Here is a 57,671-nt window from a genome sequence, read left to right as displayed (position 1 = left end):
ATCTAATTCTTGTTTTGCTAACTTATCTTGAAAATGCTGCGTTCTTATTTCCAGTTCAGTTGTTAAGATATGATTCATGTGCTGTCACCCTTTCTCTATTTTACTATCTATGTCGATATTCTACCTCAATAGCTATGTTACGTAAATTATTTATTTACCTATAGTACTATTCTAGCACCATAGCCACCTTACAAACAAAATCCTGCAAGTGATTCATTAGTATCTGTATCCCATACTGTTGCATTTACATTCGCTACATGGAACAAGGAAACTGCTGCCACATCCCATTGCATGAATTTTCCAGGATAATAAGCGCATACCACGGCAGGAAATCATCGATTATTAACGAAGCAATGTATATTATTTAATATCAATTTTCTATATTATTTGGAGGAAATAATGCTCGAAACTTTAACTCAACTTCTCACGGCAATAGGAAACCCTATTCAAAATGGCGGATTTAAAACACATTTGATCGTTTTTCTCATTAGTTTAGCATTAGGCATTGTCATACTTCGGGTGGTATTTTCTAAGCTACTTAAAATAATTGCAAGAAAAACAAAAATCTCTCATTCCCTGCTGCAGCAAACATTTAAGGGAATACCAACGTTGCTGGGTATTCTCATTGGCCTTTACGCTGTCATGGAAATCCTGACGATTCCGCCGCATCCGCTGCTATTTCTCCAAAGATTATTTCACGCCATTGTTATTCTTTCTCTGACCCTTATGGTCGCCCATCTGGGCTCGGGATATCTTAAGCATAAATTGGGGAAAACATCTGAGAATTTAGCATCTACTTCGATTTTAGCCACGGCAATCGACCTGACTGTTTACGCCATTGGCATATTAATTTTACTTGAATCTTTCGGAGTTTCAATCTCTCCGTTAATCACCGCATTGGGTGTCGGCGGCTTGGCTACGGCTTTGGCTTTGCAGGACACTTTGGCAAATTTATTTTCCGGCATCAACATTCTTGTGTCTAAACAAATTAAAATGGGCGATTTCGTTAAACTGTCGACTGGTGAAGAAGGTCATGTAGTGGACATGAATTGGCGCAATACCACAATCAGAACTCCCACTGAGAATATGGCTGTTGTTCCCAACAAACAAATTGCTTCATCGATTATCACTAATTATGCCCAGCCCTATGCTGAGTGCTCTATTTCCATTCCCATAGGCGTCAGTTATGGAAGTGATTTGAATCTTGTGGAAAAAGTTACTGTCGAGATTGCTAAAAGAGTTCTTCAGGAAATTGACGGAGGAGTCAAAACTTTTGAGCCCTTAGTCCGCTACGGCAGTTTTGCAGGGTCGAGTATTAACTTCAATGTTATCTTACGGGTAAAGACTGTAACGGATCAGCAGCTCATTTGCCATGAATTTATCAAGAGAATTTATGAACGTTACCAGCAGGAAGGGATCATAATACCGATCCAGAAATAAACGGTCTATTGCTTTTCTACTGGAAATTAAAACGCAGCACCCCATCATCTACCTGGCACTAGATGATGGGGTGCTGCTCCTCTACGTCAACAGAATCATAACCAAATTACCGGATCCTATTGTCCTATTAAACTACGATTTCTAGACTTTTTACTATATGTTATTTTGCTGCTAGAATGTTTTAGATGAATTCGCTCCCAATTCCCGTTATTTTTTTTAATGTTTCAGCTAAAATATCAAAATACTGTGAGGGCAAAATGCGTCGTTGAAAGATCAAAACCGTAGCTATTGTTTTTGTGGGCTGCTCAATTGGTACTGCATGCAGCAATCCCGATTCAACGTGTTTTTTAACTGCGGAAAGGGGCAGCAGAGAAATGCCGACTCCCTCTGTAATACCATTTAATAAACTTTCAGGTGTACCATATTCTAGTATTTTAGGTGGTGTAATTGCTGCATCGGTCAAAAAAGTTTCTAAAACTTTTCGAAAAGCACATGGAGATTCGTGTAATAGTACGGTATGGTTTGCTAATTCAGAGATACCTTTTATTTTTTCTTTCTCATGAGAAACCAGTACCAGCTCCTCTTTAGCAACTCTTAATTCCATTAAATCAGAATGATGTATTGGACCGGTCACAAGAGCAAAGTCCAGTATATTATTTTCTACTGCGGCAATTAAATCATCACTATGCTTTACCATTACAGAAACATTAATAGAAGGATAAGCCTCTAAAATATATTTGACAATCGACGAATGATAAGCTAAGGAAATAGTCTGCGCAATCCCCAAAGTGAGCTTACCTTCTGGCAATTGAGGATTCTTTATTGACTGCTTAGCCTCTGCAACCAGAGTAATAATTTTCTCACTATATTCAAATAAAATTTTCCCTGCAACTGTCGGGGTAACTCCCCTAGGATGCCGATACAGTAGTTTAATACTCATTTCATTTTCTAGCTGTTGTATTCTGGAAGTAATGTTGGATTGTACATAACCAAGCTCATTTGCCGCTTTCGTTATAGAACCTTGGGACACTACCTCACGGAAAATCGTTAAATCAGATAATTCCATGATCTATATCCTCCCTAATTTTCTTATCTACATAGTACCATTTTTTCATTTAAAATCATCATCATTTTTTTTGATGCCGCCATCTTGTTTATTCATTTTTCAATTTACAACATCAAAGTTATAATTAGCGCAAGAAGCAAATGATTATTAGGAGATGATTTGGATGGAAAACAAGGAATTAACGGATATACTACGAAAGAGTAGTAATGCAGCATGGACTCTAGGACTTTTTGCAATTATCTATGTGATTATCTCTTTATGGGTCATCAATTTAATCCATACATTATTGTTTAGGTAGTATTGGTAAGAGTATTTTCTTACTATTCATTTTCGTATCGTTAAAGCAAACAAAGAAAATCTAAAATCGAAATACTATATAGGAGGAATTAAAATGAAGGCAATGGTAATTCGTAATTATGGCGGACCGGAAGTTTTCGAAGAAGCTGATGTCAAGCGCCCAGAGGTAAAAGCGGGATATGTTCTGGTGAAAGTAATCGCCAGCAGTATCAACCCGATAGAGACAAAAATCCGTTCAGGATTGGTACCAGCGATCACCCCAGCTTTTCCTGCTATATTAAATTCTGACTTTTCTGGCGAAATAGTATCCCTAGGTGAAAATGTTCTCCAATGGAATGTTGGCGATGAAGTCTTTGGCTGTGCTGGGGGTGTTGGCCAGCTTCAAGGTGCATTAGCTGACTACATGTTAGTAGATGCTAACTTAATTGCAAAAAAACCCTCAAATATCGACCATGCTACAGCTGCCTTATTCCCCCTTGTAAGTATAACGGCTTGGGAAGCACTCAGGGAAAAAGTGCAGATTCATCCAGGGGATAAAGTATTAATACAGGGTGCTGCAGGAGGTGTAGGCCATATTGCACTGCAATTAGCCAAACAACTAGGAGCTGTCGTCTATGGAACCGTACGAAATCAAAACAGGCAGCGATTATAAGAGATTTAGGCGCTGACGCTGCTATCTTTACCGAAACAGAGTCCGTAGAGGAATATGTAAATCAATATACCGCTGGTAAAGGCTTTGATGTTATCCTCGATCCAGTAGGTGGCACTAATCTGATCAATAGTTTTAAGGCAGTCAAATACAATGGTTCTGTCTGTACCACAAATGCACGAGTGACTCTCGACCTTGGTCTTATTCATGCCAAAGCAATAAGTCTTCATGCTGTTTTCATGCTAATACCAATGGTTTATAACATTGAAAGAGATCGTCATAGTACAATCTTAAGCACTATAAGTCAGATGATTGAAAAGAATCAGTTGCGTATTAATCGTGATGAAAGGCAATTCTCCTTTGAACAAATCGGTGAGGCTCATCAATATATCGAATCCGGAAAAGCGCTAGGCAAGGTTTCGCTTGTTTACTCATTTTCCCAAAATAATATTTAATATAATTCATAATTGAATATTATTCTGATTCCCCCTATTGACCATCATGTCAAATTTAAGAGAAACTCCCCATAACCTACTTCCTAGCAGATTATAGGGAGTTTTGAAGAAACACTTAAACTCTAAATTGAGCGATAATAGAGCGAAGTTCTTCAGACATTTTGGCTAACGCTTCACTAGATGCCGCAATCTCTTCCATTGATGCTGATTGTTCTTGAGCCGATGCAGAAACAGTCTGAGTGTATTCTGCTGTCTTACCGCTTATTTTATCGATTTCTTTAATAGAGGTAACAATTTGCTCACTGCCACCTGCTACCTGCTGAATTGCAGCAGAAATATCCCGGATTTGATCGGAAACCTGTTCAATTAAATTCAATATTTCCCCGAAAGCCTTACCTGCTGTATGAACTACTTCTGAACCTCGCTTGACTTCATTCGTCCCTTCGGCCATTACGTTAACTGCTTTTTCAGTATCACCTTGAATTTCGCCAATTAGCACTGCAATGTGTTTTGCTGCATCTTGAGATTGTTCTGCAAGTTTACGAACTTCTTCCGCTACCACTGCAAATCCTCTGCCTTGTTCACCAGCACGTGCCGCCTCAATTGCAGCATTCAATGCCAAAAGATTTGTTTGACCAGCAATTCCAGAAATAGTATCGACAATTTGACCGATTTCTTTGGAACGATTGCCAAGTTTTTCAACTACCTGCGCTGAGTTGGTCACAGTCATCTCAATATTTTCCATCTGTTTTGTCGTATCTTCGATTGCCTTGCCACCATTTTGAGCAGCAAGTGCAGTTTTTTCAGCAGTAGCTGCGACATTTCCAGAGTGAGCAGCTACCTGCTGAATACTAGCAGACATCTTTTCAACAGCATCGGCTGCAGCATCTACTGCTTGCAGCTGAAATGTACTGCCTGAAGATACTTCCGTTATTGTTTCAGCTATTTGATTGGCAGCTACAGAGGATTGCTCTGCGCTTGCCGTGAGTTCTTCCGAAGATGCTGCCACCAGCTCTGCTGAAGTAGCAATTTGTTGAACCAAGCTGCGTATTTTTTTTGCCATAGTGTCAAAATGAATCCCCATAGCATCTAATTCGTCTTTGCCTTCTGCACTCTGCTCTGCTGTCATACCTAGAACAGCCACTTGTGAAGTTAAGTCACCAGCTGCAATTTTCTCAATTGCTTTATTCAATCTTACAATCGGCTTCGTTACATTCCTTGAAACTAGAATACCAAAACCGCAAGCCACAAGAAGAATCAAACCAATTGTAATGAGTGAGGCTCGTATAAAGGGAGCTAATTTTACAAGAATTTCTTGTTCCGGTACATTAATCCCTAAGCTCCAATGAGTCCCTGGAATGGGAGCATAAGCGATGTACTTCGTAATGCTGCCGTCTACGTAATTACCAGTACCACTCTCTCCATTTATCATTTTATTCATTACACTTTTAAGTTGATCATTTGCATTAGGATCTTTTAGTATGTTCGTTTTCATGATTTGCTCTTTATCGGGATGAATGATGGTTAAGCCATCACCCTGAATGACATAGGCAAAACCGCTTTGTGCAATCTTAATTTCATTCACGCGCGAAATGAGGGCATCAATAGGCACTGTGCCCCCAAGAGCACCGATAATCTGATTATTTTTTTTGATTGGCGCAACCACAGATACTACCAATTTACCGTCAGCCTTAGAAATAATAGGATCGGTCGTTGTCGCTTTGCCAGTTGACATGACCTGTTTAAAATATTCACGATCAGCGATATTTGTCCGATCTCCTGATGTGTGAATGGATTGCCCCCTCGCATCAACAAGCCAAAACCGTGAATAAATCGGATTTCTTTTGGTCTCTTCTTTTAGATAAGCAAGAGCACCCTGTGTGTCTCCATTAACAACACTTTGATTTGTTGCCAGTATCGAAACCTCAATTTCACGAGTATCTTTCCACGCCCCAATATCTTCAGCATAGGCATTTGCGCGATGAACAAGATCTTCCTCAGCATCTGAAACTAGTATACTTTTTGCATTATAGAAATTACATACCCCTAAAATGCTTAATGTTATTAATAGTCCAATTACTAAAACAGCGGTAACCTTTACCTGAATACTTTTCTTCATCCATGTAAACAAATTCATAAAAAATTCCTCCATCCATTTTCACTTCTCGCCAAAATTACCAACTTACTATATTGAGCCTTACCTTATCCAGCTAAAAAAATAGCACCTGCCCAAGGCAAGTGCTAATTAACTCATCACGATTCACTTAATTTATGATTCACTAGCAACCTGGCAATCATAGACAACTCGTCTTTAGACCCATAGCTTTGCGTCCCAACTTTTCAATTGGTTTGCCAAAATATTCTTTTTAATACTTGTTTATTCTACACCCAATAACCTGTTTGGTCAATGCGCATAGAAATGCAACTTTGAATCACAAGGCAGCATAAGAAAGAATCATCTACCTAATGCAGATGATTCTCTTTGCCCATAACCCTCTTTTTAAATAGCTTGTGGGCAGCTTTTATTGGAGAATGGAATCAGAAATATGTCTATTTTGATTCATTCAGTTCTTGATAACTGATTAATTGAATTTGCCTTTCTCGTATGATTTTGCATAATTCATCGCTTTTTAGAGCTTCCATTTCTTTTTGCCATTGATAGCCCCAAGGAAAAACCTGACTCAAGGCTTTTGTACTTTTACCCGGATGTACCATAATTTCTGAAACCCCCTTGGGAAGGTTTACAATCAAATACTGCATTACAGCCTGTGACATTGCTCCTCCGGCAAGCATGCCATAAAAGTGCTGAGGATAATAAAACCCCTGCTTTTGATACTGATATTCAGCAAGACGAGAGCATCCGCTAAGAAATGTTCGCGCGCACAATCGTTTCATGCCAGGTTTTTCTGGTCCCCAAAAGCAGAAAGGTTCTGCTGGTATTCTAACCTTGCTAATTTTAAATTCTTTCGCAATCCGGCAGATGATTTCAGGTATACCTGGCAGTGTGTGGAGATGCTGATGGCTATCTATATGGGTAATCTTAATGCCGCTTCCCGCAACCTTTTGCATTTGGCACCATATCTCATACTCTATGTGCTCTTTTGAGATACGCCCCAGAATATATCTTTGAATGAATTCTCTATAAGAAGAAAAAAACATCCCATTTGAAGTAAGCAGGGTATGAATATTCCCTCTTGCAACCGGGCTGCCTCCAACTAGGGTAAGATGGACGCCAATACCAAGCTTTGGATATTTCTTGGCCAATCCAACAGCATGCTGAAAAGCACTACCGCCTGGCATAATTGTTGTACTGCTAACGCAACCAGCTGCATGGCTCTCTTCGATCCCTTCATTGATTAATTCATGTAATCCAAAATCATCTGCATTAACAATTAATTGTCGCATAAAAATCCTCCATATCTATTTTCATGATAGCTGAATAATGATTTTGTAAAATAAGTATAACAAGCCATTCTGAAATTAATGTGAAAAAGAAATAAAAACGAAGGGCTCCTTCATCTAGAATGAAAGAGCCTTGTTTATAACCCAATTTTATGTGACTGTACACTTGCCAGAGCAGCGCGAATGCTGATACTCTTATATCCAATACGAATCTGCTCATGAATTGATTTTTGCTTCTTATATAGACCGCCGTAAACTGCTAGATTGTCCGAATCGTTCCCCCATCAATGATATGCTCGCTGCCTGTAATATACGAAGCCCGATCAGATACTAAGAAGGCAACCAGTTCGGCTACTTCTTCAGGACGTCCTGGCCGGCCAAGGGGGATACCTCCCAGGGAATTCATTAATTCCTGACACGCACTTAGATAGTCAGTACCTGAACTTTTAGCCATTCGGTGGATGAGTCTCTCAGCGGCTTTAGTTTCGGTAAATCCCGGTGCAACTGTATTAACGCGCACTCCATCAGCTGCCACTTGAGATGCCAGTCCTTTACTGTAGTTTGTTAAGGCTGCTTTCGCTGCCGAGTACGGCATAGTCATACTTCCAGGAAGGCGGCGCTGGATTGACGTGATATGAATGATTACACCAGAGCCTTGTTCCTGCATATAAGGCAACAGTCCACGGTCCAGACGCACAGCAGCGAACAAATTTGCATTGAATGTCTCCTGCCAGTCATTATCATTCAAAGAAAGAGCTCCTCCTGCCGGAGTTGAAGATCCGCCGACATTATTGATAAGAATATCCACACCGCCAAAAGACTCTTGCACATCTTTGAGAATTTTCGTCACCCCCTCTGGAGTGCTGATATCAGCTTGAATAAATAAGTCCGGATCTTGGATATCATTAGGAATGGAACGAGCAGTGGTTATCATCGTTCCTCCTGCGCTTTTAAGACGCTTAACAATCGCTTCGCCAATACCTTTTGTCCCGCCTGTGACTAGAATTTTCTTTCCTCTAAATTCGTTTACATTAAATGAATAATCCATTATTATGTCCCTTCCTTCCTGCTTGCTGCCTTCTAATTTTTACTTGGCAGCCATATTATCCATAGACATCTTCCTATTTTTTATCACTTTTTTACTATACACAAGGTAATTAGACAACTATATGTCATATTAGAATCACTCTTCATAAAATTTATATCGTTCTATCTGCAATAACGAAATCCCCTGTATTGAACTTCAAAAAAAGTTCAATACAGGGGATTTCTCCTTCTTTATTATTTTGCTTTTTCTAGAGAATCGGCAAGAATTTCTGCTATGTCCAATATACGGATCTGTTCTTTTGCATTATGAGCCTTAGTTCCATCTAGAATCATCGTCAAGCAATAAGGGCAAGCCGTAGCAATGGTCTCAGCTTCTGTTTGTAAAGCTTCTTTTGCCCGCACTTCATTAATACGCTGCGAACCATGGCCAGTTTCTTCTTCCATCCAGTTACGGCCGCCGCCGGCGCCACAGCAAAAGGCATTTTCTCGGTTCTGCTCCATTTCGGTCAGATCGATCCCAGGTACTGCCTTAAGGATAGCTCGGGGTGCCTCAAATACATCATTGTGACGTCCAAGATAGCAAGCATCATGATAAACGACTTTACCGTTAAATGAACCATTAACCTTGATATCTCCACACCGGATAAGTTCTGCAAGCAGCTCGGTGTGATGAATCACTTCAAATTTACCTCCAAAATCGGGATAATCATTCTTAAAGGAATTAAAGCAGTGAGGACAGAGAGTAATAATTTTTTTAACTCCCAAATTTTTAAATAATTCCACATTCCCTTCAGCCAAAGACTGGAATTCATACTCATTGCCCATTCGGCGAATGGTCTCACCGCAGCACGGTTCATCGCTGCCGAGGACACCGAAATTTACTCCTGCGGCTTTCAATACCTTAACCAATGCAGCGCTTACCTGCTTAGCACGATTATCATAAGCACCAACGCACCCTACATATAATAGATAATCCGCCTCTTTTGACCAGAGGGGGACATCCAGACCTTTCATCCAGTCGCCACGACTGCTGCGTGGAAGCTTCCATGGATTTCCGCTTTTATAGCAGTTAAAGGCATTGAGCACATCTTTTGGTATTTTCGCTTCGCTCATCACCTTATAACGACGTAAATCAATAATTTTCTGCACATGCTCATTAGAAACAGGACAAGCCTGCTCACAAGCACGGCAGGTCGTACAGGACCAGATAAACTCTTCGGAAAATATACCATCAACAATCATTTTGTCGAGAGTTGCCTGCTCAGCTTCAGTAAACTCGGTTTTATGCTCACCGTCAGCTTTCAACTTCTCCAAAAGCGGTATCTTCTCTTCCATATGGTCCCGCAGCTCAACATGTAGGGCACGGGGATCCAGCGCTTTTCCTGTACGAAAAGCGGGGCATTGTTCCGTGCACCTTCCGCACCTTACACAGGTATAGGTATCGAAAAGCTGCTTCCACGTAAATTCTTCTAATTTGTTGACACCAAAAGTTTCCGCGGTCTCATCTTCGAAATCAACAGTTGTCAATGAGCCTTTAGGACGCAGTGTATGCCAGATCGCATTAACTGGTGCAAATGCCAAATGCAGATGTTTGGAACCAGGGATTAACAGCCCCATTAAGCCCATCGCCAGAAAATGCATCCACCAAGCTCCGTTTGCCAGTCGTTGAAGGGTATCGGGTTCATTTCCCACCAGCAATCCCGATACCAAATTGCCAAAAAAAGCTGCACTTCGAATACCAGCATTTTCTCCAAGAGCAAAATTAGCACCATTATACAAAAGGTCCCCGGTTACGATAAGACTGATCAATCCAAGAATGACAAATGCTTCCGTAGAGTTTTCTATGCGTTCTGGCTTCCATACTGTTCGTCGGAGAACTGCTACGATAACACCAATATAAACCAGCAGTAGAAACAATTCCTTCAACCCGATAAAAATGAGATTATCACCAATGAACGGTACCGGAATGCCAAATAACCCCTCCACTGCCAAATTAAATGCACCAAAACCAAGCACGATAAACCCCCACATGATCATAACGTGAGACAAACCAGAAATCGGATCCTGCAGCACCTTGTCCTGACCTACGACATTTGTCAGGAAATATTTCAGGCGATCCCCAATTCGGTCGTACCTGTTATCGGGTTTCCCATGCAGCGTATTTCTATACCTGCGATAGATCATGTACGCCATGAAACCAAAGGTACTACACATCCAGGCTAAAAAGATGAGTATTTTTACCATAATAATCTGCCTCCTTTTCTTTTTTTATATGTACAATATCAATACCTTTATATTTATTCCGAATAAACAAAGTAAATGACTTATAATTATATTAAAAGTCCGAATATTTCGACTTTTTATGTAATCAAAGATACTCTATCGTTCATCATAACCAGTACATAAAAGAAAATGGCAGTTCATTCACGTTCAACACTACATCAAATACGAAAAGAAAGTCTATTAATCCACTAATAAGCCAGATTAATAGGTATCTTCTCTTCGATAATGCTAAATCCTTCTAGATTTTTACATAATTTGAAAGTTTCTTTTCTCCTTTGATGTAAAGTATGCATATTATGTAATATAGTCTATAGCAATTAAAGGAAGGAAGAATTACTATGCAGCCAGATTGGCTATATTTCAAAACCATAGCAAAGGAAAGTGGCAAAATGGAACAATCTACAAGGCAGATGATCTTTGGTGCTATCAATGTACCACTGGCTATCTTTTGGTCTAATCCAGATATTCAATATCGAAAAATCAGCTTATCTGCTGCTACCAATCCTGCATCCTGGTCACAAAGTTTGGATGTACAGCAAAGACTGTGGCTAGTGAACAAAGTAAATACGATGGCAATCTATGGAGAAAAAGTCACAATACTAGATGGACGAAAGAACTGGCTGCAAGTAGCCGCAATGGCACAACGCACCAAGGATAACAAATGGGGTCAAGCCGGGTGGGTACCAGAGGATCAGATCAGCTATAATACTACTTATCTCACAGAGCAATCCTGCTTACCACAGGCTGTAGTAATGGTACCAAAGACAGCGTTATTTTGGGATACAACGTGTTGGACCCAGCCCATTAATGAACTCAGCTTCCAAGTCCGATTACCTATCCTTTTGGAAGGGGAATCGATTTTTAAAGTTCGCCTGCCAGACGGCGGAACAGGCCATGTCTCCCGCTTAGAAACCAAAAAAGTCTCTGAACTTTTCTTTTCCAGAGAATGCATTGTGGCACAAGCCAGGCAATTCTTAGGGCTGCGCTATTTGTGGGGCGGCACGTCATGCTATGGCTTTGATTGTTCTGGCTATACCTTTCGTCTCTATCAGTCTCAAGGCATATCTCTATATCGCAATTCTAGGCAGCAATCACAAGAAGGCATCCCAATTGAGGAAAATAGTCTCTTGCCTGGTGATCTAGTTTTTTTTGCTAGCCAAGGAGGAAAGGGCAATATTCACCACGTAGGCATGTGTGTGGGAAATGGCATCATGATACATGCTCCTCAAAGTAGATCAGAAATACAAGAGAGTCGCTTTGATATTGGTCACTACCAGGAAGAATACTGGGGTGGCAGACGTTATGTCTATTGTTGAAATGATCTCACAATTAACAATACATCAGACGCGGGGAAAGATTGTTTTATTTTTTACTTTTATCGAGCTTTTTTTACATTTTTTGATATTACACTACTTGCCTAAGAGGTATTTGCTGCTTTGATATCGAACTATAATAACAATATTTGGGGAGGTGGCGAGATGCAACGTACTAATGAGGAAATACTTGAGGCGTTCAAAATAGTTCTTCCGTACTTAAACAAAATTGTCCGAGAAGATATGGCGGTTGGATTGACAAGTGAAACGGAGTATTTATCCTACTATCGTGCAAAAGAATTTGAGCTTGATTTACCTACAGGCAAACCAATTAAAGGTATTAGTACCATCGAAGATTGCATTAATACAGGTAAAGATACGCAGATATTCCTCCCGAAGTATATGGCCGCACGATAAAAACTATTTTTACTCCTATTTATGGCGTAAACAAAGAGATTATTGGAACGCTAAGCTCTGGTATCGACTTAAATGATAGTCTTAAGTTAGTAGACACTGTTGAAAAGTTAGCTAATTCAACTGGACAAGCTTCGACAAGTGTTGAGCAAGTTGCTCGAAGTGCAAGTGAATTGGTAAGTGCCGGGCAAAAAGCAATTCAACTGGCAGCAGATCTGACTAAACGAAACGAAGAAACCGTCCAAGTTATTAGTTTCATACGAACGATAGCACAACAAACCAATCTTCTTGGATTAAATGCAGCCATTGAAGCAGCCAGGGCTGGAGAACAAGGCAGAGGATTCGCAGTTGTAGCTGAGGAAGTCAGAAAACTTGCTGATCAGTCTCAAGATGCAACAAAGAAAATACAGGCAACATTACAAGAAATGAGTAAAGCTGTTTCCGACATTTATAAATCAATTGAAATTACTAGCTCTGTTAGCCAACAGCAGGCAGCAGCCACACAAGAGATCGCTGCGAATTTAGAAGAGATTAATAAAGGTGCTCGCAGCTTGGAAGATTATGTAGAGCGTTATAAGTAACTTTAAAAGGAGCTAATGGGACGGTTTTATGGTCCCACTAGCTCCTTTTTTCCCTACTTTCCAGCGCTTACTGTTCTATAGATGTTATATATTATCTTGCCACGGCAGAAGTCAGTTAGAATCTTTTCACGCGCACTATTATTGAATAGGGATATTGCCTTGTTTAGGCAATGTTCTGTCTGATTTCACCAAGGTAATGGTAAGTACACCATGATCAAATTTGGCATTAATTTTATCTTCTTGAATGTTGTCTATATAAAAATTCCGCTGAAACTGACCAAATCGCCTTTCCCTGCGGACATAATCTTTTTCACTTTTCACTTCTTGCATTTCATTTCGGTTTGCACTAATTGTTAAATAATTATTTTCATAATACAGACTTATATCCTCTTTATTGATACCAGGCAAATCTGCTTCTAGCACATATTGATCTTCATTTTCTCGCAGATCTACTCGAAATGAGCTAGGGAAATTATTTACACTTTCAAAAAGTGCTTGAAAATCATCTCCTAAAAAATTTCTTGCAAACTTACTCAGCGCATTTCTTTGATGTCCATAATTTTGCCTATAAGGTCTTAAACCAAACATAATGATTTTGTTCCTCCTTTCTATTTATATCATTACTAGTATGCTTAAGCTCCTTTTATTTTATTCGATGTTCTAGTTGCTGCCTAGTCAAATGTCATCACACTCTTTTAGCTATTGTTCTTACATCATTTTTGTAATTCTAGTAGTAATAAATGATATCTATCAGTGATTCAAATAATAATAATTCCATCCGTTATCACTCTTTATCAGTTTAGGCTTGAAATTATCTGTTTCTACTAGAAACAGATTTTTTTGCGTATCAGGTACTACAATTAGACTATTTGAGGACTGCGCCATAAAACCGACTAGCCCTTGGATCGGCATGGTATATTTACTTGACCAGTCCATCTCTCCAGGCTGGTGTAATGGCAGCACACTTGATTTTTCAATCTTTACTGGGATATTGCCGCTATAAAACACTTCAGATGTGCTATAAAACTCATACATGCCAATCTCTCTTTTTCCCATGCCAGCAATGCTTTCTGCAATCTCTTTTCCTGATCGGCTTTGAGCCATAGCGGGAAACACAAATAGGCAAAGTATGATATATGCTCCTAATTGACACCAACAAAGCAATTTGAAAAAATCAGCTGCCGTACGCCGATTTGATCTATAGAAAAATAGCAGCAGAAGTAGCAGCAGACTACCAACTGTTATGATAAGTCCTAATCCCGCCAGATAACGATAAGCCACGATCATATATACTAACAGCAGCAATACGAAAGGAACCACTGCCCAATAGACAATTGCCGCCTTCTTGCCTTCTGCAAGCATTTTCTCAAGGTGGATCGCAGTTATAATTGACACCGGAAAGACAATAGGGAATGTGTAGGTCAAATATTTGGTAGCCATTAGTGAATAAAAGCCAAAGTAGGCCGCTGTCCACAAAAAAAGAAACAGCAGCAGCGGAGAGGATTGAGACCTAAAGTCCCTACATCCCTGTATCAATGCTTTTATGGCTAAAGCAGACCAAGGCAGCATACTGAGTATAAATACCGCAATATAGTAATAGCTCACATTATCCTTTGGATGTTCTGAAACGGTTGCTCGAAGATAATTGTGTACGCCGAAAAAGCTATTGATAAATTCTGTGCCATGCATGGCATACATCGCAGCATACCAGGGCAGCGCCACAGCTGCAAAAAGAAAAATCCCCGACGGTATGAACCATTCTTTTCCTTGAGACCACTTACGCTGCACAGCTATAAAAACCAATATAACTAGACCAGGCAGCAGAACACCGATCGGCCCTTTTGTCAATACAGCTAGAGCCATGCTAACATATCCAAACTGATACCATCTCTTCTTGCTGCCATCTAGATTCACATACCCCAGATAAAAAAATCCTAGGGCTGCACAATTGAATACAAAAAACACCATATCTGTAACAATCAGCTTTGCCAATACAATATATTCAAACGAGGTCCCCATAACTAAAACTGCTAAAATAGCTACCCTTGGTTTAACGATTTTAAGCGTAAACCAATACATTAGCACTAGACCAACAGAAGCAAAAAATGCAGGTGGAATTCGTGCCGCCCATTCGGAAAACCCAAACAGTTGAAAAGCTATGGCTGTAGTCCAATAGAAAAACACCGGCTTATCAAACCAGATATTCCCATATATCCTTGGTGAGATCCAATCTGCTGACAGCACCATTTCTTTTGCTGTAAGGGCATAGTTGGATTCAACGGGATCGGTAATAGGCATCATATGACTGAAAAACATATAAAAGAAAAAGGAAAGTAGGAATATTCCCAAGTACTTTTGCTTAGAATGTATCAAATCAGTTATGACATCAGATGTTTTTACATTCATAATAGTCCTCCCATAAAAATAACGCATCAATCTCGAGTAAAAAAGACCTTATCTTCTTGAACTGTCAATACACGCAGCTTACTTAACGTTGTAGGAGACAACCTCTCATACTTCTTTTTTTGTACAATAAAGTAAGCCTTATCCGTTTTGCCCAGAATCGTTGCCTCTAATTTATCAGAATCTAGTTCAGTACCTGCCATACCGCTATAATACATGAAACCGGGCTGATAAAATCTTGCAATATAAACGGGAGCTTGCCCGTCATACTGCTGCTTAAATTCTTTAACAAACTGTTTTACAGAAAGCGACGGTGTAACAAGGGGAAGGGTTTGTATCATTAAAAAACCTGTAAATATAATCATTCCCAGGACATAAGAGACCATCACAGCACGAAATTTATGGCAAAAGCTCTGAACGAGAACATAAACGGTCAGCAGCGATAAAATTCCCGCTAGTACCTTCACTGAAAACATCATTTCTGCTGTAACCACCCTTCCTGCATAAAACAAACCTGCAATCAAGAATGAGGCAACAACTGCAAAAATAATAGCAGAGCTTTTTAGCGCCTTATAACGTTCTTCTGTCCATGCTTTATCCAAATAGTAGCCAACCAGCATCGCTAAGGGTGGATACATTGGCAGAATATACGAGATTAACTTCGTCTGGGACAGTGAAAAGAATCCAAATACTATTGCTGCCCAGATGCATAAAAAAATACAGGTGCTACGATATTCTCCTTTTTCTTTTCCCCCTGCAAGCAAGGCCTGGCCTAAAAAAGCTGTCCAAGGGAAGAACCCCAGAACTAACACAGGAATATAGTAATACCATAACGTCCCTGACGCGTGCTCAGGCTGCAAAAAACGTGTAACATTATGAAATCCTAAAAATGTGTCTATAAAAGCCATGCCATGGATAAAGTACATTGCCACATACCAAGGCAAAGCAATGACTGCAAAAAGCGCAGCACCACTTATAAGTTTCATACTCTTTACCGTTTTAAGAGAACCTGTCGTAATTAGATGCAGTCCAATAATCACGGCACAAAAGAAAATAGCAACCGGCCCCTTCGTCACTACTGCAAGAGCAGCGAATCCGTATAGAAGATAGTATTTTCGGTGAAGAAATGACAGCAGTGCTGCCATAAGAAAAAAAGTCAATGTCATATCCGTAACTGCTGCATTACCTAAATAAAAGTACTCCAGACTTGTGGCCAATACCAAGGCACCAAGAAATCCGGCGCGCTCGTTGAAAAGTTTCCGGCCGGATAAATAGGCTAGAAGACTTCCGCCTACTGCAAAAAAGGCGGAAGGAAAACGCGCAGCAAACTCACCTGTTCCAAAGATTTTAAATGCCACTGCAACCAGCCAATAATACATCGGCGGTTTGTCATACCAAAATTCTCCATAGATTCGAGGAGATATGAAATCATGAAACTGCAGCATTTCGCGAGCGGTTTCAGCATATACCGGTTCATCTGGGTCCAATAGAGGATGAAATCCCAAATAAGAAAACATGAGTACGCCAGCCACCCCGAAAATGATTGTTATACAGAGCCAAACATTTTTATTTATCATTGTTTTTAGTGATTCCTTTCTAGTCAAATCTTGCGTCAGAATGAGTATAGCAAGTCATTCTGAAATTCATATGAAAAGAAAGAAAATGTAATCCTTCGTGCTAAATGAAAGTAAAATCATCTCTAATTTGTATAAATAATTACAAAAGGCTTATCCATCTTAACTAGAAATGGATAAGCCTATTTCTACTTCACATCAATTATGTTGTCACTATCCTAAGAGCATTGTATTCTCTCCAATTATCGCGCATAAAGTTCTAATGCTTGTCGTATTCTTTCTGCAATGATCTTACGCATAGATTTCGGTTCAATTACCTCTACCGAACTGCCAAATGATAAGATATAACTGTATAGCCATTCCCCCTCAGGTAACTCTGCCACTAAAGTAACACTCCCGTCGACATTAGGAGTCAGAAACGAGTCATCAAAATAATCATATAATCGGTTTATAACTTGCGCCTTAAAGCAAAGCTTCAACACAATTAGAGGCTGCCGAGCAGAGCTGCCCTCTTTTACTTTTGCTCTTGGCAGTACTTTTTTCTCAAAATTTTCCGTTAATACCTCCAGCTTTTTCAGTCTGGATATTCGAAAGGTTCTGTGCTCCTGATGCTGTCGGCAGAAGGCTAATAGATACCATGCATTATTTTTGAATATAAGCTTCTCCGGTTCTGCCTGTCGAAAGCTTTGATGACCTTCTCCGTTCACATAGCCGAATTGAATGACATTCCTATTTAACATAGCCCGCTTTATGTCATTAAATTTGTTTTGCTCATTCGGCAAACTTGCCCATGGCGAAAAATCGACTTCAACCCAATCATGATTTGAAATCTTCTTGAATATTGCTCCCATTTTTTCAAGAGCAGCATCTAAGTCTGGATATTGAGTTGCCTGTAGCGTTTTGATCGCCATCAGCAGGTTTTCACTTTCCCCCTCCGAAAAAATGGTTCTATTCAATGTATAATCCTCTAGAAGATGTATGCCTCCGCCATTCCCTTTGCTCATATATACAGGTACACCTGAGGAGGAGAGTATATCGATATCCCGATAAATTGTCCTTGTGGAAACACCAAAACGGCTAGCGAGTTCTCTCGCCGTAACCGATCCTTTGTTAAGCAATATAGTTGTTATTTCGAAAACTCGACTGCTTTTCATTTTTATCACCCAACTTAGTATACAGCAAATAAGACAAAATCTGTCCTATTTGCTGTACTTTGATTTTCTGCCTCTTCTACCTTTTGGAACAACCAACCTGTTCCGTGTCCACATTAATAATAAATTACATTTTTGTTAAGTCAATTGTATTTTATATACAAATACATTACAGTAAAAATATCATTGGAAAATTTTGTACAATAATGGCGTTTTTAATACTATTCCATAGGCGAACTAAAGCCAAAGTAAGAATGCAAACCATTAGGTCTAAAGGTAAAAACATTTTGATATCAAACTGGTGTTTCGCAGGAAAGCTCAAATGTCAGTCAGCTACGTGGTTGGTTTTGTTTATAACTATATTAAAGCTAAGAATGGAGTGATGTATTTATGTCAAATGAAGGATTGTATATTTTTACTAGCATAAATCGGCCTCCCCGAAAACTAATTGATGCTTTTGTCGGAATGCCATCAGCTGCTATCGCCGACAATATGAACCGCATGTCATGCATGAACGCTACAATTCGACCAATTAACAATCTACCGCTGCTTGGACCAGCTTTTACCGTTAAGTCACATCCTGATGATAATCTACTGCTTCAGAAAGCACTTGACCTCGCACAACCTGGAGATGTTTTGGTAGTGGATGCTCAAGGTGACTTGACTAATCCTGTTATGGGAAAGCTGCTGGCTTTGTGGTCCAAACAAAGAGGCATTGGCGGATTTATTATTGATGGCGCTGTACGTGATATCGGAGCATTGAGAAGAATGGATGTACCCATCTATGCGGCAGGTACCGCCCTGACTATGTCTTATAAAGACCGACCTGGGAAAATCAATGTGCCTGTGACTTGTGGCGGAGTTGTTGTGAATCCTGGTGATATCTTGGTTGGTGACGAAGATGGGATTGTCGTCATTAATCCCCGTGATGCTGATGATTTGCTGATACAATCCAAAAATAAGATTCGCGTGGAACAGAAGATCATGAACGACATCGAAAAAGGGACTTTGGACCGTATGTGGATCGAGGAAGCTCTTAAAGCAAGACGAGCTGTTATCATAAATGATAATCGAAATTCTCCTCGTGTCAATGTCGATGCACCTGTAACCATTATTATCAAAGGCTCTGCTGAACCCATACATGCCACTGCAATTAATATGAGTATGGATGGAATATTACTGCAAGTAGAGCAGCCATTAGAGATTCTTTCGCAAATACGACTGTGTTTGTCTAAAGAACTAGGAAATATTAATATTGTCGCAAACGTCACCTGGCAGCAGTATAACAACTTTGGCTGTGAGTTTGTGGACATAGCTGAGGAGGTAAGGGCAATATTGGATCATGTAATATATCGTCATTCGCAGTTCGGGAGACTAGAATGCTTGGATATTGGGTATTAGGGACTGGACATTTGTTAAGTTTGTAGTCAGTTGAATACTTCACCATTGTAATCTGAGATAAAGTAACTTTAATTTATAGCAATTGATCAATTTTTGGGAGGTTCTAAACGATGAAAAACTTGTCTTTTAAATTTAAACTGCTAGCAATAATATTACCAGTGATTATTATTGGTTTACTCTCTTTGACCGGGGTTGCTTATTGGCAGTTCCACAAGGTAATTGAATCGGAATTAACTGAGTCTATGGTACTTAGAACCGGCGAAGCGGCCGACCATATGAACACTTGGTTGACCGGGCGGCTTGGTGAAGTACGTGAAACAGCTGCAAGTCCGATGGTCGCGCGGATCTTAATGACCAATCCACAACTTGATCTTAAACGGGAGGATGAATCCATAAAACTGATTGATGAGCTTCTGCTATCCCGTTGGAAATTTATTAATGAAGCATATCCTAACCAATATGCAGCTCTGCATATCGTCAACTCTTTAGAACCTCAGGAATACAGCAATCCTGAAGCTTTAAGTAAACTGACAGCCCGTTATTATGATGTGAAAGCGGGAGTATTAAAAACTAATCCATGGGCAAAAGGCGGCGCATTAGAAGCAGGAGAACGATTTTCCCGTACTGGTGGTATTCCTTATGATGCTATTTATAAGCCGGCGTATTCCCAGGCATATGATAAAAATATGGTGCTTATGATTGCCTATCGAAAAGATAATCAAGGAAACGTAACAGCTGGCGCTGGCGCGAGTTTGACCATTGAAACGATCCAGCAAATAACCCAGCAGTTGAAGTATGGAGAAAAAGGTTATGGATTTCTTTTGGCACAAGACGGTACCTTCGTTGTTCATCCCAACTCAGAATGGGCTATGAAAGAAAAAATATCAAATATTGATAATGAAAATATCCGTAAACTTGGCGAACTGATTGCCGGAGGCAAACCCGGCATATTCCGCTATACTGATGGAACAGATAAAAAAATTGTTTTTTATAACCCCATTCCAATAGCAGGCTGGACAGTAGCTAATGTTGTTTTCGAAGATGAGCTTTTCGCGTCAGCAAATAAAATACTTACAATGATGCTGTTGATCGCAGTGGCTGTCATCGTTTTCATGTCTATCGTCATTTACTTGGCTATTGGCCGCCTTTTCAGCCAACTCAGCAAGTTTGCTGACCAAGTGGCTGCCGGAGATTTAACTGGCTCCCTCCAAATTGACTCTCAAGACGAAATTGGCAGGCTGGCTTATGCCTTCAGTAAGACCGTCTCAACCTTGCGGGGAGTGGTAAATAATATCACCGATGAATCGGAAAAGATAAAGCGTCTTTCCCGTGACGTTGCCGACGCTTGTCAGGATACAGGCAAAATGACAGAGGAAGTAGCGACGACAATGCAGGCGCTGGCTCAAGGTGCCGATCAACAGGCAGCCCATGTATCAGACGCTGCCAATAAGACTAAGCAAGTAGGTGAGTCCGGAAAAACAGTTACTGACAAATGTCATGAAATGCTTCAAGTCGCTAAAAGATCACAGGATGTAAGCTCCATCGGTCTTCAATCCGTAAAACAAACAGTGGAAAGTATGAGCGTATTCGTAAAGCATAACAACAGCAACTTACAAGAAAGTCAACTGCTATTAGCACAGTCCTCCGAAATTGGCAACATTATTGAAGTCATTACTGGCATTGCCGGCCAGACGAATCTGTTGGCTCTTAACGCTGCTATTGAGGCAGCCAGAGCAGGTGAAGCTGGTCGCGGATTTGCCGTTGTCGCAGATGAAGTTAGAAAACTGGCTGAACAGTCAGGTGGCGCGGCCCAGCAAATAGCTCAGCTTATCAACGGTATTCAGGAACAGATTGCCTCCATAACCGAGAGTATGAATAAGGGTTCGCAGGAAATTACCGATAGTATGGAAATTGCCATTCAGGCTGGTGCTCATTTTGACGATATCGAAAAGACTGTCGGCGAGATTATTATGGTTGTCGATGACGTATCTTCCGCTGCAAGCATCATGAACGAAGAGGTGCAATATACTATGGCAGATATAGAAAATGCTGCTGCAATTACAGAACAGACATCTGCTTCCACACAGCAAGTGGCAGCTGCCGTAGAAGAACAGGCCGCTGGAATGCAGGCAATTGTTGATTCTACCAAACAATTGGTCGAGATCTCCGATCGTCTATATAATTTGGTATCCGAATTTAAAGTGTCTTAAAAAGGATACAAAAGAATAACGCATTTCTATGGATTATAATCGTGATGCCAAAGTGAATGTTCTCCGTGTTAAGGTTAATGGAAGATCACTTTCATATTCGATATCTATATAGCTTGGAGGTATTTATGAATATTGAGAATAAGCTGTCGACTATTGAATCCATCGTTCAAAGCGTATTAGATGAGAAAAAAACCTACTCAATTTTAGAATTAATAAACGCAACACATTTATTTCCCAAGGAATTATTTGATGACTTTAAATTATACGACGAATATTTGCCCCAAATTAAGGTTCTACCTCTTACAATGGAACAGAAATACTTGCATTTACTCTGGGAGATATTTGACAAATTGCCGCTTAGTTTAATTACTAATTTTGCGGTCCCCTTTCGTCGTATTCTCGCCCAAAAATTATTTAAAAAATGTGGGAAAAATTTCATCGCCATGGAGGGTGTACGTTTTAATTTTGGTCATAATATCGAAATCGGCGATGATGTGTTCCTAAATCGTGAAGTATTCCTCGATGGCAAAGGAGGAATTACTCTTGGCAATTTTGTAACATTAACTGAAAAGGTGGAAATTTACACGCATTCACATCTTGAACACAATCACGAAAAGAGAATTTATGCACCGGTGAAAGTAGAGCACTTTGCTAAAGTTTTCTCTCATTCCATGTTATTGCCAGGTATAGTGGTAGGTGAACAAGCAGTAGTCGCTGCAAGATCGGTAGTAACCAAAAGTGTGGATCCAAACACGTTTGTAGCTGGAATTCCAGCAAAACCCGTACGAGAAAGGAAAAATCGAGGTAGAAACAAACAGCAGTTAGGACATGTATGGTTTCATAATGCAGCCTTTCAAGAATAATAGTGCTTTGTAGTTTCTATCGGAATCGATTGCATTGATCGCCAAAATAAAGTGATTCTCAAATGCCACATTCTTAAGAACAGTAAGTAGTTTACTATCTTTGAGCAATATTCATTCTTTTTTACAAGTTAGGTGAGTTTTGATCATACAAGAAATTCTCCCTTCAACACGATCACAGCTTTACCGCCAATCCTGACTCGATCTCCTACAGTAGCCAACTGTAAAAAACCGCCCCGCGATGATGCCTGATAAGCAATAAACTCATTTTTCTTCAACTTTGCCTCCCAATAGGGAGCTAGTCGACAATGAGCTGAACCGGTAACAGGATCTTCATTGACACCAACAGCAGGAGCAAAAAACCGAGAAATAAAGTCATAATTATTGGATGATGCTAATGCTGTCACAATGATTCCTCGGCACGGAACCTGAAGTAATCTGCTAAAATCCGGCACAAGCTCTTTTACCTCATCTTCTGACGCTACTTCGATTAAGTAATCATTATCGCTACGGCCTATAAAAATTGGCTTGACCTTTAACGATTCTACTAATCCGCGTGGGGGCTCACAAGGCGTTACAGAATGTGCTGGAAAGTCCAATTCAATGAACCCGGTATTTTCATGGTAGCTGGCTGTTAGCAAACCACTTAAGGTAAAAAATCGAGCCTGTTTGTTCAATGGCAATAATTTTTCCTTATACAGGATGTAAGCACTTGCCAAAGTTGCATGACCACAAAGTTTAACTTCACTTTTTGGAGTAAACCAGCGAAGATTATAACCGTCATTCCCTGGCGTCAAAAAAGCTGTTTCTGATAAGTTATTTTCATTGGCTACAGCCTGCATCCATGCCTCATCTTTAGCTTTATCCAATAAGCAAACGGCTGCTGGATTACCTTTATAAGGTAAATCCGTAAATGCATCTACCTGATAGATCGTTACTCCCATTTTCATCCTCCTCACAAATTAGGGCTATTTTCTTCTATTTTCTATTATTTGGTATAAATATTTAATCCTATCTTTATATCATCACTGCCAGGTATCGATTGGTTCTCTTCTGTAGTAGCAATAATGGTTGGCTTCCTACCTTTCATATTGATTATAGAATTAAAATCAAAAAATTCCACAATTCTACCTATTTACTCTCAAACGAAAAATTCCTGCAGGACGAATTACCTGCAGGAGTTTTTTCGTTTAATCTTGTATTCATAACGCTCTTTTTATTCACTCTTAGAATATAAGTATACTCCTCCAATAACAATGATTCCCCCAATAACCTGCAACATATTAGGCGTTTCTTTGTAAATAAAAACTGCTAGAATAGAAGCAAATACTGGCTCTAACAATTTTGCTGAAGACACAAACGATGGGCTTAAGTACTTTAGACACCAACTAAATATACTATGACCTAACAGCGTACAGGAAATCCCTAGCAGAAGTCCAAGGATAATTTCTTTCATGCCGTATCCATAAATCGGTGTGCCAGTCACAGCATCAAATATCAGCAGGCTTACAAAACAAGCACAATATGTGATAAACGTATAGATTGTGGTACTAAGGTGTCCCCGTTGTTTTTTCCCTATTAGTGTATAAACTGCAACCATAACGGCTCCAAGCAATGCTAAAACATCGCCATATAAAACATTGCTCCCACCACCGCTGTCGCTCATCGCAATCACCACACTACCTAAAAAAGTAACAATAATTGCAGTAACTCCCAGCTTATTTATTTTACCGCTAAATACAAGAACAAACCCTATGGCAGCAAAGATCACTTCTGTACTCACCAATACGGTTGAACTCGCTATAGATGTAAATTTTAAGGATTCAAACCACAGCCAAAAATGAGCGGCAAGGAAAAATCCGCTGACCGCGCACCACGACACATCTCGCTGTTTAAGGTTACGCAATTCATCCCGAAATTTAATTCCCACTATCGGTAATAAAATAAGAACGGTCCACCCCAATCGATAGGTCGCAATAACTAAACTTGGAGCATTTGATTCTCTTATAAATACAGCTGAGAACGATATCCCTAATACACCTAACATTAACATGACCTTGGGATTGACTTCGGCGAGTTGTTTCTTCATACAAATTCCTCTGTTCTCTTGCAATTTTCTATAGAGCTATTATAATCGTGGTTATAACATTAGTAAAATGTAGATATTACATTTTAATTATGCAATTTATTCATGCTAGAAAAGAGGGTTTATATGGACTTAGAGAAATGGAAAGTAATACAAACAATTCTAGCCACAGGAAGTCTCACAAAAGCAGGAGAACAAATAGGATTTTCCCAGTCAGGAATTAGTCATCTTATCAAAAGTGTTGAAAAAGATTTAGGATTTTCAATCATGACACGAAATAAATATGGAGTAAAGCTGACTTCAGAGGGAAGTCAACTGCATCCCTTGGTTCAAGAAATGATTAAGCTCGATGAAAAGTTCAATCAAATTGTTTCTTCTATCCATGGGGTTGCTACTGGCACAATTCGTATAGGTACTTTTCATAGCATCTCAACACAATGGTTACCAAAAATCATTTATAAGTTTCGGACAGACTACCCAAATATTAAAATTCAATTGATGGAAGGAGGAATGGATCAATTAGAAATGTGGCTAAAAGATAATTATATTGATTTAGCTTTTTTAAGCTACAAAGATCACCGCCAAAGTAAATGGATACCATTAAAAGAAGATCATCTAGTAGCAGTACTTCCGCCTAATCACCCTTTAGCCACTAAGGATTATATCACTCCTACAGATTTTATGCAGAATGATTTTATTTTGTCCTCCCCAGGATTTGATTATGATGTGAATTCCTATTTTCAAAAGAATAATATCCTCCCTAATGTTAACATCTCATCCATGGATGATTTTAGCGTGATTTCAATGGTTAGCAAGAATTTAGGAATTAGCATACTTCCTGCGCTTTTATTGCAAACCCCTGATAGCACAATCGTGACAAAGCCTTTAAACCCTTGTGCCAAACGAGTATTAGGTATTGCCGTAAAATCATATTCCAATGCATCCATTGCCACTGAAAAGTTGATTGAATATTCACAAGCCATTCTGAAATGATATGCTCTTTAGGTTCTCATAAATCATTACCTTGAGCAAATTTGAAATCCTGCTATTCGTTTTCATCATCATCAGTATCCAGTCTTCCCAGCAATTGACTTAATTCCGCGCCATCCAGCTTTTCTCGCTCTAATAAAGTGGTTGCAATAAGCCGCAGCTTATCAAGATTAGATGTGATTATTTCTTCGGCTTTTTCATAAGCGCTATCAAGTATGTGATGTATTTCTTTATCTATGGTATAGTCTATTTCCTGGCTATTAATAGGACCGCGTGCTATATCACGCCCCAAAAAAACCTGTTCCTGAGATCGTGATAAAGCGACTGGTCCTAATGTGTCGCTCATTCCGTACTCACAGATCATTTTACGTGCAAGTTCAGTAGCTTGTATTAGGTCATTTTGAACTCCAGTGCTTGTTTCTTTAAAAGTCAGGAACTCAGCTGCCCTACCACCCAGTAATATCTTAATGCGATCGAAAATTTCCGATCTGGTAAAATAACACCGATCTTCTTTAGGCAACGTAAGAGTATATCCGCCAGCCTGACCGCGCGGAATAATCGACACTCTATGAATCGGATCAGCATGCCTTAAAAGCATCGCAACTAAAACGTGCCCGGCCTCATGATACGCAGTAAGCTTTTTATCTCTTGCATTCATAAAACGACCTTTGCGCTCCGGTCCTGCCACTATACGCTCCACCGCTTCTTCCATATCATCCATCTCTATGCAAATTTTACCTTTGCGCACAGCAAGAATAGCAGCTTCATTCACCATATTACTGAGATCGGCTCCTGTAAAACCAGGTGTGCGGCGAGCTAGGACTTCAAGGTCCATCTCATTTGCTAAAGGCTTGCGTCTAGTGTGCACTTTTAATATATTAAGGCGTCCCCTAAGATCTGGCCGATCCACTACAATTCTGCGGTCAAAGCGTCCCGGTCGTAAAAGTGCCGGATCAAGAATATCCGTTCGATTGGTCGCTGCAACAACAAAGATTCCTTTATTTGCATCGAATCCATCCATCTCTACCAGCAATTGATTTAGGGTTTGTTCTCGTTCATCATTTCCTCCACCCACACCAGCCCCGCGCTGCCGTCCTACTGCGTCTATTTCATCAATAAAAATGATACATGGAGCCTTCTTCCTGCCTTCCTTAAATAAATCACGCACTCTGGAAGCCCCAACACCAACATACATTTCTACGAATTCAGAACCGCTCATGCTTAAAAACGGCACTCCCGCCTCGCCTGCCAATGCTTTTGCCATTAGTGTTTTTCCGGTGCCGGGCGGCCCATACAACAGAACTCCTTTAGGAATTCGAGCACCCAAATCACTAAACTTTTTAGGATGCTTAATAAACGCTAGAATTTCCTTGAGTTCCAGCTTCGCTTCATCATTACCTTCTACATCCTTAAAGGTAATAATATTCGTATGCTTACGTATTTTAGCTTTTTTCTCATCATTAGACAAATTTGGTAATTTACCATTCTCAATTTTTTTCATTATATAAAGCCAATCGCCAATTGAAAGCAACATAGGCAGACTGGCTATGGACAACACTGGATCACTAGCTTTTAGCACCATTCGCTTAATTCTCTTAAAGATAAATCTGGAGTTTATCACATTAAGTCTCCTCCCTTTATCATGTCATACTATTTTATGCACACAAATGGCTCTCGTGACAATTAATAAACCGCACTTCAATAAACCACGAAGGCAAGTTCTTTCTGCCCCTTCGATGACATTTTAATTGCATATCTCAATAATCATGAGTAAATACTACGGTCAGGAGGTGATTTTATGGCTCAAAAACGAGACAGTGACGTACAGCAAAATACAAAAGGTAAACGTGGAAAAGAGCAGATACAGGATATTAAAAATGCAGAATATATTGCTAAGAACAAACAGCCAAATCACCCAAACACTTAACATCAAATTAGGAGTACCTTACATAAAACTAGTAAGGTACTCCTAATTTAATAGGAACAAAGGATCTATCAGGGATTTAAGTTAGCTTCCGCATTATTTCAGCAGAATTTCAGTTTATTTTGCTATACTTAGCTAACAAAATCAAATTCTGGAGAAACACATATGAAACAGTTGATTAATTTGAGTGCAAAAATTTATAGCGATGGTGAACGGCATGCGTCTTGGCGTAAGTTCGTTTTTCTAATTAGAACAGTAACTCATTACAAGCAAATGATGAAACTCATTGAATTCTTTGAAAAAAATCATCTCAGGCGAGACATTTCTATCGCTCAGCCATGTATCTTTGAGCAGGCAACACGTCAATGGTTTTATCATCAGTCCAGCTTTTCAGAGCGAACTGAAATTATTAAAAAACATTACTTATTTGTTAATGATTGCCTTAAGGAAGATGCCTTAAGGAAGATCTATCTTGGCGATGGCATCCCGCTCTGGAGTCAGAAATATCAAAATGAAATGCTTTCCTTGACCCTGCACTTCAGTCGAGGAAGTCATGACAAAGAAGGCTTACTGGCTATCTTACTTAAACTCGGCGATAAGAGGATTTATCAGATCATATTTTGGCTGGCACCAAATCAAGAAAACGAGATGGCTCTGTGGATTGGAGCCTTGCAGGGATCGCCCAATGGATTACAAATCTCACGAGGCTTAACCAAGTTCTTTTATGGTTATCGAACTAAAAATTTTATTTTTCATGCATTGTGTACCGTTGCCTGTGAATTAGGGTTAAAAAAAATATACGCCGTATCTAATTATGGATTTTATGCTAATAATCACATCCGCCTTGATCGTAAACTAAAAACTTCCTTAGATGATTTCTGGCAGGAGATCGGTGGAAAAGTATGCAAGGATGCACGTTTTTTTGAACTGCCTACAGCTGAAATTCGAAAAAATCTCAATGAAGTTGACTCGCACAAACGTAATCTATACAGAAAAAGATTTTTAATGCTGGATGAAACTGATTCAATAATTATACAATCATTCGATCAATATCTAAAAAAAAATATTCGGTTACAAGTAATCGTTTAATCCTTCAATTTTTTGACTTCCTCATCATCTCCTTGTTTCTTGGATGATAGGAAGTCTTTTTATTATGAAAGAATAGTTTCCCTAGCCTTGCTTATACTAAGCATAAAGCTTATAAAGGAGAGAAATCATCTTGGGAGATAAATTTACCAGAGGTTTCATTGCAGGAGTAACTAGCGGATTAGTCGCAAACATCGTAAGTTTGCTGTTTGGTTTTCTAGGTCTTACTACTCTTCGATTTGCTGATTGGACTGCAATCATCGTTTTAGGTCAGACTCCGCCATTTAGTACCTTTGAAATTTTGTTCGCACTCGCAGTAAATATTGGTTTTACAGGCATTCTCGGAATTGTCTTCATTTACCTAGTTCCTTTAATCAAAATTACAAATCTTCTTTTTAAAGGATGGCTTTTCTCAACATTTATTTGGTTTTTTATTTATGCCGTTGCTTCCTTGTTTAAAGTGGAGGGAACAATGCCCATCCCTCTGACTACCGCATTGGCAAACGTTGCAACTACATCGATATACGGCTTAGTTCTGGCTCAAGTTTCGGAAAAAGAATTTGTAAAGAACATCGCTTCTGAACAAGCAGAAAATGTATTCAGACTGATAAAACCAGCTATGAAACCATTAAAGAAAAATGACGATGACCCTGAATAAAACTTTTATCACTGGCATCCCTTGAACATTTGATTGAACACAGAATAAAGGATGCTACAACAAAGAGAACTGCTTTAAAATTACAAATAAGGGTCGTCCATCTATCTAAATTAAAATAGACGGCGCCCCTTATTTGAACACATTTATTTATTCGAATAGCTCTTTCACATTCTTTAATTCTTTGCGGATTGGGATTCCTTGAGGACAATGGCTTTCACATTTACCGCATTCTACACATTTCGATGCGGGAGCTGTAAGCCTCGAGCGAAGCTCATAGGTTTTCTTTGCCGCAGGAGTGGCATCAAAAACCCAATGATCATTATAAGTGGAAAAGCATCCAGGAATATTGATACCTGCAGGACAAGGCATGCAGTATGCACAGCCTGTACAGTTGACTTTAATTCTTTGTTCGAAGAGATTTTTTACTTTATTGACGATATCCAGTTCTTTGGTTGTCAGTGAATTGGCTTCTCCTTCTTGGGCTACTTTTATATTTTCTGTAACATGATCCATCGTCGTCATACCACTTAATACAACAGAGACTTCTGGATGGTTCCATACCCATCGTAAGCCCCATTCTGCCGGTGTTCTTTTCACATCTGCTTGATCAATAACCTCGATTGCTTCTTTAGGGAGATTTACAATGTTACCGCCTCTTAGGGGTTCCATAATGACAATTCCCAAACCTTTCTTCGCTGCATATTCTAAGCCTTCCCTGCCAGCTTGGTATTTCTCATCTAAATAGTTATATTGAATCTGACAAAATGACCAATCATAATAATCCACGATTTCTTTAAACAATCCGATTTGATCATGGAAGGAAAATCCTGCGTACTTGATTCTTCCGTCTTTGATCGCTTCTTGTAAAAACTCGCTAATACCAGCTTCTTTTAATACTGGCCACACATTTTCATTCAGTGAATGAACTAGATAAAAATCAATTGTATCCGTTTCAAGGCGTTCCAATTGTTCATTTAAATATTTATCCATATCGTCTCTTGTTTTAATCAACCAGCTAGGAAGTTTTGTCGCTAATTTTACTTTCTGTCTGTAGCCATCCCTCAAGGCTTTAGCAACAAAAAGTTCGCTGGCACCACCACGAGTAAAACCCGTTCCATGATAAGGATAAGCGGTATCTACATAATTTACACCTGCATCAATAGCATGCCTTAGCATTTCTGTTGCCTTCTCCTCATCAATGTTGGTTGGATCGGTACCGATTATAGGAAGCCTCATACAGCCAAACCCTAAAGCGGAAACCATTTCTTTCGTTTTACCAAACTTTCTGTACAACAAAATAATTCCTCCCTTATTTTCGATTACTCATTTAAGACTGGAATGTTCTTGAAGATAAGACGCAAAATTGAATTCGTTTTTCACTACCTCTTGATTGCATCCCATATTGCGTCTACTCCTGCATCGATGGTAGTTTCATCTAGACGAACCTTAGCAAACAACTTAAGCTTAACAAGAGAGATCGTCGATCCATAAGCAAGAGTGCTTAGCATCTCCATTGGAAGTTCTTTCAGTAAATTCTCGTCTTTGCCACGCTTAAACAAATGATTGACTGGCGCAAACATGCGTAAACCTTCTTCCCGTGCGGCATCAGTAATAAGGGGAGAGTTCGCATACTGCTCCATAAACAGCAATTCTGCAGGATTTTCAATAAAATAATCAACAATATTACGTAATAACACTAAAAAACTTGCATGAACCTCCCGGCTCGCCGAATAATTGCGCAGGGTGTGCTGGGCAAGACGAGTCTTGACATCAATATATAAATCGTTGATCAAGTCTTCCTTGCTGGAAAAGTAACGGTAAATAGTACCTACGCCAATATTCGCTCTTTGAGCAATTTGTGACATCGGGGAACCCTGAAACCCTTGCTCAGAGATAAGTTCTAGTGCGGCTTGCAGCACAGCTGCTTTTTTATTCTGTACCTTTTCTTTCATTGTATTCTCCAAAATTAAATTCAATATTTTAGGAATGAATATTCATTCCGTTTTGTATGACTAATTTTACTAAAGAAGAATTTTCCTGTCAAGTCTATGCAGTAACTCAGATAAGCATTTCTTAATTTTTTGGATAATACTTTCATTCTCCAAAATCGTATACTTCTAAAAAAAGACTCACGTTTTCTAAACATGAGTCTGTTGCCAACTTTACGTTCTTAATATAAAGAAAATTTTACTGCCAGATTGCTTTTACTGCTCCATGAAAACCAGCAATGATCCTAGGTTTACTGTTTATCTTACTCTCCAACTGCTACTCCTTGCTTCCAGCTGCTAAAAGATTTTTCAATCAGCTTTAAGGCATAGTTTATTCCTAATCCCATAATGGCTAATCCGACAATTCCTGCATACATATCAGGAATATTAAATGTTTCTTGGGAATATAAGATTAAATATCCTAGTCCAGAGGTAGCACCGATCATTTCTGCAGCAACAAGGGACATGACGCAGTAAGATGCTCCTAAGCGAATTCCCGTGAAAATATCGGGAGCTGCCGCCGGTAATATAACCCGTAAGAAAATAAATTTTTGTGATGCTCCCATGGATTTTGCCGATTGGATCAGTAATGTATCCACATTTTTGACCCCATTAATAGTATTTAATAAAATAGGCCACAAAGAAGCCCAAAAAATAATAATGGTCTTAGAAAGCTCACCCACTCCAAATAAGAGAATAAACACAGGAAAAAGCGCAAATGCCGACATTTGTCTAAAAGATTGAAACAACGCATCTAAATAGCCTTCAATCTTTTTAAAATAGCCAATAAATAATCCGAAAACCATACCAAAAGAAACAGCAACTGCCATTCCCACCAAGGCTCTTTGGAGACTGATTAATAGATGCTTGAGAAGAGCCCTGCTTTTCAGCAGAACTATTAGTGCCGATACGACTGTTGATGGTGGACTTAAATAGGTAGAATTCACCCAGCCTGTTTGGGGCGCCAGTTCCCATAAGCCAACAAATAAGATTAGGCCGATCGTCTTTTCCAAAGAACCGGTAAAGAAATTAGCCAATTTTTTCATTGTGTTCACCTATCCTTTTCTGAATCATGTCCTTAAATTTCTGTTGCAGTGAAATAATAGGCTGAACCATTATCGTATCCTGACCTTGCTCTACACTTTCTTGATAGACCTGGGCTTTCGTAACTTCATCTTTAATCAGACTCCAGGCATATTGCCTGATTTGGGTAAACTCAGATGAATTGCGAATCTCTTCTGAGCGAGGCCGCGGCAGGGAAACATCAATAATTTCCTTTACCTTGCCTGGCCTTGCTGTCATTACGGCTACACGATCAGAAAGCAAAATTGCCTCATCAATACTATGAGTAATGAAAACAATGGTTTTTTTATCGGCTTCCCAAATTCGAATTAGCTCCAATTGCAAGGTTTCTCTTGTTTGGGCATCCAAAGCAGCAAAGGGCTCGTCCATCAGCATGATATCAGGCTGATAGGCCAATACACGGGCAATGGCAACCCTTTGCTTCATTCCTCCTGATAGTTGATGAGGGTAACGATTGGCGAAAGCCGCCAAACCAACCATTGTTAAGTAATACTTTGCGATTTCCTCTCGTTCTTTTTTCTCTAATCCGCGAATTTGCAGGCCAATCTCCACATTTTCTAGAACTGTACGCCAAGGAAAAAGTGCATATCCCTGAAAAACCATGCCACGGTCAAAGCTCCTATCACCTACGGGATCGCCATCAATCAATAGTTGTCCGTCATCTTGTTTATCCAATCCGGCTAACATGTTTAGAAAGGTAGATTTGCCGCAGCCACTGGGTCCCAATATAGAAAGAAACTCTCCCTCACGGACCTGCAAGTTAAAATCATCCAAGACCGTTAATTTTGTCTTTTTTCCAAAATCATTGTTCACTTGGAATTGGCGATGAATCTTGCTAGCTTGTATTTTACTCATGGTAGACTTCTCACCTTTCTACTGTAATTTATTTTCTATAGTTAGGATTGTACTCATTCGTATAAATTTGTTCCAGTTTAACCTGGCCTGGTGTCAGCTTATTAACTTCAACCAGTCGGTCAATCCAATACTGCACTCCTGCTTCTGGTACCAGCTGATCTTCTGAAAAATTATAAAGTTCTACTTGATCCGCTTTCATATTAAAACGCTTAGCCATAATATCTTTGGCTTCCTGTGGATGCGCATTACTCCATTTAGCGGTTTTAATTAGGATCTCCGTTAATTCCTTTACTGCTTCAGGATGTTCCTTCAGGAATTTACCATTCACGGAATAAGGGCACATACTGCTGAGACCTTGGTCAATATCATAATCGCTGAATAACATTTTAAATTTAGGATCATTGCTGGCACGTCCTGAAGCAGGCGGATGAATAATGGCAATGTCTGTGTGCCCTTCTGCTAATGCCATTTCATGCTGGTCATCTGGTGCTGTTTTGAAATTAATGCTGCTGGGATCGCCGCCATTTTCTTGCAGATATTTTTTCGTTACATATTCGGCGCAAGCCCCGAAACTATTAAGGCCAATGGTTTTACCGTTAAAATCTTTGATGGACTTGATATCAGAGCCCGCACGAACAAAGTATTTCATGTGAGGCCATTGTTTAGTGGAGCTGCTTCCAGAGGTAAAAATCTTAATGTCTGCACCACTGGCAATGGCTGCAATAACTACTGGAGTATGCCTAGTAGCAACATCAATTGACCCATTTACCAATGAAGGGATTACTTGTCCAGCTCCCATTTTTCCTACATACTTAGGCCGAACGTTCGCATCTTTAAAATATCCTAGTTCATCTGCTAAATAGATATAGTCAAAATAAACAAGTTCTGGGTACTTGAATTCTACCACCTCTTTAGCAGACTTTGCCGCTGACTGTTGTGCGGTATTACTACTACCGCAACCTGCTGCTACTACAATCACCATCATAGTAATTAGTAAAATTAGTGCTTTAACCTCTTTAACAATCATTTCCTCATTCCTTTCTTTTTCTAAGACAAATCAAAAAAGGCTAAAGAAGCGCATAGGGCGCGCATCTTTAGCCTTCATTTATTGTGATCAGCTTAGAGTAAGTCGTCTTATATTCATCAATTTATCAATTAGCGGCTTTTGCCCCTGCTAATCAAAATTAATTATGGTCTTAATCATGCCATATGTATATTATTATTGTCAAGTACAAAATAAATACTTTTAGCAGCCTTATGCATAAGGCTGCTAAAAGTAATCTGAAAAATAAAGGGTTTGCTGAAAAATAGCATCTTCCAGCATCTGAACGGTTTCCGAACTACATGAAAGGCGGCCTATTTTATGAAGATAACTCGGACTTTTATAACTGAGCAGCATGGTCGTCATGGTTTGGATATCGATCTTGGACTTGCTTCGCTCTCCTACTCGGGCTACCTCACCTTTTCCATTAGGGTGAATGCAAATGGTGAAAGTTCCTTGGTTCCACGGCAGCAGCGGATCATCGAGGGTAAACGTCCATACACGTTTCTCAGTATTCGCCTTAAAGGGATATTGATCAATAAACTGCTCCAAATCTACAATTCGAGCCATGTAATAAGGAGAAATCGTTTCTTTAATATCCCCATCTTCCAGCAAAAAAGCTAATGGCTCATCCGTATAGATATTGCCTACAACCTTTGAAATCATAGAAAAATGGGCGCTGATAAAATTCCACAACCCGCTGCGGGCTTCTTCATTAATAAATATCATATCTTTAATGTGAAACACTTCATCTGAAATCCAGTAAAGCACATATCCATCAGGCTGTCTGTTTTCATTATAATAAATTGCAGCTGTTAAATCATCCGTATCCCATCGCCAATATTCATTCCAGGCTAACTCGTTGCGCAGCATCGCTCCATGGCTTTGAAAGGCAAAACGTTCATAAACTGCCTTTAAATCATTATTTTCAATATCAATGCGTTCAGCCTCTCCAAATACTTGTTTATTCTTCGGCAATTGATAATCCTTCACTTCAAATGTTATTTTATCTGAGATGATTTCCCACCCTTTGCGGCGGTAGTAAGGAATCGAGTAAGGATACAGGTAAGAGATTGACTGTTTTTTCTCCCGCATGTTCGCTAGTGCCTGGCGGAGCAGCTTGTGCATCAACCCTTGATTGGAGTACTCGGGAAAGGTGCCAACCCCCGTAAGCCCTCCCATATCATAAATCGTATTGAAAATTCGCACTTGAAAAGGATAGACAGCAACCTGAGAAACTAGTTTTTCTCCATCAAACCATCCAAGAACATCCGCTTGTTCCAATACCGGAGATTTAGCAAGGATGATATCTCTTTCTTTCCAACCTATCCTGTGTAAATCATTATCAGTCACCTGAAAAACGTACCGCAGCAGTTGATTGTATTGCTCTAGATGTTCTACACCAACCTTTTTTATTTTTAATCTTTTGTCTCGACTCATAAGAACCTGCCTTCACTGTGTTAAACTTTAAAATTCTTTCTCATTTTATAATGCTTTGTATTTTGTCATATCTTCATCTTCCAGGAATGTTTTGTAGTGTGAATTGATTATTAATAGAATATCCCTAAACCGATTCCGTCATTCCACCATACTCATTTTTTATATGGATATAAAGACCGTTTGCCTGCTCCTATTTGAAACAAAGTAAGATTCTATTACTTCATGGTTAATGCTTCTTTCATTCTTTGCGTTTGGGAAGGATTTCTGTCGTAATAAAAGAAGTAAATTATTGAATGTTTTTATCGATAAGGAGGTAACTTCATGAGAGCTATCGTGAGTAAAGACTTTTTTCTGGGTCAAACTCTCCCGATTCGAAAAATTGACAGAATGACAATTTCCGCTTATGGCGGCGAGTTATCAGGCACAGGTTTAGGAAGTGCCGAGAACTTCCGCATACCGGCTCACGTCTTAGAGCCTGGTCAGGTTCTATTATCAGCATCGGAATGGATTAACCTGCTAGCTAAAGTAAAAAATTGGCCCGCTAGTATGGGTATTATTCATTTGTGAGCATAACACATAGAAGTAAGCCATAAATCTCTGCGCGCAGAAATATCACATATGGACTAAAATATAACGCCTGAAGGAATCCAAAGCATCCTCCAGAATTTTTTATCCTTTTTCTGCTTTAGGCGGACATTCTCTACCAGTTTCTATCATACCTAGCCCAATTAGATCAATAGCTGTGTCAATCATGTCATCAAGGCTTACATCATACTGCTGCAAAACATTCATGCGGCTGGAGAGAAAAATACCTTCTGTAGCAGAGTATAGATACAAAGCTAGTTTACAGGGGTCAACCGGGCGTAACTCTTGACGAACAATTCCTTCCTGAATAACGCCTTCCATGATCTTGACCAATTCCTGCGATTTGTGGTTTAAGACCTCCTGCAAGTCTTGCGGAATGTCAATTCCTTGCATTGCATTGTTCGGCAAATGCATAATTTCAAAAAGCTGAGGTTCTTGATAATAAAACGCTTTATATGCATAATAAATATTCCGCAAACGTATACCTGCATGGTTATCTTCTGATGCGACTCGGCGAAAATCCTCAATCAGGTAGTCAAATGCTTCATTGCAGATATGGAAAAACACTTCCGCTTTGTTGCGAAAGTAAAAATATAAAGGTCCAGTAGAAATTCCTGCCACATTAGCAATTGTACGCATGGTAGCCTTATGATAACCTTGGGATAAGAAAAGTTCTCGCGCCCTTTCTAAAATTAATGCACGTGTGTTTAATTGTTTTGTATTCTCTGGCACAATACCTCCACTATGGTAGAATTGCCTTATAGCTTGTTCAATAATTTTTGAAATGGTTCGACCATTTTTTCTACCATCATTTCATTGTAAATTTTTTTACGCAACACCGGAATCTTAAGTATCCACTCAAAGATTAAATTATGTATTCGATTCGAGTAATCCTTCTGGGGAAAGTCATAAAAGCCCGTATTTTTATAAAACCGATAATCGGCTGCAAATGGAAACCGTAAATTTCCCCATATTTCATCACGAAATATCTTACGTCCTCCCACTCCCAAAAACGTTGCCGGCCTAATATATTGGGAGCTGGCATACTCTACACTTCTAATCGCGAGCTCTCGAAGTAAGTCATCTAACTTCTTGGAGTCTGGCTCTTCATCTGTTATAATCCCCACGAGGTTTGCCTGCTGCCATTCCGTATAAGCCTCTATAATTTGCCTAAGATTCGGTAATTGTCCCAAAGGCCCGCTAATCAAAAAAGCAATTTGTTTTCCCATTAACGATGGAATATGAGTATTAAAAAAACCTCGATCAAAAAAAGTCTTCCATAAAGAGGATAAATATCGGTCACGAATTGTTCCAGCAAAAACTAAAATATCAGCAGTTTTTATTTTACTGTTATAAAATTCAATAAATCCATCTTTGCCGCTATAAACGCAAGTATTATCATATCCACAGCGAATACAGCCCAGGCAGCCTCCTTTAATGTCAATATTGTGCAGATTAATTACTTCTGCCATCCCTGTAAAATGTTCGGCAACTCTGTTCACCATCCGGTTAAGATTAAGATGATGTTCTTCTCCATCGGTTACAATCAATATTTTTTTACCTTGAGTATCTATCGCATCTAAGGAGGAACTAGGAATATATTCAGTCGTCTCCACATTCAATGAAGGATAGACTTTTATCCCAGGAGCTCTTCTGTCTATCGCTTCAAAAAAGCCTCGAGAAAAATTATATATCTTTTCTCTTTCCCTTTCTTTTAATAAATCATACATCTCAGCTGAGTAAGATGCATAAAAGTTCATGTCAAGGTCATCGCAAATGCCATGCACATAATTGTGAGCGGTATGATCATAAAAGTGAATTGATGTCGTTAAGATGGCAGCAGGTTTACCTTTAAAAGCAACTGCTGCCGATCGCTCGGTTATCAGCTCGATAAATCGTTTGTATTGAGAAGGAATCAAAAATACATATAACGGGAAAGCCCATAATACACCATCAGCCTTGTTTATCTCTTCGATCACTTCTTGGAATACATCTTTCCTATTTTCGATTTCTTTGCCGCGCTGTGCTATATTGAGTATTTTTAGCTCATGCTGAGGAAATTTCTTTCGAATAAAATCAATATACTGCATAGTCACGCTTCTTTCACCCTTTGGACTTCCATTGAGCACAATAATCTTCATAGTGATGCTCCCTTCGAAATTGACATTCTTAATTATAACAGTGTTATATTTTTAATATAACACTGTTATAATTATTTGTAAATGCATTTTCAATTTTCTCATTTTATAAAAAAAGATGCCTAAAAAGCTACACATTAGCTTTTTAAACACCTTAGTACTGCCTTATATTTAATAGCGGAGAAACAAAGAGAACTACGGACTATTTCTTTGAAATGACTATCTTTTATGTTGATAAAAATCTTTTATTTTAGTATCTAATGCCCGGCTTATTTGTATTGCTTCCGTTGATACTGGTCCTTTACTTGCAACAATATGAATCAAATTTAGGCGCATCCGTTCTATTTCCTCTTGCAATTCTTTAAAATTTATACTAGAAATAACCAACACCTCCTATGCGATATACATTATCATCGAATAAAAGGATTTAAAATTCATTTGATTTATAGAAAAGAATTAAATATAAGAAAAGCGCCTCATAGGGCGCCTTCTCTTATATTTTTTAAAAAACCAAATCACTCTCTACTTGTTGCTCTTTAGAGCATTCTAACTTCTATACTTCCTTTTTATTTAGGTCTGAAGAGTCCAATAGTTCAAGTTCTTCAATAAGAGATACTTCAGGATTAATTTTAGTCCAAAGAAAAGTCCCAATTATAAGAATCCCGCTGGCAAGCACAAAAGGATATACCCAAGATCCCGTTCGCTGTACTATAAAACCAAAGATCAACGGAGTCATTGCTGATCCGATTGCACCGATAGAATTCATTGTTGCTGATACAGTACCTGCATAATCATGTCCAATATCAAGACAGGTTGCCCAGAATACTCCCACAGTCATCTCAAGGCCAAACAAGGCACAAGCGAGCAAAAATACGGAGAGATATTGAGAGTCTGTCATGGCCCCCGGAATCATACAAAAGGCTGCAATGAGAAAGCCAGCCATAGCCACACCACGACGAGCAATTTTACCATTCTTCGTATGTTTCCAAATCTTATCGGATAGCCAGCCCCCTAAGGTATCACCAATGGTACCAGCAAAAAGCGGCAAGCTTGCAAAGATCCCCATTGTCATAATAGCAAAACCGCGAGCGTCCACCAGGTAAGTGGGAAGCCAAGTTAAGAAAATCCAGAGTGTATAATTATAGCAAATATATGCTAAGCAAAGGCACCAAAGATTTTTGCTTTTAATAAGTGTGCGGAAGGGCAGTTTTTGAGCTACTTTTTTCTTAACTTGTCCTTGATAAATCAGATCAATTTCGGCCTGATTAATACCGCCCCATTTGGCCTGCAATTCTTCTGGTTTATTCCGATACCAAATGAACCAAATGATGGCCCAAGCCAGAGCAATTGCACCGCCGAAATAAAAGGCTGGCCGCCAGCCAAATTGGCTCATAATCCCTACCATAAGAATAGGAGTAATCGCCCCACCGAGACGAGAACAAGCATGAGTTAGACCTTGTACGAAACCGCGTTCCGTTGCAGGAATCCAGTGAGAAAAAGCCCGAGTAGCAGTAGGAAATGCACCTGATTCGCATATTCCAAATAAAAAGCGAATCACAATTAAAGACGTAAAACTCCAGGCTAAACCCGTCATAACGTCCACTGCCGCCCACAAAACGACAAGTACAGTTAAAACCTTATGGGGACCATATTTATCGCCTAGCATACCAACAGGAATTTGGAATATGGAATACGCCCAGGAAAAAGCGGCAAAGACGACTCCAAGCTCAACCTTACTAATATTAAATTCTTTCATGATGAGCGGGGCTGCTACTGAAATATTAACCCGATCTACATACGTTATAAAATAGAGTATACATACAATAAACAATACCCAATACCGAGTTTTAGTTGCCTTTTCCATTAGTATTTCTCCTTTATTGCATAGTCTGGAATGAAATTATTACTTATGGTCTTAAGACAACTTTAATGGCACTCTCGTCTTCTACTGCAGTTTCGAAAGCATCTTTTATATTATCCAACTTAAATTCATGAGTAATCAATGATTTGATGTCAATAATATTTTTAACTACTGGACGTAATGCCCAAGGGGTCCATACTTCACGCTGCTGACGAGTATGATGGACAAGACAGGTATTACGGAATTCCAATCCATCATCATGCCAACGACTAATGTTCAAGTTCACTGGTTTTGTCATCCAGCTATAGAAAACAAATATGCCATTATGCTTAATTAACTCTGATGCTGCATTAAAAGAAGACTCAACTCCAGCAGCTTCTACAACAACGTCTGCACCAATTCCATCTGTGAGGTCTTTTACATAATTAACAACATCTACATTTCTGCTATTAATGGTTACATCCGCTCCAAGTTTTTTAGCAATTGCTAATTTACCGTCTTCAACATCAGCCACAATCACTTGGGACGCCCCCTGTTTTTTGGCACACTGAGCAATAATTTGTCCAGCAAATCCACCGCCCATTACCACTACAGTATCACCAATATTCGTACCAGTTGTTAGGCCCGAGAACATTCCGCAGGCAATTGGTTCACCTAAACTTGCTAAATCCATATCCAATCCTTCAGGAACAATCTGTAATTCCCAAACCTTAGCTTTAAAGTATTCCGCAAAGTTATTATTCCAACCAAAACACATGACTTTATCGCCAGGCTTCACCTCACGTACCTTTGAGCCAATTTCCACTACAGTACCGCCGCTTTCATGGCCAAGATAGAAAGGAAATTTAGGATCTTGACGAAATTCTGCTGTTTTCGGAGGAAGCTGTCCGAGATAGAAATTCTTATCCGATCCGCAGATACCCATAAGATGATTTCGAACAATTACTTCATCCTCTCCCGCAACTAATTCCTTTTCAATTAATTCAATATCACGCTGTCCTTTTAATAAAGCTGCTTTAGTAATTACGCTCATCATTAACACTCCTATTTTTTATAAATTTAAAATGTTACGTAAATATGAAACCTGTAATTCTTCTTTTTTATCCTCACCTCACAATGTATTTGAGTCAACTTCACCTTTTACTTAGTGAACATTTACAGAAAACTGCTGTCGTTACAGTTAAAATGCAATAATTATGCCAATCTTTAATAAATTTAATAAATAATTATAAAAGGCAGGCTTTACGCCTGCCCGCAAGGATATAATTCCATATTACATTTTATACGAAACTGTCTTTCGCTGAACATTTTTTGTTCATTTTGTTTAAAACGTTTATCCTTTCAATTTGTTTTCATCAAGCTGTTTTAAACGTTTCCACAATGTGGTGCGGCTTATACCTAATTTAGCAGCTGCCTTACCATAATGATACTCACTCTCTTCTAAAGCCCGGTATAAGCATTCCTGGTCTAAATTGCCACTGCTTCTAATTTCATATTTCGATGCCCTTTCCCGATTGGGCAGTGCAGCTTCAACCTCTTTAAGGTCAACACAACTGTTTTTACTAAGCACTGCCAAACGCTCAGCAATGTTCTTTAATTCTCTTACGTTGCCTAACCAAGAATATTCGAGAAGTTTGGCTTTAGCCTCCTGATTTATTTCTTTGTACCCTTTTTTATTCTTTATGCAATACCGTTTATAGAAATGGTCCATCAATAGTATAATATCTTCTCCACGCTGTCGGAGAGCTGGAATGCTAAGTTGTAAAATATCAAGACGATAATATAGATCCTCACGAAATAACCCCTGCTTTACAAGATCATACAAATCTTTATTGGTAGCAGCTATTATGCGAACATCAACAGGAATTACTCGATCTCCACCCAAACGCATAATTTCACGTTCCTGCAGGACCCTTAACAATCGCCCCTGCATCTTTGGTGAAATCTCGGACACTTCATCCAAAAAAATAGTACCACGATGAGCAAGCTCAAATAATCCAAATTTCCCGCCACGCGAGGCTCCTGTAAAAGCTCCTTCTACATAGCCAAAAAGTTCACTTTCCAACAAATTTTCCGGTAATGCTGCACAATTTACAGCCACAAATGGTCCTTTACAACGATTACTTCCATTATGTATACTCTGCGCAAATACCTCTTTACCTGTTCCAGTTTCTCCTACAATAAGAACATTAGAGTTCACTAGACTAAATTCACGAGCAACGGATATCGTATCTTTTATTACTTTGCTGCTGCCCAAAATATCCTCGAATTTCAACTTAGCTACATGCCCGCGATTATGTATTTTTTCGCGAATTTTTCCTTCAAGTTCTTGAATAGCGCCAACCGGTTTAAATGTTGCAACAACCCCAACCGTTTCACCTGCAACAAGAATCGGTACTGTATTAATAACCATTTGCTGATTAGCAACTGTGTGTACTTCTCCTATTTCAGATTTTCCTGAAACTAAAACTTTACCTAAATCAAGCTCCGGCAGGACGTCTTCCACGTTTCTTCCAATAACCTTATTATGTAGACTGGTAATCGTAATTGCCGCCGTATTCATTAAATTAATTTTTCCTAGCGTATCTACAGCAATGATTCCTTCATCGGAATAATCTAATATTGCTCGGAATTGTTCTGTCCGCTCCTGTTCCTTGCGTCTTACGGTTGCTACGCGCTTGGCTTCTTGCAATGCAAAGTAGACCGCTTCTCTCCCGGATTCGATAAATAAGCTGTCCATCCCTATTCGCCGAGCTATATTGCTTGACATTACACCACCAATGACTGTCTGAATCCCATCTGTTTTCAATTTCGCTATACTTACTTCAGCATCGTCTTCATTGTTTACCTCGACGGTAACCAGTTCAATATCCATAATGTTTTCTATACTCTTTGCTCCGCAGATCATGTCGTAAGAGCCTACAATACCAATCTTCCGATCCTGAAAACGAACTAAGCATTCCTTAATCGAACGCAAGATATCATAACCGCTTACTAAAAGATCCACTACTGGCGTGTTGGGTAATTTCTTTTTCAGTGCGCTGGCAGTAACGCCTCTGGCAATCACAACATCAGATTTAATGTTTTGGCTTACAATTAACCGGACTCCTATATTGACAAGAATCTCATATTCCCATTCCTTATCATCTTGTTCCTGTATAATCATCTTGATAAATTCAGCAACACTTACATAAGGCACAACAATAAGAATCTTCATTCTATCACCTCTACAACATACTATTTTCACAAGACAGTTCCTTGCTATCTTCTCTTTGAAAATGCTGAATCCTGCAAATCTGTATTGTAGCATTTTTTCACAAATAGCAGGATACCAATGCATACGTTAATAAGCGGTAAAACACTTGATCAATTAACAGGACGTTTCAACGGTTTGCATCAATTCTATGGTAAGGAGGAGAATGGTATAAATAATAGAAATAAGCACTACAATGTATATAAATAAATTTTAAAATATAAGAATGGAGTGGTAATGTGAAAAAACGCTTATATTTGTTAGTTGTTACTTATATTCTTTTAGGAATCAGTTTGGATACGGCGAATATCGCATTCGCAGCTGACGCAGTTTTGAAAGAGAACGTTGAACAAAGCCGTGTTATTCCTTATCCTCCGGGCTATGACGTTACTAGTCAAGGTGCCTCTTCGTATAACGGCCTAGGTAATGTCATTGACTCTCCTTATTATAAATCGGTCGATTTCTTCAATATGAGATCCACCGATACATTAACCATTTTGCCGAAGTATCAAACATATCAGCAAACTACAGAAATTACTTGCGGCCCTGCAGCTGCGTTAACTGTACTGTATTATTCTGGGAATACAAATTGGGATGAACTTAAAATTGCTAAGATAATGAAAACAAAACCAGGAACGGGTACAGATACAAGAGGAATGTCTGCATTTTTTAAGAGCATTGGCTGGGATGTTAAATCCAGTCTAACTACTGCTCAGAAAGATGGCACTACATTTTCAGGCATTAATGAATTCAAAGAATTTATAATTTCAAACTTAAAAAACAATACCCCTATCATGGTCGAAAATATTGATTGGGGCGGACATTGGAGAGTGATTATCGGTTATGATACTATGGAAACGAAGACAATAGCTGATGATGTCCTCATATTGGCAGATCCTTATGACACGGGGGATCACCTGCAAGACGGATACGTTATTAACCCAGTAGAAAAATTTTATTATATGTGGTTTGATGCCCACATGCTGCCAAAAGGTCAAAAAACGCAACAATGGCTGACAGTGAAAGCACCTCACTAAAAAATAGAATGGAGGCGTTATTATGAATTTTTTAGAATTGGCAAAAGTAAGATATTCCGTTAGGAAATTTAGCCAGCAGCAGGTAGAACCCGGCAAACTAGATCTCATTCTAGAAGCTGGCCGCCTTGCGCCAACTGCAGCAAACGCGCAGCCACAACGTATACTTGTGCTTAACAGCGAAGCAAGTTTAAGTAAATTAAAAACCTGCACAACCTATCATTTCAATGCACCTTTAGTGCTGCTCATTGGCTATGACACTACTGTGAGCTGGAAAAGGCCCTACGACAACAACGACAGCGGCTATGTGGACGCCAGTATTGTCACAACTCACATGATGTTAGAAGCAGCCCATTTAGGGCTGGGAAGCACATGGGTTGGGCACTTTGATCCAGCCTTAATTCAAAATATCTTCTCCTTACCGTCTACTATCGTGCCTGTTGCCTTATTACCTATTGGCTATCCGGATAAAGCTTCATCACCCAATCCGAACCATGATAAGCGGTACGACAAAGAAAAAACTATATTCTATAATACATTTGCTATTAATGAATAAAAATTTACTTTAGGACAATAATAGGCCAGTGCTGCATAGCAAGCAGTACTGGCCTATTGTTTTTTTACTTTTAATGAATAGCTCTCTTTTTAAATGTCCCACCCATAACATCATGCACATCGTTAATCGTTATAAAAGCATCTTCATCAATTTCTGAAACGAGTGATTTAAATTTTGCCATCTCTAGTCTGGTAATCACAGTATAGAGAATATGTTTTTCGTCACCTTTATAGGCACCTTCACCGTGCAAAATCGTCACGCCCCTACCCAGCCGAGCCATGAGAGCTTCGGCAATGGAAGCCGAATGATCTGAAACAATGATAACAGCTTTTGATTCATCCAAACCTTCAATGACGATATCAATTACCTTCGAAGCAATAAAATATGTAACCAGAGAATACATGGCGCGGTCCCAGCCAAACACTAGTCCAGCCCCACTTAAAATAAACAGGTTGATGATCATGACAATCTCACCTACAGAAAAGCTGCTTTTCTTGTCCATTAATATCGCTACAATTTCTGATCCATCCAATGAACCGCCGTAACGCACAATGAGACCTACACCGATCCCTAGAATGATACCTCCAAAAATTGAGGCTAAAAATAAATCATCTGTAAAACCAGGAACAGGCAAGAACATTTTAGTGAAATAGGACAATACTATAATCGAAAATATCGTTGATAATGTAAAAGTTTTACCAATTTGCTTATATCCCAAATAAATGAACGGTATGTTAATGATAATCAGGAATACTCCCAACGGCAAACCAGTTAGATGACTGGCCATGATCGCAATACCAACTACACCACCATCAATAACATTATTGGGAACTAAAAAGATTTCTAGTCCCGCCGCATAGATAACAGAACCAATAAACAGTATAATATACCGCTGTATTTCTTTCCAGGCTCGTTGTTTAGATGTTTTTTTATTATGCATGTAAACCCCTCACTTTATATAGAGTAAGCTGCAGAAACGAAGATTATATTTTGGCATTTTCCATATTAATTATGAATTGACAAACATTTGGTCTTGTTAAATCGCAGCCTCACTAAGGCACTCAACTTGTATTCTGAAGTATGATTTCAAACCTCCCCTACTTGCAGCTTATTATGTACTTTTTATTTTGTTCATTAATTATAATTTCATCCTCATAAGGAAGGACAAGTGGCTACCTTGTATTTTTTTAATTTAAAGATTTTATATTACTTAAATAAACGGTGCCCCATTCACATACAACGTTTAAGACGGGTATAAAGCTTTGACCAATTTCAGTTAATGAGTATTCAACTTTAGGTGGTACTTCCTTATAGACCTCTCTATGAACGAGTCTATCCTGTTCTAATTCCCGTAATTGGTGGGTAAGTATTCCTTGGGAAATATCAGGCAGCAGCTTTTGCAGCTCATTAAACCGTTTCGTTCCCTGACTCAATTGCCATAGAATCAGAAGTTTCCATTTCCCAGTAATGAGATTTTGGACGGCCAGCACAGGGCAAGTTCCTTCTTGAAAATGAAATTTTGCCATAATTTTTTATCCTTCTCAATAGTATTATTTTTAGTAGTATATCATATAAATGTGCGTACTTGCAAAAATATTCATGTGAAGATACTATTAAGCTCAAAGAGTACCAAGCAAAATGGATAGGAGTGAAATTATCATGGAATTTTTTGAGGTCATACAAAAATGAAGATCTATTCGCAAGTATAAGACCGACCTAGTGAAAAAGGAGGATCTACTGAAAATATTAGATGCAGCAAACTGGGCCCCGTCGGCATTAAATTTACAACCCTGGGAGTTCTTAATCGTATCCGGCGATAAGAAAAATAAAATGGGAAAAAATTATGGGAGAATTGTCGACAAATATACAAAAGATTGGGATGAAGCCCCCGACAAAGCATTTATGCCACGCAATGAGTTTATTAACTTCGCTAACGTCTACGGAGATGCTCCGATTGTAATTGTAATTTTGACCGAAGCCAGCAGCGATCCGGTTTATCGAAAAGCATATTTGGAAAGCACCAGTGCAGCCATAGAAAACATGCTATTGGCAGCTGCCGCCTTAGGATTAGGTGGTTGCTGGATGACTGGTCCTTTGGGCGACGAAAAACATCTGCGGGATTTATTAGAAATTCCTGCAACTAGAGAAATTGTCGCCATTACCCCATTGGGTTACCCTGCAGTTATTCCTCAGCCCAGACCACGGCAAGATCCGGATTTGACCAAAAAAGTCAAATGGCTGGATTAGGTCGATTGAGTCGTCTGTGCATCTAATGTACTTAAGAACTTGCTGGGAGAACATCCAATGTATTTTTTGAATACTTGAATAAAATATTTATAGTCCTGAAACCCTACGGCTTTTGCTATTTCATATATCATCATTTTCTCTTGTTTCAAAAGTTCAACTGCCTGTAATACACGATAGCGGTTTAAGAAGTCATTAAACGTATAATTGGTTTCCGTTTTGAACTTAGCGTTTAAGTATGTACTTGAAAGCCCGTATTTCTTGCTTAGGTCATTGAGGGATATTTTCTGATTGTAACAGGTTTTAATTTGTTCTAACATTTTACCGACATATTTATTTTTAAAACCTTGCAGCAGTTGTCTGTCGAGTATTAAATCTGTAGGCTTATAATCCAGAGATTTTATATATTTTTTCAATTGCTGGCTGGCTTCAATCTTGCATGTCAGTTTCTCAATGGTCTGGTAGAGATGTCCAAAGTCAATTGGCTTTAGCAGGTATTCAGTGACATTCAAAGTGATCGCCTTTTTGGCGTACTCGAACTCACTGTAACCTGAAATGATGATGGCCTCATATCCATAAAGAGCTATACTTTCTTCAAGCATCTGTATTCCACTTTTAAACGGCATTTTCACATCCGTAATCACAATGTCGGGGCGGATTTCCTTGATCTTTTCAAGCCCCTCTTCCCCGTCAGATGCTTCAGCTGCTACAACGCAGTTGACCTTCAGCCAATCCACCATAAAAATTAGTCCCTTACGGATTGTATCCTCGTCTTCCACTATCAGAATCTTATACATCATCATCCTCCAACACAATCGGCATCGTCAGGGTTACTCTTAGACCTTTACCCTGTAAGCTTTCAAGGTTTAGCCCATAATCCTTACCATACAGCAATTGTGCTGTCCGATGAACATTGTACAAGCCAATACGTTTGGGCATGGCATTTTCATTATTAAGTAATGCCCGCAGCGCAGTAAGTGCTTCTTCGCTGATACCAGGTCCGTCATCTTCGATGCAAAGTGCAAGCCGCTGATCTAAAGCCCGCCCAGTAATCTGTACCCTTAGTTTTCTGGTATTCTCTAAACCGTGCACTATGCTATTTTCTACAATTGGCTGAATAAACAATTTAGGTACTTTATATTGCAAAAGAGCTTCCTCAATCTCAATATTGTATTCCAATCGCTGATTGTATCTCATTTTCTGCAATAAAAGATAGTCTTTAACATAACTAATATCCGTTTTTAAGGAAACATGAGTACTGCCATAGTTGATGCTATAGCGCATAAGGTTAGCAAATGATACTACCATCTGAGATGCCTGGTTAGGATCGATTGCAATTACATAGCGCAGCGTTTCCATGACATTAAACATAAAATGAGGATTAAACTGCCCTTTAAGGTGTTTTACTTCCATCCATCTTTTGCGTTCAGCAAGTTCATCATTGTTTTTGATCAGCTGCTGAACTTTAATCATCATGTTATTGAATTCATCATATAGCGTTTGGAATTCATCAAAGGTTTTTGACTTAATTCGGTAATGGATATTGCCTGTTCGACACTCGCTCACGGCATAAAGCAATTCATCAATGGAACGCAAATTTTTAGTAGTTACCTTATCTGCTAACACCCGCACAAGCATAATTAAAAAACAGCTCATCCCAGACAAAAATATCACACCAAATTCAATTAGCTGCTGCTGTTTGGCAATCGAAGTCATTGTGATGATTTTTATTTTGCCCTCTGGCAGTATACCATTCGTGACATAATAGGGCTTTTGGTCGATTATCGCTGAAGTCAGGTCTTCCTGTTCCGACTTATATTTTCCCATCGAATCGATAATTAAACTATTCGTAGAGAATATAACATTATTAAACCGATCGGTGATTAGAATTATATCGGCATCCCTGTTGCGCATAAATGAACTAAGACTGTCCTCTTGCAGACCGAAGATCAGATAACCTAAAATCTGTCCGCTATCTGATACTATAGCTCTTGCAAACATCAGATCGGATTTTTGTCCATTATCATAGGGAATTCCAATCGCTCCGCTATAGGTAGCACCAGGATCACTATTTAAACGAGTAAATACATCTCTCACAATACCATTTGCTAAAAATAGCATCTGATTTGTTTTATAAAGATTAGTAGAGACAATACTACTCTCACCTCTTAACAATACAAAGTTCGATTTAATTTGCTGACTCAGACAAAACTGATACAACTCGCGGTTAACTTCGTTGAGATTTTCACCCTTCAAAAGCGCTTTTTTGAATTGATCACTTTGTGAAAAACGTTCAATGTTATTTTGATAGCTGATATACTGCTCGCTGACAAATCTGCCTACCAGTTGGTTACAGTCTTCATTGGCTTTTGTGACAAACAGTCGAAAATTAAGCATGATAAATATAATGAATAAAATAAACATTAACAAGATCAGCGCTACTGTATATCGAATGAACAGGCGTTTCATATAGCTCTTAAATGTCTCGGCTTTTCTCATACTCTTCTCGCCTCTTTTTCACTTTTATGATGCATCAACCGACTAAGGCTGTTACAGTATCATTATAAAACAGGGTTCCAACGTATTGGAACCCTGTTTTATAATGTCTATCAAATACTGATGTCCCGCTTACCGGTAAGTTTGAAAAACAACAGCAGCGACACAATCGAGGTAATCGTAAGTATGGTAGAATAGGCCGATGCATTTCCGTAATTGCCGCGTATAACCTCTGTATATATGGAAACGGTAAGGGTCTGAGTACTGTTGGTGTAAAGAATAATGGAAGAACTTAGTTCACTAATGACCGTTACCCAGCTCATAATTGCCCCGGCTAAAACTCCTGGCATCATCATGGGGACAGTAACCTTTGTATAGGATTTCATTTCGGTAGCCCCTAAAGATATGGCGGCTTCTTCCATACTGGGGCTGATCTGCCCAATAATCGCTGTACTGGATCGAATGGTATAGGGCATCCTGCGTATGGCAAAGGATATAATCATAATCAACGCAGTGCCGCTTAAAAGAAGCGGTGGATTGTTAAAGGCGAATAAAAAAGAAATTCCAAGAACGGAACCGGGAATAATATAAGGAAACATCGTAATCATATCTAATGCACTGTTTAACGGACTCTGTTTGCGTACAGTAAGATACGAAATCAGAATCCCCAGCACTACGATTATGGTAATGGATACGAGACCAAGCATGTAGGTATTCCAAATAACATCATTATCCTTGGAAAACAAAGTTGCCTGATAGCTTTGCAGTGCAAAGCCGCCAGTGAATACCTGACCGCCGTTGCTCTTTAAAAACGAAGTATAAATAACCACTACTTGAGGCAAAACCGCTAATCCTACCACTAAATAGATAAATGCATGAGACAGCATATTTTTCACACCAGTAATTTTCTGAGCTGTCATAGGCTTAAGTGCCGTCATAGAATAGGTATTACGATTGGCAAGAAAGCGCTGGGCTAAGAATATCAGTATGGTCATCATAATTACAATGACGCATAACGCAGCGGCAAAACCATCATCTCCGCCAACTTCACTCATAAACTGAGTGTAAATCAGCACAGGGATCGTTTTAAACCCTTCTCCAATTAGCATTGGCGTACCAAAATCGGCAAATACGCGCATGAAGATTAATAACGAACTAGCCAGCAGCGTAGGCATAACCAGCGGTACAATAATCTTCGTGATTCGCTCAAAACCAGTGCATCCCAAACTTTCTGCCGCTTCATTAAGAGAATTATCTAGGTTTTTCAATGCACCCGATACATACATGTACACCAGCGGGAATGATTGCAGAGTAAACACTAGTACAATGCCTGCAAAACCGTAAATACCGTCAAATTGGATACCAAAGATAGTATTGACCCAGTTGGTTACTACACCATTACGTCCCAGCAGTTGAATCCAAGCATAGGCACCGATAAAAGGTGGAGACAAATAAGAAATCACAATGAGAATATCCAAAAATCCGCTTCCCCTAATCTTTACACTTCTCATCACATACGCCATAGGAAGTCCAATAGCAGCCGCAAGCAAAGTCGCGCAAGCAGTAACTTGCAAGCTGTTGATTAGCGTACTCCAGTAAAACTTTCTGGTGAAAAATTTAGTTAAATAACTCATTGTAAAATTTCCTGATTGAGGATCGATCACACTTTTACATAAGACCAAAATCAGTGGATATATAATAAATAAAGCAAAAATTGCTAGAATCACCAGACTAAACGATGACCAAATGGTAAAACGCTTTTCACCAGCATAGTTCATTCTTTTCCACCTCTGATTAACGTTGTTTTGTTTTCATAGTGGAACACATTGATTTTTTGTGGATTAACGGCAAGAATAATAGTGGTCCCGTCAGGGATGATATCCTGTTCATCTCGGTCTTGGATGACCTGAATATCCTGACCATTCTCAAGCTGAACAAAATAGTGAGTCGTCAATCCAAGAAATACACTGCTTTTTATCGTCGCTTTCAAACCTTCGCCAGCTGAACGAATATGAAACTCTTCCGGTCTTACTGAAACCAAGATTTTCTGTCCATTTTTCACGGTATCTTTTATATTTTCCATGAACACGCAATATCCATGATCAAACACAATAGAAGCATTGCAGCCTTGATTTTTACTAATTTCAGCATCAATCAGATTAGAAAGACCAATAAAAGTAGATACAAAGGTATTCACCGGCCGCTGGTAAATATTTTTGGGGCTGTCAATTTGCTGAATGACACCATTATGCATAATCGCAATTCGATCTGAAATGGCGAGTGCCTCCTCTTGATCGTGAGTAACATACACTGTGGTGATATTAATCTGCCGTTGAATGCTCTTGATTGCATTGCGCATTTCTACTCGCAGCTTTGCATCAAGATTGGAAAGGGGCTCATCCATTAATAAGACCTCAGGGTGGATAACAATTGCTCTTGCTAAGGCCACACGCTGCTGTTGACCTCCTGAAAGCTTTATGGGCATTCTATCTTTGAGATGGTCAATTTTAACAATTTTTAAAATTTCATCAACCTGCTTGTCAATATCATTTTCAGGAACTTTCCGCATTCTCAGTCCAAAAGCAACATTTTCTTTGACCGACATATGTGGAAAGATCGCATAGTTTTGAAATACCATGCCCATGTTACGATTGTTAGTAGGAATATCATTAACAACACGTCCATCAACTTTAATCTTGCCACCCTCGATTGAATTAAAACCAATGATCATGCGCAACAATGTAGTTTTTCCACAGCCTGAGGGTCCCAGCAAGGTGAAAAATTCCCCTGGCTTCACATGAAGCGAAAGCCCGTTTATGATCGTATCATTGCCATACTTTTTGACTACTTCTTCTATATCGATTGAAACGCTCATCTTTAATCCCTCCGACTTTTATAATTTATGCATAATCTCGATTTATAGAAAAAAGGCCTATGCGCAGTATAATTGCTAAGTCGCAAGGCCCTTTCTTATTCATTCTTCATCACTGCAAAAAAAATGATTTATTTCATAGATTTCTCAAGACGTTCATTGAATTTTGCAGTGATTGTATTCTTATTATCTGATACCCAAGCCTCATCATAATTCTTAAACAATTTAATGGAAGCCGTTGGTGTCATATAATCTGCAAGTTTGATATCTTTACGCAAAGGACGAACAGTAAGCTCTTTACCAACCTGTTCCTGAATTTTTTGAGAAAGCATAAAATCTACAAATTTCTTTGCATTTTCAGGGTGTTTACATCCCTTTATGATTTGAACGGATTCTCCAGGGAAAATCGCACCTTCACTTGGAAATACCACCTTCACCGGTGCGCCATTTTTCACATAATTGGCTGCGGGATCTTCCCAGGTTAAACCCACAGTATACTCACCATCAGCAACACCCTTATGTACTGCACCGGAACTATTGAGCATCTTACCATTCAGATTTGCAATAAATTTATCAACAAAAGCCCAAGCTTCATCTGACATCGGATCACCATCTTTGCCATTGGCATACAGCATAGCCATGAGCGATTGGAAAGAAGAACTTGAACTGGCAGGATCACCAAATGCAATTTTTCCTTTAAGCGCAGGGTTAATAAGATCCGCAAAACTATCAACTTTGATATCACCAGTCAAATTTGTATTCACAATAATGACTGTAGGATCGGCGAAAGCAGCTGAAAAATAACCGGACTTATTCTTAAAAGCATCACCCATGTTTGCATCTTCAGGAGAAACATACTGCATAAACAACTCTTTGGAAGAATTTAGCATGGTTTGGTCGGCTGCCCACAAAATATCGCCCAACGGATTATTCTTTTCTGACGCAACCCGCTTTTGCAATGCTCCAGTCCCCGCAACAATCATCTCTACCTTGATACCTGTTTCTTTTTCAAATTTCGGAATGACAAGATTGTTTAAACTCTCACTGCGGGCAGTGTAGACTGTAAGTACCTTTTCCTCTTGTCCTGCAGCTGTTTTTGGTTTCTCTGAGGTGCCAGAGCCGCAGCCTGCTAATAGTAAAGATAATGACGTGACCACAGCTACCATTGCTATTGCCCTTTTACAAACCTTCATACCATTCCCTCCTCGACTATAAATAAGTTAGAATATTCTTTACCTTTATTCTATCATTCTGATCCTAGTTGTCTATCCGACAAAAGAAAACAAACATCTAAAATACACAACTAAAATGCAAAGCATACGATTAAATTGTTTGGGACAAGAATGTCTTTCTGTTTCCTGGTCAAAAGAAAAAAGGCTTGGCATAATTGCCAAACCTGCAAATTTATATTACCTTGTAGTCCAATACAACCAAAACACTCTTATGACATTACTGCCTGATCCCAAAACCATTGCTGTTGTGTAATATCCACGACTTTTACTTCATCCTTTTTCACTTCAGCAGAAGATTCTTCCTCTGTTTTATCAAATATTCCCTGATCTAGAACATTGATCGAACTAGCCACGCTATCCCTCCTAATCGTATGTTGGCTGCTTAGCATATGAATAGTGCTTGCCTTGATCTTATTGTATTCCTCTTGCAAAAAGAAGTGAAATACGGATTCGGCATATACCGCATTTAGATTCGGAATAAGTAGCTTAAAAACAGCCAGCTTAGAATAGAATTAGCGCAATGTCACATGTATACATTATTAAACATTAATTTGATGTCTCTATTTTACGATGGAGCCGCCGTATCCCAAAACCATTGATTCCTTGTAATATCAGGTTTTTTATCCTCGGAGTTGATCTGTTCTCTTACAAACTCCAGCCACGCTTTTGTAGCATGAGAAACATATCGCTCCTTTTTCCATACCACTCCCAATTGTAAGTAGATTGGCGGATCAGCTAATGGAACTGAGACCAGTGCAGCAGTGTCCAAATGCTGGCAGACAGTACTTGGCAATAAAGCTATGCCGAAATGATCTGCCACCAGCTGGGTCATGAGCTCAAGCTGCATTGTCTCAAAAATGACATTAGGGCGAAAACCGGCTTGCATACATCGATCGATAATGAGATCATTTAAACTAAAATCATTACTATACAGCACAAAAGATTCATTTACCAGATTTGCATAATCAATGATTTCACATTGGGCAAAAGGATGTTCTGGATGAACGACGAGCCGCAATGGATCTTGAATACTGCAAATCATTTCATAGAGTTCTTGATCACTAGGGGGAATACATATTATACCTACGTCTAGTATCCCATCAAGAATGCCTGTTTCAATTTTCTTTGATCCAAACTCAAATAGCTGCATATTAATATTCGGATAGGCCCTTTTAAAAGGACCAAATAAACGGGCGAATGAGGTCAGACCCGTAATTGGCGGAATACCAATTCGGATCTTTCCTGATCTTAAATTAAATCCTCCAACTAAATTAGCGCTTATATTTTGAAATGATGAAACAATATTCTCTGCTTGTTCCAAAATTATTTCACCTGCATCAGTCAATTCAACATACTTTGTTGTACGATAAAATAGTACAACTCCAAAATGCCCCTCAATTTCTTTAATTATCTTACTAATCGACGGCTGAGAAATATGCATTTGGTCAGCAGCCTTACTAAAACTCTTTTGCCGTGCTACCTCTATGAAATATTCTAGATGTCGTATCTCCATATTGACCTCCTTTACACAAAGGTTCTAACCTTATATCGCAACACTAAGCAAACTCTTTTCAAAGCAATTATAATCTCAATTTCATCATATGGCAACTTATAGAATATAGAATCGTCATCATAAATAAAAGGGCTAACTTACCACGATTTGCAGTAAGCAGCCCTATGCTCTATTATAAACAGCGCCCATATTAAAATCTATTATTAAATTATTTAATTGAAAAAACGATCAAGACAGCAACAAGTGCACAGAACATCCCCGGAGCAGTACGTTTGGCTATCTCCATCGGATTTACGCCAGCGATTGTTGCACATACTATCGCACCACCAGCAACAGGAGACATCGTACGCCCTAGAGCACCAGATATAGTAGCTAGAGAACCCATATCTGTAATTTTAAAACCAAATTGCGCAGCATGAGGAGTTACTGCACCATTAAAAGCAAGTGCAGCCGCATCACCTGATCCACTCAATACTGCGAGAAAAAAGGGACCGATGGATGCGGCATATCTTGCTACATCCTGTGATTCTTTCATCTTTTCGATGAGTGCACCAGTGAGTCCAATGATATCCATTCCTTGTGTGAATACAGCTGCTGCAATAATAATCCCCATTATTTGTCCGTAGGAATCACCCATTCCCTTAAAAAAGCTTTTCGATATCTCTTGGGCATTACCTAAGGTTACGACAAATCCAAGCATCGCCCCTATAATCATAGCTTGAGGAACAGTAACTTCAGAGATCAGATCAACCATTTTACTCCCTAGTACCAATAAGATAAGAGGAATAATCGGCACTAGAGCTTTTATAACGTTAATCTGAAAAAATTCCGCATTACTAAACATTTCAGTAGACCGCTCAGCACTAGCGCCTTCTTTTTGCAAATGGGAAACAATTGTAAGCATCGTTGCTGCAACAGCAAGTGAGATAAGTGCAGGTATTGTATGACCAGCGATTACTGTCATCACATCAACATTGGCCAATTTTGCAACAAATGGATTATGTGCAAGACCTGGACTCATAACACTCCCAATGGTACCAGACATGACACAGGCAGCGGCCATCGCAGGGTGTACCCCAGATCCGATCAATGTAGGTATCAGTACAGCACCAACAGCAGCGGCGCATCCTGCGGTACTGGGCAAGGCAACATTAATCACCCATGTTATAATGACCGCCCCTGGTATTAATATAAAATCAGCTTTTTTTAGTAAACTTGTTAATAAGTTTACTAAATGACTATCACAGCCAGTTAATTTCATTACATAAGAAAAGCCCATCACAGTACAGATTGTTGTTACAAGTCCTCCGCTAACCATTGTTTTAGCAAAAGCATCAATAGCTACTAAAGGCTTGCCGACGGCTAAAGCCATTGCTACGCCAGCTATAAATAGAACCAGCCTCGTTTCATAACGTTTGATGATAGCAAGAAATGTTAAAACTACAATTAAAATGCCAATCCAAATCATGAATGATACCTCCTATTTTTCTTATCAATCTTATTCATTTAGACGACTTGATTTGTTGTAGATTAGCGTACTGCTTTTGCACTGATTTATTTAACTGGACAACTTAGGATTCTAAACAGCAATCTTCTCGTGGTGAGACACACAAGTGAAATCAAATAGATAATTAAAATAATATTATTATGAATTTTCAGTTTTATTCCATCTATTATTACTCATTGTTATTCCAAAGAATCTACAAGTCTTTCTAGTTCATGCCCTCATCTTAAATATGTATTACCTCTATAAAAGTGAAATGCATCATCGTACAGAAAATATTCAAATTTCCTTAATTTAATATCATGCAAGAATCTTTAGATTAGCAACTGCTGCAAAAAGGGGCTGTCGCACTAGCCCTAAAAAACAAAAATGGCAACCGGCAGTAGCCGGGAGCCATTTTTTTGTGTAAAATCAAGTTTGTTGGAACATGAAAATACAAGCAAATTATATAACAGACACAAATATATATCAACTAGTCTTGCCGATGGACATCGGCGAGATGATCCCAGAAGATGACTCGGTACGGTTACTCAGCGCAGTGTTAGAAAGGCTGGATTATAGCAAACTGTACACTACGTACTCCCGAATGGGGAGAATCGAGAGATCACCGAAGCGTCTATTTAAAATTCTTGTCTATGGGTACATGAACGGCATCTATTCAAGCCGCAAGCTGGAACAGTCTTGT

Annotated in this window: 54 protein-coding genes and 1 riboswitch (1 of these 55 running past the window's edge); of the genes, 19 read left to right on the top strand and 35 right to left on the bottom strand. The window is 39.2% G+C overall.

Annotation, left to right across the window (positions count from 1 at the left end; translation table 11 throughout):
• Window positions 1-78, bottom strand: partial view of a M24 family metallopeptidase gene (locus tag BMZ99_RS14590; RefSeq protein ID WP_090938676.1) — the 5' end (the start) only. The gene continues 1,110 nt to the left of window position 1, outside the view; the window shows 78 of its 1,188 coding nt (coding positions 1-78); the start codon lies at window positions 76-78; its stop codon lies off the left edge, out of view.
• 321 nt (window positions 79-399) lie between these two features.
• Between BMZ99_RS14590 and BMZ99_RS14585 the strand changes: the two genes are divergently transcribed.
• Window positions 400-1,440 carry a mechanosensitive ion channel family protein gene (locus BMZ99_RS14585; RefSeq protein ID WP_245754989.1) on the top strand — a complete coding sequence of 347 codons (1,041 nt, stop codon included), beginning with the start codon at window positions 400-402 and terminating at the stop codon, window positions 1,438-1,440.
• A gap of 181 nt (window positions 1,441-1,621) precedes the next feature.
• On the opposite strand, the gene BMZ99_RS14580 is transcribed toward BMZ99_RS14585, so the two are convergent.
• Window positions 1,622-2,506, bottom strand: a complete 885-nt coding sequence (locus BMZ99_RS14580) for a LysR family transcriptional regulator (RefSeq protein ID WP_090938673.1) — start codon at window positions 2,504-2,506, stop codon at window positions 1,622-1,624.
• Window positions 2,507-2,669: 163 nt separating this feature from the next.
• On the opposite strand from BMZ99_RS14580, the gene BMZ99_RS27405 reads away from it, so the two are divergent.
• The 3 genes from BMZ99_RS27405 to BMZ99_RS26745 all read left to right on the top strand — a co-directional run bounded on the left by BMZ99_RS27405 (window position 2,670) and on the right by BMZ99_RS26745 (window position 3,907).
• Complete coding sequence (locus BMZ99_RS27405; RefSeq protein WP_281246811.1) at window positions 2,670-2,804, top strand: hypothetical protein; 135 nt, start codon at window positions 2,670-2,672, stop codon at window positions 2,802-2,804.
• Between the two features lie 93 nt (window positions 2,805-2,897).
• Window positions 2,898-3,455, top strand: a complete 558-nt coding sequence (locus tag BMZ99_RS26750) for an alcohol dehydrogenase catalytic domain-containing protein (protein WP_217645092.1) — start codon at window positions 2,898-2,900, stop codon at window positions 3,453-3,455.
• Entirely contained in the window at window positions 3,344-3,907 is a 564-nt protein-coding gene (locus BMZ99_RS26745; RefSeq protein ID WP_217645095.1) for a zinc-binding dehydrogenase, read from the top strand. Before BMZ99_RS26750 ends, BMZ99_RS26745 begins: the two co-directional genes overlap by 112 nt.
• A gap of 115 nt (window positions 3,908-4,022) precedes the next feature.
• Here the strand turns inward: BMZ99_RS26745 and BMZ99_RS14570 are convergent, their stop codons facing one another.
• The 4 genes from BMZ99_RS14570 to BMZ99_RS14555 form a co-directional block, all read right to left on the bottom strand.
• On the bottom strand, window positions 4,023-6,044 hold the full coding sequence (locus tag BMZ99_RS14570; protein WP_090938670.1) for a methyl-accepting chemotaxis protein: 2,022 nt from the start codon (window positions 6,042-6,044) through the stop codon (window positions 4,023-4,025).
• Between the two features lie 141 nt (window positions 6,045-6,185).
• Window positions 6,186-6,271, bottom strand: a riboswitch (cyclic di-GMP riboswitch).
• 186 nt (window positions 6,272-6,457) lie between these two features.
• Window positions 6,458-7,312 (bottom strand): ChbG/HpnK family deacetylase, encoded by an 855-nt coding sequence (locus tag BMZ99_RS14565; protein ID WP_090938667.1) that lies wholly within the window; start codon window positions 7,310-7,312, stop codon window positions 6,458-6,460.
• Between the two features lie 256 nt (window positions 7,313-7,568).
• Window positions 7,569-8,357, bottom strand: coding sequence for an SDR family oxidoreductase (locus BMZ99_RS14560; protein ID WP_090938664.1), 789 nt, complete (start codon window positions 8,355-8,357; stop codon window positions 7,569-7,571).
• A gap of 233 nt (window positions 8,358-8,590) precedes the next feature.
• Window positions 8,591-10,600 carry a (Fe-S)-binding protein gene (locus BMZ99_RS14555; protein WP_090938661.1) on the bottom strand — a complete coding sequence of 670 codons (2,010 nt, stop codon included), beginning with the start codon at window positions 10,598-10,600 and terminating at the stop codon, window positions 8,591-8,593.
• 377 nt (window positions 10,601-10,977) lie between these two features.
• Between BMZ99_RS14555 and BMZ99_RS14550 the strand changes: the two genes are divergently transcribed.
• The 3 genes from BMZ99_RS14550 (at window position 10,978) to BMZ99_RS26735 (ending at window position 12,947) form a co-directional block, all read left to right on the top strand.
• Window positions 10,978-11,955: a C40 family peptidase gene (locus BMZ99_RS14550; RefSeq protein ID WP_245754988.1), complete on the top strand. Its 978-nt coding sequence runs from the start codon at window positions 10,978-10,980 to the stop codon at window positions 11,953-11,955.
• Window positions 11,956-12,117: 162 nt separating this feature from the next.
• On the top strand, window positions 12,118-12,369 hold the full coding sequence (locus BMZ99_RS26740) for a hypothetical protein (protein ID WP_217645091.1): 252 nt from the start codon (window positions 12,118-12,120) through the stop codon (window positions 12,367-12,369).
• A 170-nt stretch (window positions 12,370-12,539) separates the two neighbouring features.
• Window positions 12,540-12,947, top strand: coding sequence for a methyl-accepting chemotaxis protein (locus BMZ99_RS26735; RefSeq protein ID WP_281246810.1), 408 nt, complete (start codon window positions 12,540-12,542; stop codon window positions 12,945-12,947).
• 138 nt (window positions 12,948-13,085) lie between these two features.
• On the opposite strand, the gene BMZ99_RS14540 is transcribed toward BMZ99_RS26735, so the two are convergent.
• From BMZ99_RS14540 to BMZ99_RS14525, 4 genes are all read right to left on the bottom strand, one after another.
• Window positions 13,086-13,535 (bottom strand): Hsp20/alpha crystallin family protein, encoded by a 450-nt coding sequence (locus BMZ99_RS14540; protein WP_090938658.1) that lies wholly within the window; start codon window positions 13,533-13,535, stop codon window positions 13,086-13,088.
• Window positions 13,536-13,697: 162 nt separating this feature from the next.
• Window positions 13,698-15,353 (bottom strand): ArnT family glycosyltransferase, encoded by a 1,656-nt coding sequence (locus BMZ99_RS14535; protein WP_245754987.1) that lies wholly within the window; start codon window positions 15,351-15,353, stop codon window positions 13,698-13,700.
• Window positions 15,354-15,379: 26 nt separating this feature from the next.
• Window positions 15,380-16,867 carry an ArnT family glycosyltransferase gene (locus BMZ99_RS14530; protein WP_245754986.1) on the bottom strand — a complete coding sequence of 496 codons (1,488 nt, stop codon included), beginning with the start codon at window positions 16,865-16,867 and terminating at the stop codon, window positions 15,380-15,382.
• 299 nt (window positions 16,868-17,166) lie between these two features.
• Window positions 17,167-18,078 carry a helix-turn-helix transcriptional regulator gene (locus BMZ99_RS14525; protein WP_090938649.1) on the bottom strand — a complete coding sequence of 304 codons (912 nt, stop codon included), beginning with the start codon at window positions 18,076-18,078 and terminating at the stop codon, window positions 17,167-17,169.
• Window positions 18,079-18,465: 387 nt separating this feature from the next.
• On the opposite strand from BMZ99_RS14525, the gene BMZ99_RS27050 reads away from it, so the two are divergent.
• The 3 genes from BMZ99_RS27050 (at window position 18,466) to BMZ99_RS14510 (ending at window position 22,549) form a co-directional block, all read left to right on the top strand.
• The gene (locus BMZ99_RS27050) at window positions 18,466-19,476 is read left to right on the top strand and encodes an RraA family protein (RefSeq protein ID WP_090938645.1); all 1,011 of its coding nucleotides are present in this window, start codon (window positions 18,466-18,468) and stop codon (window positions 19,474-19,476) included.
• Between the two features lie 110 nt (window positions 19,477-19,586).
• Window positions 19,587-21,686, top strand: coding sequence for a methyl-accepting chemotaxis protein (locus tag BMZ99_RS14515; RefSeq protein ID WP_090938642.1), 2,100 nt, complete (start codon window positions 19,587-19,589; stop codon window positions 21,684-21,686).
• A 125-nt stretch (window positions 21,687-21,811) separates the two neighbouring features.
• Window positions 21,812-22,549, top strand: a complete 738-nt coding sequence (locus tag BMZ99_RS14510; RefSeq protein WP_090938640.1) for an acyltransferase — start codon at window positions 21,812-21,814, stop codon at window positions 22,547-22,549.
• A gap of 143 nt (window positions 22,550-22,692) precedes the next feature.
• On the opposite strand, the gene BMZ99_RS14505 is transcribed toward BMZ99_RS14510, so the two are convergent.
• Window positions 22,693-23,490 carry a PhzF family phenazine biosynthesis protein gene (locus BMZ99_RS14505; RefSeq protein WP_090938637.1) on the bottom strand — a complete coding sequence of 266 codons (798 nt, stop codon included), beginning with the start codon at window positions 23,488-23,490 and terminating at the stop codon, window positions 22,693-22,695.
• 272 nt (window positions 23,491-23,762) lie between these two features.
• Window positions 23,763-24,635, bottom strand: coding sequence for a DMT family transporter (locus BMZ99_RS14500; RefSeq protein ID WP_175490562.1), 873 nt, complete (start codon window positions 24,633-24,635; stop codon window positions 23,763-23,765).
• 123 nt (window positions 24,636-24,758) lie between these two features.
• Here BMZ99_RS14500 and BMZ99_RS14495 point away from each other — a divergent pair, with 123 nt between their 5' ends.
• Window positions 24,759-25,625, top strand: coding sequence for a LysR family transcriptional regulator (locus BMZ99_RS14495; protein WP_175490561.1), 867 nt, complete (start codon window positions 24,759-24,761; stop codon window positions 25,623-25,625).
• A 52-nt stretch (window positions 25,626-25,677) separates the two neighbouring features.
• On the opposite strand, the gene ftsH is transcribed toward BMZ99_RS14495, so the two are convergent.
• Window positions 25,678-27,243 (bottom strand): ATP-dependent zinc metalloprotease FtsH, encoded by a 1,566-nt coding sequence (gene ftsH, locus BMZ99_RS14490; protein WP_090938631.1) that lies wholly within the window; start codon window positions 27,241-27,243, stop codon window positions 25,678-25,680.
• Between the two features lie 177 nt (window positions 27,244-27,420).
• Here ftsH and BMZ99_RS27400 point away from each other — a divergent pair, with 177 nt between their 5' ends.
• The 3 genes from BMZ99_RS27400 to BMZ99_RS14480 all read left to right on the top strand — a co-directional run bounded on the left by BMZ99_RS27400 (window position 27,421) and on the right by BMZ99_RS14480 (window position 29,290).
• Window positions 27,421-27,549 (top strand): hypothetical protein, encoded by a 129-nt coding sequence (locus BMZ99_RS27400; protein ID WP_281246809.1) that lies wholly within the window; start codon window positions 27,421-27,423, stop codon window positions 27,547-27,549.
• 162 nt (window positions 27,550-27,711) lie between these two features.
• Entirely contained in the window at window positions 27,712-28,635 is a 924-nt protein-coding gene (locus tag BMZ99_RS14485) for a VirK/YbjX family protein (protein WP_090938628.1), read from the top strand.
• 130 nt (window positions 28,636-28,765) lie between these two features.
• A complete protein-coding gene (locus tag BMZ99_RS14480) occupies window positions 28,766-29,290 on the top strand; it encodes a hypothetical protein (protein WP_090938625.1) in 525 nt (174 codons plus the stop codon).
• Window positions 29,291-29,437: 147 nt separating this feature from the next.
• Here BMZ99_RS14480 and BMZ99_RS14475 read toward each other — a convergent pair whose 3' ends face one another.
• The 6 genes from BMZ99_RS14475 to BMZ99_RS14450 form a co-directional block, all read right to left on the bottom strand.
• The gene (locus BMZ99_RS14475) at window positions 29,438-30,583 is read right to left on the bottom strand and encodes an aldo/keto reductase (RefSeq protein ID WP_175490566.1); all 1,146 of its coding nucleotides are present in this window, start codon (window positions 30,581-30,583) and stop codon (window positions 29,438-29,440) included.
• Between the two features lie 86 nt (window positions 30,584-30,669).
• Window positions 30,670-31,254 carry a TetR/AcrR family transcriptional regulator gene (locus BMZ99_RS14470; RefSeq protein ID WP_245754985.1) on the bottom strand — a complete coding sequence of 195 codons (585 nt, stop codon included), beginning with the start codon at window positions 31,252-31,254 and terminating at the stop codon, window positions 30,670-30,672.
• 287 nt (window positions 31,255-31,541) lie between these two features.
• A complete protein-coding gene (locus BMZ99_RS14465; RefSeq protein ID WP_090938616.1) occupies window positions 31,542-32,324 on the bottom strand; it encodes an ABC transporter permease in 783 nt (260 codons plus the stop codon).
• The gene (locus BMZ99_RS14460; protein ID WP_090938613.1) at window positions 32,308-33,216 is read right to left on the bottom strand and encodes an ABC transporter ATP-binding protein; all 909 of its coding nucleotides are present in this window, start codon (window positions 33,214-33,216) and stop codon (window positions 32,308-32,310) included. The genes BMZ99_RS14465 and BMZ99_RS14460 overlap by 17 nt, the downstream gene beginning before the upstream one ends.
• Before the next feature lie 28 nt (window positions 33,217-33,244).
• Window positions 33,245-34,243 carry an ABC transporter substrate-binding protein gene (locus BMZ99_RS14455; protein WP_090938611.1) on the bottom strand — a complete coding sequence of 333 codons (999 nt, stop codon included), beginning with the start codon at window positions 34,241-34,243 and terminating at the stop codon, window positions 33,245-33,247.
• A 243-nt stretch (window positions 34,244-34,486) separates the two neighbouring features.
• On the bottom strand, window positions 34,487-35,698 hold the full coding sequence (locus BMZ99_RS14450; RefSeq protein ID WP_090938608.1) for a GNAT family N-acetyltransferase: 1,212 nt from the start codon (window positions 35,696-35,698) through the stop codon (window positions 34,487-34,489).
• Between the two features lie 321 nt (window positions 35,699-36,019).
• On the opposite strand from BMZ99_RS14450, the gene BMZ99_RS14445 reads away from it, so the two are divergent.
• The gene (locus BMZ99_RS14445) at window positions 36,020-36,265 is read left to right on the top strand and encodes a hypothetical protein (RefSeq protein ID WP_090938605.1); all 246 of its coding nucleotides are present in this window, start codon (window positions 36,020-36,022) and stop codon (window positions 36,263-36,265) included.
• A gap of 102 nt (window positions 36,266-36,367) precedes the next feature.
• On the opposite strand, the gene BMZ99_RS14440 is transcribed toward BMZ99_RS14445, so the two are convergent.
• The 6 genes from BMZ99_RS14440 to BMZ99_RS14415 all read right to left on the bottom strand — a co-directional run bounded on the left by BMZ99_RS14440 (window position 36,368) and on the right by BMZ99_RS14415 (window position 43,499).
• On the bottom strand, window positions 36,368-37,015 hold the full coding sequence (locus tag BMZ99_RS14440) for a TetR/AcrR family transcriptional regulator (protein ID WP_175490560.1): 648 nt from the start codon (window positions 37,013-37,015) through the stop codon (window positions 36,368-36,370).
• A gap of 26 nt (window positions 37,016-37,041) precedes the next feature.
• Window positions 37,042-38,424 carry an NAD(P)H-dependent oxidoreductase gene (locus BMZ99_RS14435; protein WP_090938599.1) on the bottom strand — a complete coding sequence of 461 codons (1,383 nt, stop codon included), beginning with the start codon at window positions 38,422-38,424 and terminating at the stop codon, window positions 37,042-37,044.
• A gap of 216 nt (window positions 38,425-38,640) precedes the next feature.
• Window positions 38,641-38,811 (bottom strand): aspartyl-phosphate phosphatase Spo0E family protein, encoded by a 171-nt coding sequence (locus BMZ99_RS14430; RefSeq protein ID WP_245754984.1) that lies wholly within the window; start codon window positions 38,809-38,811, stop codon window positions 38,641-38,643.
• 163 nt (window positions 38,812-38,974) lie between these two features.
• A complete protein-coding gene (locus tag BMZ99_RS14425; protein ID WP_090938594.1) occupies window positions 38,975-40,285 on the bottom strand; it encodes an MFS transporter in 1,311 nt (436 codons plus the stop codon).
• Between the two features lie 43 nt (window positions 40,286-40,328).
• The gene (locus tag BMZ99_RS14420) at window positions 40,329-41,318 is read right to left on the bottom strand and encodes a zinc-dependent alcohol dehydrogenase (protein WP_245754983.1); all 990 of its coding nucleotides are present in this window, start codon (window positions 41,316-41,318) and stop codon (window positions 40,329-40,331) included.
• 297 nt (window positions 41,319-41,615) lie between these two features.
• Window positions 41,616-43,499: a sigma 54-interacting transcriptional regulator gene (locus tag BMZ99_RS14415; protein WP_090938585.1), complete on the bottom strand. Its 1,884-nt coding sequence runs from the start codon at window positions 43,497-43,499 to the stop codon at window positions 41,616-41,618.
• 275 nt (window positions 43,500-43,774) lie between these two features.
• Here BMZ99_RS14415 and BMZ99_RS14410 point away from each other — a divergent pair, with 275 nt between their 5' ends.
• Together BMZ99_RS14410 and BMZ99_RS14405 are read left to right on the top strand one after the other, a co-directional pair.
• On the top strand, window positions 43,775-44,572 hold the full coding sequence (locus BMZ99_RS14410) for a C39 family peptidase (RefSeq protein ID WP_090938579.1): 798 nt from the start codon (window positions 43,775-43,777) through the stop codon (window positions 44,570-44,572).
• Between the two features lie 22 nt (window positions 44,573-44,594).
• Complete coding sequence (locus BMZ99_RS14405; protein WP_090938576.1) at window positions 44,595-45,125, top strand: nitroreductase family protein; 531 nt, start codon at window positions 44,595-44,597, stop codon at window positions 45,123-45,125.
• 70 nt (window positions 45,126-45,195) lie between these two features.
• Here the strand turns inward: BMZ99_RS14405 and BMZ99_RS14400 are convergent, their stop codons facing one another.
• Together BMZ99_RS14400 and BMZ99_RS14395 are read right to left on the bottom strand one after the other, a co-directional pair.
• Window positions 45,196-46,065: a YitT family protein gene (locus tag BMZ99_RS14400; protein ID WP_090938575.1), complete on the bottom strand. Its 870-nt coding sequence runs from the start codon at window positions 46,063-46,065 to the stop codon at window positions 45,196-45,198.
• A gap of 247 nt (window positions 46,066-46,312) precedes the next feature.
• Entirely contained in the window at window positions 46,313-46,651 is a 339-nt protein-coding gene (locus BMZ99_RS14395; RefSeq protein WP_090938572.1) for a winged helix-turn-helix transcriptional regulator, read from the bottom strand.
• 169 nt (window positions 46,652-46,820) lie between these two features.
• Here BMZ99_RS14395 and BMZ99_RS14390 point away from each other — a divergent pair, with 169 nt between their 5' ends.
• Complete coding sequence (locus tag BMZ99_RS14390) at window positions 46,821-47,372, top strand: nitroreductase family protein (RefSeq protein WP_281246812.1); 552 nt, start codon at window positions 46,821-46,823, stop codon at window positions 47,370-47,372.
• On the opposite strand, the gene BMZ99_RS14385 is transcribed toward BMZ99_RS14390, so the two are convergent.
• From BMZ99_RS14385 to dcuC, 8 genes are all read right to left on the bottom strand, one after another.
• Window positions 47,369-48,148, bottom strand: a complete 780-nt coding sequence (locus BMZ99_RS14385) for a response regulator transcription factor (protein WP_245754981.1) — start codon at window positions 48,146-48,148, stop codon at window positions 47,369-47,371. The genes BMZ99_RS14390 and BMZ99_RS14385 overlap by 4 nt on opposite strands.
• A 10-nt stretch (window positions 48,149-48,158) precedes the next feature.
• Window positions 48,159-49,868, bottom strand: coding sequence for a sensor histidine kinase (locus tag BMZ99_RS14380; protein ID WP_090938564.1), 1,710 nt, complete (start codon window positions 49,866-49,868; stop codon window positions 48,159-48,161).
• 110 nt (window positions 49,869-49,978) lie between these two features.
• A complete protein-coding gene (locus BMZ99_RS14375; protein ID WP_090938561.1) occupies window positions 49,979-51,643 on the bottom strand; it encodes an ABC transporter permease in 1,665 nt (554 codons plus the stop codon).
• Window positions 51,640-52,740, bottom strand: coding sequence for an ABC transporter ATP-binding protein (locus BMZ99_RS14370; protein WP_090938559.1), 1,101 nt, complete (start codon window positions 52,738-52,740; stop codon window positions 51,640-51,642). The genes BMZ99_RS14375 and BMZ99_RS14370 overlap by 4 nt, the downstream gene beginning before the upstream one ends.
• Window positions 52,741-52,868: 128 nt before the next feature.
• Complete coding sequence (locus tag BMZ99_RS14365; RefSeq protein WP_090938555.1) at window positions 52,869-53,930, bottom strand: extracellular solute-binding protein; 1,062 nt, start codon at window positions 53,928-53,930, stop codon at window positions 52,869-52,871.
• A 248-nt stretch (window positions 53,931-54,178) separates the two neighbouring features.
• Window positions 54,179-54,322, bottom strand: coding sequence for a hypothetical protein (locus BMZ99_RS26360; RefSeq protein ID WP_175490559.1), 144 nt, complete (start codon window positions 54,320-54,322; stop codon window positions 54,179-54,181).
• Between the two features lie 212 nt (window positions 54,323-54,534).
• A complete protein-coding gene (locus BMZ99_RS14360; RefSeq protein WP_090938552.1) occupies window positions 54,535-55,482 on the bottom strand; it encodes a LysR family transcriptional regulator in 948 nt (315 codons plus the stop codon).
• Window positions 55,483-55,690: 208 nt separating this feature from the next.
• Window positions 55,691-56,950: a C4-dicarboxylate transporter DcuC gene (gene dcuC / locus BMZ99_RS14355; protein ID WP_090938549.1), complete on the bottom strand. Its 1,260-nt coding sequence runs from the start codon at window positions 56,948-56,950 to the stop codon at window positions 55,691-55,693.
• A 463-nt stretch (window positions 56,951-57,413) separates the two neighbouring features.
• Between dcuC and BMZ99_RS14350 the strand changes: the two genes are divergently transcribed.
• Window positions 57,414-57,671, top strand: a 258-nt coding sequence (locus BMZ99_RS14350; RefSeq protein ID WP_217645090.1) for a transposase, incomplete at its 3' end; no start/stop codon positions are given.

It is taken from the genome of Pelosinus propionicus DSM 13327, assembly GCF_900114615.1.
In the GTDB taxonomy this organism is placed as follows: domain Bacteria; phylum Bacillota; class Negativicutes; order DSM-13327; family DSM-13327; genus Pelosinus; species Pelosinus propionicus.
The sequence above is the reverse complement of the archived record's forward strand: the minus strand, read 5'-3'. Positions and strand labels throughout refer to the sequence as shown.

What these genes read in the sequence shown, in the direction of transcription:
- BMZ99_RS14585 (WP_245754989.1), top strand. Translation starts at nt 400, where the DNA reads ATGCTCGAAACTTTAACTCAACTTCTCACGGCAATAGGAAACCCTATT.
- BMZ99_RS14580 (WP_090938673.1), bottom strand. Translation starts at nt 2,506, where the DNA reads ATGGAATTATCTGATTTAACGATTTTCCGTGAGGTAGTGTCCCAAGGT.
- BMZ99_RS27405 (WP_281246811.1), top strand. Translation starts at nt 2,670, where the DNA reads ATGGAAAACAAGGAATTAACGGATATACTACGAAAGAGTAGTAATGCA.
- BMZ99_RS26750 (WP_217645092.1), top strand. Translation starts at nt 2,898, where the DNA reads ATGAAGGCAATGGTAATTCGTAATTATGGCGGACCGGAAGTTTTCGAA.
- BMZ99_RS14570 (WP_090938670.1), bottom strand. Translation starts at nt 6,044, where the DNA reads ATGAATTTGTTTACATGGATGAAGAAAAGTATTCAGGTAAAGGTTACC.
- BMZ99_RS14565 (WP_090938667.1), bottom strand. Translation starts at nt 7,312, where the DNA reads ATGCGACAATTAATTGTTAATGCAGATGATTTTGGATTACATGAATTA.
- BMZ99_RS14560 (WP_090938664.1), bottom strand. Translation starts at nt 8,357, where the DNA reads ATGGATTATTCATTTAATGTAAACGAATTTAGAGGAAAGAAAATTCTA.
- BMZ99_RS14555 (WP_090938661.1), bottom strand. Translation starts at nt 10,600, where the DNA reads ATGGTAAAAATACTCATCTTTTTAGCCTGGATGTGTAGTACCTTTGGT.
- BMZ99_RS14550 (WP_245754988.1), top strand. Translation starts at nt 10,978, where the DNA reads ATGCAGCCAGATTGGCTATATTTCAAAACCATAGCAAAGGAAAGTGGC.
- BMZ99_RS26740 (WP_217645091.1), top strand. Translation starts at nt 12,118, where the DNA reads ATGCAACGTACTAATGAGGAAATACTTGAGGCGTTCAAAATAGTTCTT.
- BMZ99_RS14540 (WP_090938658.1), bottom strand. Translation starts at nt 13,535, where the DNA reads ATGTTTGGTTTAAGACCTTATAGGCAAAATTATGGACATCAAAGAAAT.
- BMZ99_RS14535 (WP_245754987.1), bottom strand. Translation starts at nt 15,353, where the DNA reads ATGAATGTAAAAACATCTGATGTCATAACTGATTTGATACATTCTAAG.
- BMZ99_RS14530 (WP_245754986.1), bottom strand. Translation starts at nt 16,867, where the DNA reads ATGTTTTCTTATTTGGGATTTCATCCTCTATTGGACCCAGATGAACCG.
- BMZ99_RS14525 (WP_090938649.1), bottom strand. Translation starts at nt 18,078, where the DNA reads ATGAAAAGCAGTCGAGTTTTCGAAATAACAACTATATTGCTTAACAAA.
- BMZ99_RS27050 (WP_090938645.1), top strand. Translation starts at nt 18,466, where the DNA reads ATGTCAAATGAAGGATTGTATATTTTTACTAGCATAAATCGGCCTCCC.
- BMZ99_RS14515 (WP_090938642.1), top strand. Translation starts at nt 19,587, where the DNA reads ATGAAAAACTTGTCTTTTAAATTTAAACTGCTAGCAATAATATTACCA.
- BMZ99_RS14510 (WP_090938640.1), top strand. Translation starts at nt 21,812, where the DNA reads ATGAATATTGAGAATAAGCTGTCGACTATTGAATCCATCGTTCAAAGC.
- BMZ99_RS14505 (WP_090938637.1), bottom strand. Translation starts at nt 23,490, where the DNA reads ATGGGAGTAACGATCTATCAGGTAGATGCATTTACGGATTTACCTTAT.
- BMZ99_RS14500 (WP_175490562.1), bottom strand. Translation starts at nt 24,635, where the DNA reads ATGAAGAAACAACTCGCCGAAGTCAATCCCAAGGTCATGTTAATGTTA.
- BMZ99_RS14495 (WP_175490561.1), top strand. Translation starts at nt 24,759, where the DNA reads ATGGACTTAGAGAAATGGAAAGTAATACAAACAATTCTAGCCACAGGA.
- BMZ99_RS27400 (WP_281246809.1), top strand. Translation starts at nt 27,421, where the DNA reads ATGGCTCAAAAACGAGACAGTGACGTACAGCAAAATACAAAAGGTAAA.
- BMZ99_RS14485 (WP_090938628.1), top strand. Translation starts at nt 27,712, where the DNA reads ATGAAACAGTTGATTAATTTGAGTGCAAAAATTTATAGCGATGGTGAA.
- BMZ99_RS14465 (WP_090938616.1), bottom strand. Translation starts at nt 32,324, where the DNA reads ATGAAAAAATTGGCTAATTTCTTTACCGGTTCTTTGGAAAAGACGATC.
- BMZ99_RS14460 (WP_090938613.1), bottom strand. Translation starts at nt 33,216, where the DNA reads ATGAGTAAAATACAAGCTAGCAAGATTCATCGCCAATTCCAAGTGAAC.
- BMZ99_RS14455 (WP_090938611.1), bottom strand. Translation starts at nt 34,243, where the DNA reads ATGATTGTTAAAGAGGTTAAAGCACTAATTTTACTAATTACTATGATG.
- BMZ99_RS14450 (WP_090938608.1), bottom strand. Translation starts at nt 35,698, where the DNA reads ATGAGTCGAGACAAAAGATTAAAAATAAAAAAGGTTGGTGTAGAACAT.
- BMZ99_RS14445 (WP_090938605.1), top strand. Translation starts at nt 36,020, where the DNA reads ATGAGAGCTATCGTGAGTAAAGACTTTTTTCTGGGTCAAACTCTCCCG.
- BMZ99_RS14435 (WP_090938599.1), bottom strand. Translation starts at nt 38,424, where the DNA reads ATGAAGATTATTGTGCTCAATGGAAGTCCAAAGGGTGAAAGAAGCGTG.
- BMZ99_RS14425 (WP_090938594.1), bottom strand. Translation starts at nt 40,285, where the DNA reads ATGGAAAAGGCAACTAAAACTCGGTATTGGGTATTGTTTATTGTATGT.
- BMZ99_RS14420 (WP_245754983.1), bottom strand. Translation starts at nt 41,318, where the DNA reads ATGATGAGCGTAATTACTAAAGCAGCTTTATTAAAAGGACAGCGTGAT.
- BMZ99_RS14415 (WP_090938585.1), bottom strand. Translation starts at nt 43,499, where the DNA reads ATGAAGATTCTTATTGTTGTGCCTTATGTAAGTGTTGCTGAATTTATC.
- BMZ99_RS14405 (WP_090938576.1), top strand. Translation starts at nt 44,595, where the DNA reads ATGAATTTTTTAGAATTGGCAAAAGTAAGATATTCCGTTAGGAAATTT.
- BMZ99_RS14400 (WP_090938575.1), bottom strand. Translation starts at nt 46,065, where the DNA reads ATGCATAATAAAAAAACATCTAAACAACGAGCCTGGAAAGAAATACAG.
- BMZ99_RS14395 (WP_090938572.1), bottom strand. Translation starts at nt 46,651, where the DNA reads ATGGCAAAATTTCATTTTCAAGAAGGAACTTGCCCTGTGCTGGCCGTC.
- BMZ99_RS14380 (WP_090938564.1), bottom strand. Translation starts at nt 49,868, where the DNA reads ATGAGAAAAGCCGAGACATTTAAGAGCTATATGAAACGCCTGTTCATT.
- BMZ99_RS14375 (WP_090938561.1), bottom strand. Translation starts at nt 51,643, where the DNA reads ATGAACTATGCTGGTGAAAAGCGTTTTACCATTTGGTCATCGTTTAGT.
- BMZ99_RS14370 (WP_090938559.1), bottom strand. Translation starts at nt 52,740, where the DNA reads ATGAGCGTTTCAATCGATATAGAAGAAGTAGTCAAAAAGTATGGCAAT.
- BMZ99_RS14365 (WP_090938555.1), bottom strand. Translation starts at nt 53,930, where the DNA reads ATGAAGGTTTGTAAAAGGGCAATAGCAATGGTAGCTGTGGTCACGTCA.
- BMZ99_RS14360 (WP_090938552.1), bottom strand. Translation starts at nt 55,482, where the DNA reads ATGGAGATACGACATCTAGAATATTTCATAGAGGTAGCACGGCAAAAG.
- dcuC (WP_090938549.1), bottom strand. Translation starts at nt 56,950, where the DNA reads ATGATTTGGATTGGCATTTTAATTGTAGTTTTAACATTTCTTGCTATC.